We start from the raw sequence: 56,971 nt of genomic DNA on the forward strand, positions 1-56,971 counted from the left end.
GCGGCGGGCAGGAAATAGGCGTTGTCGGCGTGGAACATGGCCCGGTCCACCACGCCGTTGGACAGGTCGGGCGACATGCCGCAGCGGGCCGCCAGTTCCACATCCAGCGCCCGGATGCGCCCGTCGTCGTCGAAGCCCACGTCGTAGCGCACATGGAAGTCGTGGCGCTTGCCGGTCATCAGCATGTCGTCGTCGCGGTCCATGCGGAATTTCACCGGGCGCCCGCAGGCCGCCGCCAGCACCGCGGCGATGGCCGCCACGTGGGCCGCCTGGGATTCCTTGCCTCCGAAACCGCCGCCCAGCCGGCGGCATTCCACCGTGACGGCGCTCATGGGGCGGCCCAGCACCTTGGCGACGGTGGCCTGCACCTCCGACGGGTGCTGGGTGGAGGAGTGGATCAGCATCGCCCCGTCCTCGCCGGGGATGGCATAGGCGATGTGGGTTTCCAGATAGAAGTGATCCTGCCCGCCCACCCGCAGCGTGCCCGACAGCCGCCGGGGCGACGATTCCAGGTCCGCCGCCGCGTCGCCGCGGCGGAAGGTCTGGGCCGGGCTGACGAACAGCCCCTGGTCCAGCGCCTCCTCCGCCGTCAGCACGGCGGGGAGATCCTCGTAATAGACGGCGATGCGGCGGGCGGATGCCCGGGCCTGCAGCAGCGTGTCCGCCGCCACCGCCACGATCGCCTGACCGGCATAAAGCACCGTGTCCCCCGCCAGCAGGGGATCGCCGGGCAGCACCGCCCCCACATCGGTTTCCCCCGGCACGTCATCCAGCGTCACCACGGCGTGGACGCCGGGTGCTATGCGCGCCTGCGCCAGATCCATGCCCAGGATGCGGGCGTGCGCCCGTTCCGACAGGTGCACGGCGGCGTGCAGCGTGCCCGGCAGTTCCGGCAGGTCGTCCACATAGCGGGCGGCGCCGGTCACATGGCCGGCGCCGCTGTCGTGGGCGATGGCGCTGTGGACCCCGCCGCGGATGGGGCGGGCCGCCGGGGCGGCGCCGGTGGGTGAAATCGTGTCAGTCATGGGCCGCCTCCCCCGCCGGTGCCGGGCCGGCGGTGTCATGGAAGAACCGCAGCAGCAGGTTGCCCGCCACCAGACGGCGGTAATCGGACGAGGCGCGCATGTCGTCCAGCGGCGCGAAATCCCGGTCCAGCGCCGCGCGGGCGGCGGTGACGGTCTCCTCGGTCCACGGCCGGCCGGGCAGGAAGGTTTCCAGCGACCGCGCGCGGGCCGGGGTGGCGGCCATGCCGCCATAGCCGGTGCGCAGGCTGTCCACACGCCCCTGCCCGTCCAGCCGCAGCCGGAAGGCGGCGCAGACCGCGGAGATGTCCTGATCCCGCCGCTTGCTGACCTTCCACACCGCGAACCGCTCATCGGGCTTGGGGATGGGGATGACCACACGGGCCACGATCTCCCCCGGCATCAGCACCGTCTGGCGCCGCCCCACGTAGAAATCCTCCAGCGCCACCGTGCGCCATGCCCCATGGCGGTACAGACCCAGCGAGGCGCCCAGCGCCAGCAGCGCCGGCATGGTGTCGCCGATGGGGGAACCGTTGGCGATGTTGCCGCCCAGCGTGCCCATGTTGCGCACCTGCGCCGCCCCGATGCGGGACACCAGATCCGCGAACGCCGGAATCCGCCGCCGCAGCAGCGGCAGCAGCCGGGCATAGGTCACCGCCGCCCCGATGTCGAGGGAGCCGTCCTGCTCCTTGATGGTCAGAAGCTCCTCCACCGCCCCCAGATGAATGACCGCGGGCAACTCCCGCCCCTGCTTGGTGACCCACAGCCCGACGTCGGTGCCGCCCGACACGAACACCGCGTCGGGATGGTGCGACACCGCCGCCGACAGCGCGTCCAGCGTCGGCGGGGCGAGGAACACCGTGTCCCCTTCGGCCAGGGTCAGCCCACCCGGCGCCGGCTCCACCGATTGCAGCAGGGAGATGATGCCGGCCTCCGCCCGGTCGAAACGGTCGCGGGTGCCGCGTTCGCTCAGCAGCCGGCGGGCGGCATCGACGATGGGGCGGTAGCCGGTGCAGCGGCACAGGTTGCCGGCCAGCGCGTCGTGAATGGCGTCGTCGCCCGTGGGTGCGCCCTCGTCATGGACGAGCGCGAACAGCGCCATGACGAACCCCGGCGTGCAGAACCCGCATTGGGAGGCGTGGGCGTCCACCAGCGCCTGCTGCACCGGGTGCAGCGCGCCGTCGCCGGCGGCCAGATCCTCCACCGTCAGCAGCAGCCGGCCATGGAGCATGGGCAGGAACAGGATGCAGGCGTTGACGGCGCGGTAACGGACCCGCGGCACCCCCGCCGTATCGGTCACCAGATCGCCGACCACCACGGTGCAGGCGCCGCAATCGCCCTCGGCGCAGCCCTCCTTGGTGCCGGTGCGGCCCTGGGACCGCAGCCATTGCAGCACGGTGGTGGTGGGGGACACCCCGTGCACCTCGACCACCCGGCCACCCTGCACGAAACGCACGGCTCCGCTCATCATCCCTCCATCGACGGCTGTGTCCATGATGGAGAAAGCTGACGCTGACGGCAACCACACGTATGGCGGGGGGTGGAGGAATGGAGGCACCCGGCCTCCCCTCTCCCCGGTGGGGAGAGGGGGAAGAACGGGGATTTTACGCCCCCACCATCCGTTCCAGCGCGGCGACGGCGTTGCGGGCCAGCGGCAGCGTGTGGTCGCGGGGGCCGCCGCCGGGACCGTGGGCGATCCGGTCCACCACATGGTGCAAGGCCCGGATGACGCCGGTCAGCGTCGTCGGCTCCGTCCGCCGCAGCAGCGCACTGGTCTCGTCCCAGGTCAGCGCCGCCACCCGGTCCCGCAAATCGTCGTCATCGGGAGACAGGGTCTTCCACCCCGCCACCTGACGCTCCATCACGTCCAGCAGCACCGTCACCGGGTCGGCGTTCCGGGAATCGGCGGTTTGGGAATTTTGCACGCGCAGGGGTGTGCCTGTGGTATCCACCACATTAGCCATGAGTCGACTCCTTGGGTTAGTCGAGTTGTGGTCAGGCCGGGGCGGGTGTTGCTACCACCCGCCCCGGCCGTCCTGAAAGGCTGAATCAAAGGACGGCGCTTGTCAATCGCAGACGTCGCCGCACCAAAAGCCCCTGAATACTCGGATATACACAAAAGCCCCCTCTTCCGGCAGGAAGAGAGGGCTTCGTGACTGGTGCCTGTGCTTTACGCTCAGGTGTCCAGGAAGCTGCGCAGCTTGCGCGACCGCGACGGATGCTTCAGCTTGCGCAGGGCCTTCGCCTCGATCTGGCGGATGCGCTCGCGGGTCACGTTGAACTGCTGGCCGACCTCTTCCAGCGTGTGGTCGGTGTTCATGCCGATGCCGAAACGCATCCGCAGAACCCGTTCCTCACGCGCGGTCAGCGACGACAGCACGCGGGTGGTGGTCTCGCGCAGGTTCGCCTGAATGGCGGCGTCCAGCGGCAGCACCGCGTTCTTGTCCTCGATGAAATCGCCCAGATGGCTGTCTTCCTCGTCGCCGATGGGGGTTTCGAGAGAGATCGGCTCCTTGGCGATCTTCAGAACCTTGCGCACCTTTTCCAGCGGCATCATCAGCCGCTCGGCCAGCTCTTCCGGGGCCGGCTCGCGGCCGATCTCGTGCAGCATCTGGCGGCTGGTGCGGACCAGCTTGTTGATCGTCTCGATCATGTGCACCGGGATGCGGATGGTGCGGGCCTGATCGGCAATGGAGCGGGTGATGGCCTGCCGGATCCACCAGGTGGCGTAGGTGGAGAACTTGTAGCCGCGGCGGTACTCGAACTTGTCCACCGCCTTCATCAGGCCGATGTTGCCCTCCTGGATCAGGTCCAGGAACTGCAGGCCGCGGTTGGTGTACTTCTTGGCGATGGAGATGACGAGGCGCAGGTTGGCCTCCACCATCTCCTTCTTGGCGCGGCTGGCTTCCTTCTCGCCCTTCTGCACCGTGGAGACGATGCGGCGGAACTCGCCGATGGGCAGGCGGGAGGCGTCGGAAATGCTGCTGATGTCCGACCGGGTGCGGACGATGTCGTCGCCGTACTTCTCGACGAAGCGGCCCCAGGTCTTCGGGTTCAGCCCCTTCACCCGGTCCACCCAGTTGGGGTCGAGTTCGTGGCCGAAGTAATGGTTCAGGAAGTCCTCGCGCTTCACACGGCAGTCGGTGGCCATGCGCAGGAGCTTGCCTTCGAACCCGGTCAGCTTGCGGTTCAGGCCGTAGAGCTGTTCGACGAGCTGTTCGATGCGGCCGTTGTTCAGGCGCACCGTGTTCATCAGCTCGACCATCTCGGCCTTGAGCTTCTCGTACTTCTTGTCCGCGGTCTTGGCCACGTCCTCGCCGCGCTGGAGCGCGGTCAGGCGCTGCTCCTGGATCTTGTGCAGCTTGTCGTAGGTGGCCTTGATGTTCTCGAAGGTTTCGAGAACCTGCGGCTTCAGCGCGGCTTCCATGGCCGACAGGGACATGTTGTTGTCCTCGTCGCCTTCCGCGTCGCCCTCCATCTCGGGGCGCTCCAGCCCTTCCGGCTGTTCCTCGGCCTCGGCCTCGGGTTCCGCGCCCTCGGCCAGGGCTTCGGGCGGGATGCCGTCGGGCAGCCCCTCACCGTCCGGGCCGCCGCCATAGGTGGCGTCCAGATCGATGATGTCGCGCAGCAGCATCTTCCCTTCGAGAAGATCGTCGTGCCACTCCAGGATCGCCTTGATGGTCAGGGGCGATTCGCAGATGGCGCCGATCATCATCTCGCGGCCGGCTTCGATCCGCTTGGCGATGGCGATTTCGCCCTCGCGGCTCAGCAGTTCGACCGAACCCATCTCGCGCAGGTACATGCGCACGGGGTCGTCGGTACGGCCGATGTCGTCGTCGTCCAGGTTGCCGGACGCGCGCCCCTCGCCGTCGCCGTCGCCGCCGGCGTTGGCGGCGTCGTCCTGCTCTTCCGATTCGACGACGTTGATGCCCATCTCGGAGAGCATCGCCATCGTGTCTTCGATCTGCTCGGACGAGGACGAATCCGGCGGCAGGGCCGAGTTCAGCTCGTCATAGGTGACATAGCCGCGCTCCTTCCCGCGGGCGATCATCTTCTTGACCGCCAGCCCCATGCCGTCCATGAGCGGGCCGTCACCCGTCTCGTCCCGCGTTTCCGATGCTTCCACGCCGCTTGCTGCTTTCGTGGCCATGCGACTGCTGCCCCCGCATTACCCCAGAGAAAAAACGAGAATGAACGAAACCGTGTTACGGCACGCTTCCGCCTATCCCGTCGGCTGGTTCCGATCCATCATGAACACCCTGGCTTCGCCATTGGTTATAACAACCCCGCCCTGCCAACGTTCCGTCATTCCTACAACGCCCCGTCGTCAAGGTCGGAATCGTCCGCGATTCCCATTCCGGTCCTGATGACCTCCTGCTGCAGCGCGACGACACGGGCAAGAGCTTCCTCACTGTTCTCGCGAGCCAAGATCTCTTGCGCCTCTCTCAATTCGGCACGCACCTGACGGTGATGCACATGACGCCACGTCGGCCACCATCCCTGCAACGCTTCCTGCGGAGAAGCGTCGGGCTGAGCGAACCGTCCGTGGTCATAGGTCGTCCTGCTGAGCAACGACGCCAAAATGGTATCGAAGCCGGCCGATGACAAATGGCTATGGAGCGCGTCCGCGTCAAGCCTCGAGTCGCCTTCCGGCAGGGACGACAGGGTTGCGATCAGCGTTTGCCGTAGATCTTCCAGCGGACCGGCCGGGAAAACCACCATGCCGAGGTGTTCCCCTACCGTATCGAACAGGTCGGGATGATTGATAACCGCCGCCAGCAGCAGCCGTTCCCGTGTGTTCTCCAGCGTCAGGCGGCGCGGCGGGGTGCGCCGGTGGCCCTGGGGGGCCGATGTGCGGGCACCGGCCAGCCCCGGCGTGTGCCGCCGGGGTACCCGATTCGCACCCCATCCCCCCCCGTTCGCCCCGACTCGGGAATCGCCGGAGCGGAACCGCGGCGGCGGCGCGAAGGCCGCATCCAGCCGGCGGCGGATCTCACTTCGGTAATAGGCCTGGACGTCGCGGTGGGCGATCTGGCCCACCCGGTCCTCCAGCGCCGCCTTGACCGCGGCCTTGGCCTCGGGCGTGTCGGCACGGCGGTTCTCGGTCTCCATCTGCCACAGGGCGTCGATCAGGTGGATGGCCTGTTGCAGCAGCGGCTGGATCGCCTTGGGGCCATGGGTGCGGATCAGGCTGTCGGGATCCTCCCCTTCGGGCAGGAAGGCGACGCGGGCCGAATGGCCGGGGGCCAGATGGGGCAGGATGCGCTCCACCGCCCGCCACGCCGCCCGCCGCCCGGCGTTGTCGCCGTCGAAGCACAGGACCGGCTCCTTCACCTCGCCGGGGATCAGCTTCCACAGCTCCTGCACCTGGGTTTCGGTGAGCGCGGTGCCCAGCGGGGCCACCGCCCCCTCGTATCCCGCCCGCACCAGGGCGATGACGTCCATGTACCCCTCGGCCACCAGCACCGGCTGGCCGTCGGAGGCGGCCTGGCGCGCCCGCGACATGCCGTAGAGCAGCGATCCCTTGTGGAACAGCGGCGTGTCGGATGAGTTGACGTATTTCGGCCCGTCGCCCTCCAGGATGCGCCCGCCGAACGCCACCACCTGCCCCCGCCGGTCGGTGACGGGGAACATCACCCGGTTGCGGAAGAAGGCGTAGGGACTGCGCCCGTCCTCGGGCTGGCGCAGCAGGGCGGCGGTCAGCATGTCGTCGTCGCTGTAGCCCAGCCCCAGCAGGTGCCGCCGCATGGCCCCCGAGTCCGCCGGCGCGAAGCCCAGGCGGAAGCGGGCCATGGCCTCGCCGTCTAGCCCGCGGCGGAGCAGGTAATCCATGCCCGCCCGCCCGGCGGGTCCGCGGAGCTGCTGTTCGAACCAGCGGCAGCTTTCCTCCATCAGGTCGTGGAGGGTCTTGCGCCGTTCGTACTTGCGCCGGTCTTCCTCGGTCGGGCGCGGCACCTGCAGCCCGGCCTCCCCCGCCAGGGCCTCGACCGCCTCGGGAAAGGCCAGATTGTCGTGGCGCATCACGAAACCGATGATGTCGCCGTGGGCCCCGCAACCGAAGCAATGAAAAAAGCCCTTCTGGTCGTTCACATAGAACGATGGGGTCTTTTCATGATGAAACGGGCACGGGGCCTTGTATTCCCGCCCGGCGCGGATCAGCCGCATCCGTTTGCCCACCACCGCCGACAGGGCGAGGCGGGCACGCAATTCTTCCAGGAACTGCGGCGGGAAGGCCATAGGGCTCTTTTCTACCGGTTACCCGGCGTCACGAGGACGCCAGAACCTGCTTCACGATGCCGCTCACCTTGGTGAAGTCCATGCGTCCGGCGTAGCGGGCGCGCAGTTCGGCCATGGTCCGGCCCATGTCCTTGATGCTGGCGGCGCCGATCTCGGCGATCACCGCGTCGATGGCCTGCTTGGTCTCGCCGTCGGTGAGCTGTTTGGGCAGGAAGCCCTCGATCACCGCGATTTCCTCGCGTTCCTGCTCGGCCAGTTCGCAGCGCCCGCCCTGCTCGTACATCGTGATCGATTCCTGGCGCTGCTTGATCATGGTCTGGAGCATCGACAGGATTTCGGTTTCGTCGATCCCGTCCATCACCCCGCGCGAGCGGGCGGCGATGTCGCGATCCTTCAGCGCGGCCAGGATCAGCCGCACGGTGGACACCGTGCGCTGGTCCTTGGCCTTCATGGCTTCCTTCAGCGACTCGTTCAACCGGGTTCGCAGCATCGCAAGGTTCCTTAAAAACAGCGTTGTTGGGCCGATGGGCCGGCCCGGCCCCCGTTTCCGGGACACCAATCATGCGGGAAACACCTAACGAATTGATATCGGACTTCTCAAGCCCCTTTCCAGTGGCGGGGCATCGGGCCTGCCCCCCGCGGGGCTTGCGCTGGCAGAGCGGCCCGGCCATTCCCATATCGGACTTGACCGGACGGGTGGGGCTGTCTATTCGATGGCGGCTCGTCCGCTGGCCTCGTCAACGGGCGGGTCTCGCCGCGCCCGGCCCCCGCGGACGAGCCGCATGTTTCCTACGCCGCCCGCCAGCGGCCGATGCTAAGGTCTGACCCGATGCCCATCTCCCCTCTTCCCGATGACGCCCCGACGGGCGTTCTGGTTCTGGCCGACGGTACGGTGTTCAAGGGCCGAGGCATCGGTGCGGTGGGCGATGCCGTCGGCGAGGTGTGCTTCAACACCTCCATGACCGGCTATCAGGAAATCCTGACCGATCCCAGCTACGCCGGCCAGATCATCACCTTCACCTTCCCGCACGTGGGCAACGTCGGCACCACGCCCGAGGATATCGAGACGGTGACCCCCGCCGCCCGCGGCCTGATCCTGCGCGCCGACATCACCCAGCCGTCCAACTGGCGCTCGACCCAGCACCTGGATGCCTGGCTGAAGAGCCACAACCTGATCGGCCTGGCCGGCGTGGACACCCGCCGCCTGACCCGCCGCATCCGCGACCTGGGCGCGCCCAACGGCGTGGTCGCCCACGCCCCCGACGGGAAATTCGACCTCGATGCCCTGACCGCCAAGGCCGCCGGGTGGCCGGGGCTGGAGGGCATGGACCTGGCCAAGGACGTGTCCTGCACCCAGACCTACGGCTGGACCGAGGCGGCGTGGACCATCGGCGGCGGCTACGCCACCCAGGACACGCCGCGCTTCCACGTGGTCGCCCTGGATTTCGGCGCCAAGCGCAACATCCTGCGCTGTCTGGCCGCGGCGGGCTGCAAGGTGACGGTGGTTCCCGCCACCGCCACCGTGGACGAGGTGATGAGCCACAAGCCCGACGGCGTGTTCCTGTCCAACGGCCCCGGCGACCCCGCGGCCACCGGCGCGTACGCCGTGCCGACCATCCGCGGCCTGCTGGACACCGGCCTGCCGCTGTTCGGCATCTGCCTGGGCCACCAGATGCTGTCGCTGGCGCTGGGCGGGCGCACGGAAAAGATGCCCCGCGGCCACCGCGGCGCCAACCACCCGGTGAAGGATCTCGCCACCGGGCGGGTGGAGATCACCAGCCAGAACCACGGCTTCGTCGTGGTGCCCGAAAGCCTGCCGCCGGATGTGGAGGTCACCCACGTCAGCCTGTTCGACGGCACCAACGAGGGCATCCGCCTGAAGGGCAAGCCGGTCTTCTCGGTGCAGTACCACCCCGAGGCGTCGCCCGGCCCGCAGGACAGCCATTACCTGTTCGACCGCTTCGTCGGCCTGATGGACGGCAAGCCGCTGCCCTGATGTGAGAGGCAAAGGGCCGGGCGGGCGTTCTCCCCCGGCCTTTTTTCCAGTGCGTTTTCCCCGACAACCGTTCGAGATCCGCGGGTGCAGCCGACGACACCGCCGCCGCCAGCCCAGGAAACCCGGATGACGGAGGCGCCGCCGCCTCGCCGCGGCGTGTCCCTGCGCATCGGGCTGGCCGGGCTGGTGCTGGCGGCGATGCTGCCGATGCTGGCCTTTTCCGCCTGGATGGTGGTGCGGATGGCCGATGCCCAGCGGGCCAACGCCGAACACCAGGGCCATCAGGTGGCCCTGTCGCTGGCGGTGGCGGTGGAACGCGAGCTGACGGCGATGATCGCCACGCTGCAGGTTCTGTCCACCGCCCACGGGTTCGTGACCGGTGACATGGCCGAGCTGCACCGGCAGGCGTCGGAGCTTCTGCGCAACAAGGAAATCCGCCGCGAAGGCACCAACATCGTGCTGGCCACCGCCCAGGGGCAGCAGTTGTGGGCCACGCGCCTGCCCTATGGCACACCGCTTCCCGATGCCGGCGGGTCGCCCATGATGCGGCGGGTGGCGGAAACCGGGGAAGCCGCGGTTTCCGACCTGTTCACCGGGTCGATCAGCAACACGCCGCTGGTGACGGTGGGCGTGCCGGTCAAGGACGGCGCCACCCTGCGCTATGTCCTCAGCATGGGCGCGCCCGCTCACCTGTGGGCCGGGGTGATGCAGCGCCAGGGCGTGCCCGAGGGCTGGACCGCCGCCCTGTCCGACACCAAGGGGCGGATCATCGCCCGAGCACCCTTCGACCCCGTGTCGGTGGGCGGCACCACGTCGGCGGCCACCGCCGCCGCCACGGCGGGGCAGCGCAGCGGATCGTTCCGCGACGACAGCAGCCAGACCGGCCTGTTCACCGCCTTCGCCCGCTCGTCCCTGTCGGGGTGGATGGTGACGGTGACCGTCCCCGCCGCCCACATCGACGCCCCGTTGCGGTCGTCGCTGATGCTGATGGCCGCCGGGGGCGGGCTGGTGCTGCTGCTCAGCACGGGGCTGACGCTGCTGGTGGGCCGGCGCATCTCCGACCCCGTGCGCCGGCTGGCGGTGATGGCCGATGCGCTGGGCCGCGGCACGTCCCCCACCCCGCCGCCCGCCGTGATCCGCGAGGTCAGCGCGGTTGCCGACGCGCTGCGGGCCACCAGCCGCCGGCTGAAGGATGCCGACGCCCAGCGCCGCCTGTCCATGGAGGCCGGACGCATCGGCGTGTGGCGCTTCGATCCCCTGACCCGCCGCTTCCACGGCTGGGGCCGCGCCGCCGAGCTGCTGGGAATCGGCCCGGCGGGCGAGCTGGACGCGCCGCTCGACGCCTGGCTGCTGCACGTGCCGCTGGAGCACATCGACGGGCTGATGGCCGCCCTGATGCCCCGTCACGCGACGGTGGAGGAATTCGACCTGGAATTCCCGGTGGAACCGCCGGACTCGCCCCGGCGCTGGCTGGCCATCCGCGGATCGTTCCTGGCCGAGGCGGTTCCCGGCTCCCCCACCTTGTCCACCCGCGCCGTCGGCGTGCTGGAGGATGTGACCGAGCGGCGCCGGATCATGGAGGAGCGGCTGATCGAGGCGTCGGAGCGCCACGCCGCCGACCGCCGCCTGTTCGCCGCCATCGTGGAACGCACCAGCGATCTGGTGGCCGCCATCGACACCAGCCACCGGCTGATCCTGTTCAACACCGCCTATCAGCGCAACGTGGAATGGGCGTTCGGGCGCAGCCCCCGCATCGGCAGCCGGCTGGAATCCCGCGACGGCGGCGCCCCGCCCGACGACGGGGACGGGCCACAGTTCCGCATCCTGATTCCCGGCGAAGCCTTCGGCCACTGGCAGCGCGCCCTGTCGGGCGAGCGGCTGACCGCCATGCGCCGGTTCACCTCCTCCGCCGATCCCGGCCGGACACGGCACGTGGAGGTGGTCTACGACGCCATTCCCGGCAGCGACGGGGCGCCCATCGGCGCCTTCATGGTGGGACGCGACGTGACGGAGCGGGAAAACGCCCTGGCAGCGCTCCGCGCCGCCGAGGATTCCCTGCGCCAGGCCCAGAAGATGGAGGCCATCGGCCATCTGACCGGCGGCATCGCCCACGACTTCAACAACCTGCTCCAGGCGGTGGGGGCCGCCCTCTATCTGGTCGAGATCCGCCAGCCGGGGCCGGAGGTGATGACCCCCCTGCTGACCGCGCAGCAGGCGGTGAAGCGCGGCGCCACCCTGACCCAGCATCTTCTGGCGTTTTCCCGCCGGCAGCGGCTGGACCCGCGGGCGGTGGACGTGGCGGCGCTGGTGGCGGGCATGCAGGGGCTGATGGAACGCACCCTGGGCGGCACCATCCAGATCGTGCGGGAAACGGAGCCCGGCCTGTGGCCGGCGCTGGTGGACGCCAACCAGTTGGAAATGGCCATCCTCAACCTGTCCATCAACGCCCGCGACGCCATGCCCGGCGGCGGCACCCTGACCATCGCGGTCGGCAACGCCGCCTGCCCCGCCCCGCCCGCTCCCGGCGTGGCCCCCGGCGACTATGTGCGCGTCGCCGTGCGCGACACCGGAACCGGCATGTCGGAGGAGGTGGCGGCCCGCGCCTTCGAACCCTTCTTCACCACCAAGGGCGTGGGCCACGGCACCGGCCTGGGCCTCAGCATGGTCCACGGCCTGGCGGCGCAGTCCGGGGGGGCGGTGCTGCTGGACAGCCGGCTCGGCCAGGGAACCACCATCACCCTGCTGCTGCCCCGCGCGCCCTTCGCGGCCACCGCCGAGCCGGACGACGCCGTCCCGCCCCCGCCGCCGCCTGTGGCCACCGCCGCCGCCATCCTTCTGGTGGAAGACGAGGTGCTGGTCCGTCTGGCCACCGCCGCCCTGCTGAGCGAGCATGGGTACGAGGTGGAAGAGGCCGGAACCGGGGAAGAGGCGCTGGAGTGCGCCGCGCGCCGCCGCCCGGATGCGGTGGTGACCGATTACGCCATGCCCGGCATGACCGGCCTGGAGCTGACCCGCCGCCTGCGTGGTCTCTATCCCGGCCTGCCGGTGGTGATGGTCACCGGCTATGCCGAGATCCCCCAGCCGCTCCTGCACGAGGAGCGGCTGGTGGTTCTCCAGAAACCCTATCTCACCGACGATCTGCTGGGCCGCCTGCGCGACGGGCTTTCCGGCAAGGGGACCGTTACGCCAGCCGGGCCGACAGGGTGATCTCCACCCCGGCCAGCGCCTTGGACACCGGGCAGATCTCCTTGGTTTCGGCGGCGATCTTCTGGAACGCCGCATCGTCGATGCCCGGCACCGCCGCTTCCGTGTCCAGGTCGATGCGGGAAATGGCGACCACCCCGCCGGACGATCCGAAATGGACCCGCGCGGTGGTGGCGATGCTGGCCGGCGTGAACCCGGCCTTGCCCAGCCCGGCGGCCAGCGCCATGGAGAAGCAGCCGGCGTGGGCCGCCCCGATCAGTTCTTCCGGGTTGGTGCCGGCCCCGTCCTCGAACCGCGAGGGGTAGGAGTACGGCCCTTCGAACGCGCCGCTGCCCAGGCGCATGGTGCCGCTGCCGTCCTTCAACGCGCCCGACCAACGTGCGGTGGATTCCCGTACGGCCATGGATGGTGCCTCCCTTCGGTGATCTGCCGGGGAACGATATCCCCGCGATTCAACCCTCGCCGCGCGTGCGCGGTTCCGCCCGCACCGATGAAAAAAGCCCCCTTCCCGAAGGAAGGGGGCTTTTCACCAAAGGCCCGTCACGAGAGCCGGAAGGGATCAGGCGGCGCCGTGGTGGTCCTTGGCGTAGCCCAGGCCCTGCAGCGCGTCGGCGATTTCCGACAGGATGGCCGGATCGTCGATGGTGGCGGGGGTCTTGTATTCCTGGTCGTCGGCGATCTTCTGCATGGTGCCGCGCAGGATCTTGCCCGAGCGGGTCTTGGGCAGACGCTCCACGACCACCGCGCGCTTGAAGTCGGCGACGGGGCCGATCTTTTCGCGCACCAGCGCCACCACTTCCTTGACGATATCCTCGTTGGAGCGGGTGACGCCGGCCTTGAGCACCAGCAGCCCCAGCGGCACCTGGCCCTTGAGCTGGTCGGCGACGCCGATCACCGCGCATTCCGCCACGTCGGGGTGGGAAGCCAGAACCTCCTCCATCCCGCCGGTGGACAGGCGGTGGCCGGCGACGTTGATGATGTCGTCGGTGCGGGCCATGATGTAGACGTAGCCGTCGTCATCGACGAAACCGGCATCCCCCGTCTGGTAATAGCCGGGATAATCGGTCATGTACGCCTTCACATAGCGCTCTTCCGCGTTCCACAGGGTGGGGAAGGTGCCGGGAGGCAGCGGCAGCTTGGCGCAGATGGCCCCGGTGTCGCCGCGCGGCACCTCCTGCTGCTCGGCGTTCAGGATGCGGATGTCCCAGCCGGGCATCGGGCGGGTGGCCGAGCCGTACTTGATGGGGAACAGATGGACGCCCAGCGGGTTGCCGGTGATGGCCCAGCCGGTTTCCGTCTGCCACCAATGGTCGATGACCGGAACGTTCAGCTTGTCCTCGGCCCAGTGCAGCGTGTCGGGGTCCGACCGCTCGCCGGCCAGGAACAGCGCGCGCAGGCACGACAGGTCGTACTTGCCGATGAAGGTGCCGTTGGGGTCTTCGCGCTTGATGGCGCGGAACGCCGTCGGCGCGGTGAAGAGGGTGGAGACCTTGTGCTGCTGGATCACGCGCCAGAAGGTGCCGGCGTCGGGCGTGCCCACCGGCTTGCCTTCGAACATCAGCGTGGTGCAGCCGTGCAGCAGCGGGGCGTAGCAGATGTAGGAGTGGCCGACCACCCAGCCCACGTCCGACGCCGCCCAGAACACCTCGCCCGGCTTCATGTCGTAGATGTTGCTCATCGTCCACTTCAGCGCCACCGCGTGGCCGCCGTTGTCGCGCACGACGCCCTTGGGCTGCCCCGTGGTGCCCGAGGTGTAGAGGATGTACAGCGGATCGGTGGCTTCCACCGGCACGCATTCCGCCGGCTCCACGCCTTCCTGCGCAGCAAACCATTCCACGTCGCGGCCGTCCACCAGGGTGGCGGTTTCCTGCGGACGCTGGAAGATGATGCAGGCCGAGGGCTTGTGGGACGACAGCTCGATGGCGGAATCCAGCATCGGCTTGTACTTCACCACCCGGTTCGGCTCGATGCCGCAGGAGGCGGAGATGATGGCCTTGGGCTTGGCGTCGTCGATGCGGGTGGCCAGTTCGTTGGGGGCGAAGCCGCCGAACACCACCGAATGCACCGCCCCCAACCGCGCGCAGGCCAGCATGGCCATCACCGCCTGCGGGATCATGGGCATGTAGACGATGACGCGGTCACCCTTTTCCACGCCGCGGGCGCGCAGGGCACCGGCCAGCCGGGCGACCTGATCCTTCAGCTCGGCATAAGTGATGGTCTGCACCACCCCGGTGACGGGGCTGTCGTAGATGATGGCCGCCTGATCGGCGCGGCCCTGTTCGACGTGGCGGTCAACGGCGTTGTAGCAGGTGTTGAGCACGCCGCCCTTGAACCAGCGGTAGAACGGGGGATTGGAGCCGTCCAGCACCGTATCCCAGCGCTTGAACCAAGTGATTTCCTCCGCCGCATCCCCCCAGAACCCCGCCGGGTCGGAGAGCGAACGGTCGTGCAACTGATCATAGGCGGCGGCTGACGTGGTGGTCATGAGGGTGCGTCCCTTATGTTCTGATTGATGCGAATTCCTCCGCCCGCCGCGCAATGATCCGTCACGCGGCGGCAGGCCACTATGCGAGAAATCACCCTAATTTTGCAAATGGCTTTGCAGCTTCGCAGAGCCGAAGCGGCGGTTGGACGCGGCGGGGTCAGACGGGGCACGGGCGGCTGAAACACTGCTCCATCACCTCGGTCCCCCACTGCCCTCCCCGCCATTCGCGCTCCAGAACGAACCCCGCCTCCTCATAGAGCCGGCGCGCCGCGTCCAGCCCGCGGAAGGTCCACAGCCGCGTCGCGGCAAAGCCCTGGGCGTCGCAGAAGGCCATGGCGGCGCTCAGCAGCCGGCGCCCGGTTCCGCCGCCGCGGGCGCCGTCGTCCACAATGAACCAGCGCAGGTGGGCCACTCGGCCCCCCTGCGCGCCGTCCTGGTTCAGGTCTTCGCCGTCGATGGCAAGCGTGCCAATGATTTGCCCCTGGCGCACCGCCACCCACAGGCCGTTGCCCGCCCGGTCCAGCCGTGGCGTGAACGCGGCCATCCCGGCGGCCACCGTGCTTTCGAACACCGCCCCGAAACCGGCGGTGCGGGCGTAATAGCGGGCGTGCATCTCCACGCAGCGCCCGATCACCCCCGGCTGGTAGCCGCAGACGATCTCCGCACCCGGCGCCGCCACCGCCGGGACGCCCGCGCGGCTGGCCCGCAGCGCGGCGGCATAGGCGTTCAGCCCCTCCGCCACCGTGCCCCGGACGGCGGGCGGCAGCACGTCCATGGCCCGGCGCACCTGCGAACGGGCGAAGCGGTGGATGGCCTCCAGCGTTTCCCGGCCCCTGCCGGTCAGGGCCAGCGGCTTCACCCGTCCATCCCGGCCGCTGGCCCCTTCGGTCATCAGGCCGGCGGCCACCAGCTTGCGGACCAGCCGGCTGACGCTGGATTTTTCCAGGCGCAGAAGATCGCACAAGGCGGCGGCGGTCACCGCCTCCCCCTCCCCCACCGCGATCAGGGCATGGACGGAGGACGGGGAGAGACCGGTCCCCGCCAGGGTTTGCCCCATGAAGCCCAGTTCCCGCACCAGCCGGCGGGAGGCGGCGCGGATCACGTCGATGGCCATGTCATCGGTGGGCGCCATCTCACCCTCCATATGGTTGCATAATACAACTATAACCCCGCAGTCACGGTTTCGGGAACCCCTTCCTTTTGGCCGGTCCCGCGGCCGTGCCGGGCCATGGTACAGTCGCGGCAAAATCAAACCGGGGAGAGAGAAACGCCATGAGCAACCCCTACGACACCCACCTGGACCGCAACGCCGCCAACACCGAGGCGCTGTCGCCGCTGTCGTTCCTGCGGCGCACCGCCGACATCTACCCCAACCGCCCGGCGGTGGTTCACGGACCCGTGCGGCGGACGTGGAAGGAAACCTATGAGCGCTGCGTGCGGCTGGCCTCGGCGCTGGCGGCGCGGGGGATCGGGGTGGGCGACACCGTCGCCGTCATGGCCCCCAACATCCCCGAATCCTTCGAAGCCCATTTCGGCGTGCCCATGGCCGGCGCGGTGCTGTGCGCGCTGAACATCCGCCTGGACGCCGAGGCGCTGGCCTTCATCCTCGGCCATGGGGAGGCCAAGATCCTGCTGACCGACCGGGAATTCTCCGGCGTCATCACCAAGGCGCTGGCCCTGATGCCCGCGGACGCGCGCCCCATCGTCATCGACATCGACGACCCCCAGGCCCGCGGCGGCTCCCTGATCGGGGAAATGGATTACGAGGCGTTCCTGGCCACCGGCAACCCCGCCCATGCCTGGACGCCGCCGGCGGACGAGTGGCAGGCCATCGCGCTCAACTACACCTCCGGCACCACCGGCAACCCCAAGGGCGTGGTCTATCACCACCGCGGGGCCTATCTGAACGCCATGGGCAACGTGCTGACCTGGGCCATGCCGCACCATCCGGTGTATCTGTGGACCCTGCCCATGTTCCACTGCAACGGCTGGTGCTTCCCCTGGACCGTGGCGGCCATGGCGGGGGTGAACGTCTGCCTGCGCGTCATCGCGGCCAAGACCATCTATGACGCCATGGCCGACGAGGGGGTCACCCACCTGTGCGGCGCCCCCATCATCATGGGGCTGCTGTGCAACGCCGGCCCCGACCAGAAGCGCGACGTGCCCCGCGGCATCAGGATGATGACCGCCGGCGCCGCCCCGCCCGCCGCCGTCATCGAAAAGATGGAGGGGCTGGGCTTCGACATCACCCACGTCTATGGCCTGACCGAGGTGTACGGCCCCGTCACCATCTGCGCCTGGCACGACGACTGGAACGGCCTGCCGCTGGAGGAGAAGGCGCGGCTGAAGGCCCGCCAGGGCGTGCGCTACGCCACGCTGGAGGGGCTGATGGTCGCCGACCCGGCCACACTGGAACCGGTGCCCGCCGACGGCACGACCATGGGCGAGGTGTTCATGCGCGGCAACACCGTCATGAAGGGCTATCTGAAGAACCCCAAGGCCACCGACGAGGCGTTCCAGGGCGGCTGGTTCCACACCGGCGACCTGGGGGTGCTCCACCCGGACGGCTACATCGAGCTGAAGGACCGGTCCAAGGACATCATCATCTCCGGCGGCGAGAACATCTCCACCATCGAGGTGGAGGGCGTGCTCTACCGCCACCCCGCCGTGCTGGAAGCCGCCGTCGTCGCCCGCCCCGACGAGAAATGGGGCGAGACGCCCTGCGCCTTCGTCACCCTGCGCGAAGGGATGGACGCCGGCGAGGACGACATCATCCACTGGTGCCGCCAGCATCTGGCCCATTTCAAATGCCCGCGCACCGTGGTGTTCGCGCCCCTGCCCAAAACCTCCACCGGCAAGATCCAGAAGTTCGCGCTGCGCGCCCACGCCCGCGCCCTGAACGATCTGGCGGAGGCCGAAAAAGCCCGCCAGGGGTAAAAGCATCACGCCCGGCGGGAAAATGCATCGGCGCGCATTTTCCCGCTGGTCCGTGCACAAACAAAGGATTACTGGTCATACCAAGCCGCCGGAAGCGCGGCGCTCTCCAAACCCCAGCGGCTGATGACGACCGACCACCGCCTTTCAGCGCTTCGCGCACCGCCGCCGGCCTACCGCCCCCTGATCGACAGCGACATGGGCGCCGTGGCCTATCTGGAACGTCAGGGCTTCGGAACCCCGCGGGAGGTGCTGGACCATTACCGCGCCCTGTTCGGGGACGAGGTGATGCGGGTCACCGACCGCGCCGGGCGCATCACCGGCTTTGCCGCCATGTGGCCGTTTCCCCAATGGTTCGGCGGCGCCCCGGTGCCGTCGCGGGCCATCGCGTCCGTCGTCACCGACCCCACCCTGCGCGGCCAGGGCGACGGCACCGCCCTGGTGGCCGGCCTGCTGCGCGAAGCGGCGGACGGCGGCGCCGGGGTGGCGGTGCTCTATGCCTCCACCCGCTCCCTCTACCGCAAGATGGGGTTCGCCCCGGCGGGGGTGATCACCGCCTTCCGCACCCCGGCCCGCGCCCTGTCGGCGGACCGGCTGAGCGCCTTTCCCCGTCTGGCGGACAGCCAGGACACGGGCCGTCTGGCCGCGCTGCGCCGCCCCTTGCTGGCCCGGAGCAACGGCATGGCCGAACGCACGCCGGCCATGTGGTCGCTGGCGCTGCGCGACGACAGCCGCCCCGCCGACGTCTTCCTGCTGCCCGGACCGGACGAGGACGGCCCCGCCGAAGGGTATCTGGCCGTCTGCCCGCCCGACGACCGCCGGCTGGTGGTGGTGGACCAATGCGTCCTGACCCCCCACGCCGCCCGCACCGCCGCCGCCTTCCTGGCCGGCTATGCCATGCAGGTGGATTGGGTGGTGTGGAAAGGTGCCTATGCCGACCCGTTGGCCCTGGGGGCCGTGGACAGCGGCACCGCCATCGAGGAATGGGAGGAATGGCTGCTGCGCGTCGTCGATGTGGAGCGCGCCCTGTCCACCCGCGGCTATCCCGCGGGGCTCAGCGGGTCCGTGGTGCTGGACGTGACCGACCCGCTGCTGCCGGCCAACAACGGGCGGTTCCGGCTGGATGTGACCAATGGGCGCGCGGCGGTCCGCCGCCTGGACGGCCCCGGCCCCTTCGATCTAGCGTTGTCTGTTTGCGCATTGGCATCCCTCTTCACCGGCCATACCGCACCGGCAGCCTTGTCGCGGACCCATGAGATCATCAGCCTTAACGATAGTTTCCTAACTTTACTTTTTTCCGGGCCGCATCCCTGGATGCCGGACCGCTTCTAAGTGGAACGACAGGGCCAGGCACGCCTCAATGCCAAGCTGCGGTCCACAGCTTTGGGTTCCAGAGCCGGAATTCGTTGCAAAAGTTGCACGGGACACGCCGAAACGATTGGTTAAACACTGGGTGTTAACGATTGGGCTGTAGAAGAATCCGGCGTCTATGAGCCGCAGGACGGGGGAGGAGGTCAGCGTCATGACCATCGGTACACGAATAGCACTTGGCTTCGCCACGGTCCTGCTGCTCACGGTGGCCGTCGCCTTCGTCGGGTGGAACAGCCTTGGCACCTATGCCAGCCGGGTTGACGTTGCATCCACCACCGCGGAACTGGACGCCCGGCTGAAGGCCGTCCGGCTGGAAGAGGCGCGTTTCGTCACCGACCGCGCCGCCGACGCCGCGACATCCGTGCCGGGGATGCTGGACGCGCTCCGCGCCGAAACCCAGCGCATCCGCGAATCCCTGGCCGGCTCCGACGGCGAGCGGCTGGTGGGCGACATCCAGGCCGGCATCAACGGCTACCGCGCCGCCTTCGCCAATTTCGTGACGCAGGAGAACGAGGCGGCGGCCCGCACCCGGTCCATGGCCGACCGCGCCAAGGAACTGCGCGGCGTGGCCGAACGCATCGGCCAGCAGCAGGCCGAACGCTACGACCACAACATGGTCAGCCTGCACGACGCCGCCGAAGCCGCCCGCCACGCCGACGACACCGCCAACCGCGCCGACCGGCTGATCGAACACCTGCTCCAGGCCCGCCGCCATCAGGCCGATTTCCTGCGCACCCGCTCCCCCGACGCGGTGAAGGCCACCGAAGCCTCGCTGGCCGAACTGGCCGAAGACGTCAAGGGCATGGTCGAGGACGTCAAGGGCACCAACGACGAGGAGCTGGCCTCCACGCTGGCCGCCTCGGTCAAGGCGTACCAGGACACCTTCGCCGAACAGTCGTCGCAGTCCACCCACGACGACGCCGACACCTTCGAGGCCCGCGTCACCATCCTGGACAAGCAGGCCGATCTGGTGCAGGAGCACGCCCACGAGATCCAGGAAAGCCAGCTCAACGTCGCCACCGCCCTGCGCGAGGCCGCCAACTTCGCCCAGAGCGAGGTGAACGAGGCCATCGTCCTGCGCAACCTGTCCATGCGGCTGGTGCAGTCGGTGCAGGCCGCCATGCTGGGCGAGCGGGATTTCCGCATGAAGGGGGGCGAGCCCGCCCGCAGCGTGGTGATCGAGGCCACCCGCGAAACCCTGCGTCTGGCCGAACAGGCCGGCGCCATCCTGGTAGACGCCGAGGGCAAGGCCGCCGTCACCGCCGCCAAGACCGCGCTGACCGCCTACAACAACGAATTCACCGCCCTGGTCAACGCCGTGGAGAACCAGCAGAAGGCCTCCACCGCCATGGCCAAGGCCGCCACCGACGTCAGCGAGCAGGTCAACCGTCTGGTCACCCTCCAGCGCACCGAGCGCGAGGACGGGCGCACCCAGGCCGGCACCTTCATCGCGTCCGGCCTGGGCGTGGCGCTGGTGCTGGGGCTTTTGCTGGCGTGGTTCATCGACCGGGCCATCACCGTGCCCATGCACGCCATCACCCGCGCCATGAACCGGCTGGCCGAGGGCGACCTGTCGGTGGACATCCCCGGCGCCGACCGCAAGGACGAGCTGCGCCACATGGCCGGCGCGCTCAGCGTGTTCAAGGAAAACGCCCAGGAAATGCGCCGCATGGAGCAGGAACGGGAGGAGATGCGCCGCCAGATCGACGCCGACCGCCGCCGCGCCATGAACGAATTCGCCAACGGCTTCGAAATGTCGGTCAGCACCGTGGTGCAGACCCTGACCGATTCCGCCGATTCCATGGCCCGCGACGCCCAGGAGATGTCGTCGGACGCGGCCCTGACCAACGCCAAGTCGGCGGCCGTCGCCACCGCATCGGAACAGGCCACCAGCAACGTCCAGACCGTGGCCGCCGCCGCGGAGGAATTGTCGGCCAGCATCGCCGAAATCTCCCGCCAGCTCACCGCCTCCTCCTCCGTCGCCCAGGACGCCGCCGACAAGGCGCTCCAGACCAACAGCATCGTCGAGGGTCTGGCCGAGGCCGCCCAGCGCATCGGTCAGGTGGTGGACCTGATCGGCGAGATCGCCGAACAGACCAACCTGCTGGCGCTCAACGCCACCATCGAAGCGGCGCGGGCGGGGGAAGCCGGCAAGGGCTTCGCCGTCGTGGCGACCGAGGTCAAGAACCTTGCCGGCCAGACCGCCAAGGCCACCGAGGAAATCTCCAGCCAGGTGGCCCAGATGCAGGCCGCCACCGGCGGCGCCGTGGGCGCCATCCGCACCATCAGCGACTCCGTCGGCACCATCAGCAACACCGTGACCGACATCGCCCGCGCCATGGAGCAGCAGGGCTTCGCCACCCGCGAAATCGCCCAGAACGTCCATCAGGCCGCCGCCGGCACCCAGGAGGTGAAGCGCCACATCTCCGAGGTCACCACCGCCGCCAGCAAGACCGGCTCCGCCGCCGACGCCGTGCTGCGCGCCAGCCGCGAACTGGCCAAGCAGGCCGACACCCTGCGGTCGGAGGTGAAGGGGTTCCTCAACAAGGTGCGGGCGGCGTAATTCCCCCGAAGCGTTGTGAAGGGGCGCTGCCCCTTCACGCTTCCCCGCCAAGGGCCGGCAGCCCTTGGAACCCATTCCCTTTTCGGCCGCGCCCGCCGGTCCGCGCCCGTCGATCAAGGCAACGAAGCCCTGGGCCCCGGTTGGGGAATTGAACACACCCTGCAAGTCATTATCATTGCCCTGGGCCGTTGACCCGTGGAACAATGGGGGCGTTCCATCACCAGCGCGGCCTTCCCATCGTGACCAGCCAGACGTTCGATGCCCCCTCCTCCGCCCCGCCGGTCCTGGCGCGGCGCACGGTCTTCAGCGGCTGGACGCTGGCAACCCTCGTCATCGCCGCCCTGGTGGCGTTGCCGGTGATGGTGGTGGCAAGCCGGGTGTTCGTACCCACCAACGGCGTCTGGGACCATCTGGTCCAGACCGTGCTGTGGGAATATCTGGGCAACACCGTGCGGCTGGTGGTGCTGGTGGGGCTTGGAACCGCCGTCATCGGCGTCGGCACCGCATGGCTGGTCACCATGTGCCGCTTCCCCGGCAGCCGGGTGCTGGAATGGGCGCTGCTGCTGCCCATGGCGGTGCCGGCCTATGTCATGGCCTATACCTACACCGACCTGCTGCAGTTCGTCGGGCCGATCCAGACGGGCCTGCGCGCCCTGTTCCACTGGACCCGGCGCGATTACTGGTTCCCCGACATCCGCACGGTGGAAGGGGCGGCGGCCATGCTGACGCTGGTGCTCTACCCCTATGTCTATCTGCTGTCGCGGGCGGCGTTTTTGGAACAGTCGGTGTGCGTGCTGGAGGTCAGCCGCACGCTGGGCCGCGGGCCGTGGCGCAGCTTCTTCACCGTGGCCCTGCCGCTGGCCCGCCCCGGCATCGTCGCCGGGCTGGCGCTGGTGATGATGGAGGTGCTGGCCGATTTCGGCACCGTGCAGTATTTCGCCGTCAACACCTTCACCACCGGCATCTACCGCACGTGGTTCGCCATGGGCGAGCCGACCGCCGCCGCCCAGTTGGCCGCCGTGCTGATGCTGTTCGTGCTGGTGCTGATCCTGATGGAGCGCTGGTCGCGCAAGCAGGCCAAGTTCCACCACACCACCACCCGCTACCGCCGCCTGCCCGCCCAGCCGCTGACGGGGTGGAAGGCGGCGGCGGCGCTGACCGCCTGTGTCCTGCCGCTGGTGCTGGGGTTCGTGGTGCCGGGGGGGATCCTGCTGGAGATGGCGCTGCGCACGGGCGACGAGCGGCTGGGGCGCACCTTCATCGACATCGCTACCAACAGCTTCACGCTGGCCGCCATCGCCTCGGCCATGGCGGTGACGCTGGCGGTGCTGCTGGCCTATGGCCAGCGGCTCCAGCCGACGCCGCTGCTGAAAGGGGCGGTGCGCGTGGCCGCCATGGGCTACGCCATTCCGGGATCGGTGATCGCGGTGGGGGTGCTGATCCCCTTCACCCACCTGGACAACGCCATCGACCAGTTCCTGCGCGCCACCATCGGCGTGTCCAGCGGCCTGCTGCTCAGCGGCACCATCGCGGCGGTGCTGTTCGCCTATATGGTCCGGTTCCTGGCGGTGTCGTTCAACACCATCGAGGCCAGCCTGGGCAAGATCCGCCCCACCATGGACCACGCCGCCCGCGTGCTGGGCAGCACGCCGGGCCGCACCCTGGTGCGCGTCCACGCCCCCATCATGACCGGCAGCCTGCTGACCGCCGCATTGCTGGTGTTCGTGGACGTGATGAAGGAATTGCCGGCCACCATGATCGTGCGCCCGTTCAATTTCGACACGCTGGCGGTGCGCGCCTACCAGATGGCGTCCGACGAACGTCTGGCCGAAGCCGCCACCGCCTCGCTGGCCATCGTGGCGGTGGGCATCGTGCCGGTGATCCTGCTCAGCCGCTCCATCCGCAAATCGCGGCCCGGCGGGGCATGAGCCGGTGAGAAAGAGGGGTATGAGGGACGGACCGGCGCGCCAGCCCATGGCCGGGCCGGCGTGGCTCTGGTAAGCTTTTCCCCATGCCCCGCCCCCCCTCCTCCCCCACCATCCCCTATTTCCCCGACGACAGCGGCGACCGTGCCGCGTGGCTGACGCGGCAGGCCGGGCTGTTGCGCTCGGGCCACGTGACGGCGGTGGACGCCCCCCGCATCGCCCACGAACTGGAAGCGCTGGTCGCCAGCGAACGGCGGGAACTGGTGCGCCATCTGGCGGCGGTGATGCTGGTGATGCTGAAATGGCGCTTCCGCCCCGACGGGCGGTCGGTGGCCTGGCGCCAGGCCATCGCACAGGGGCGCGACGGCATCGACGACATCCTGGCCGACAGCCCCATCCTGCGCGCCGAGCTTGAAGCACTGGTCCGCCGCGCCTATCCCCGCGCGGTGCGCGACGCGGCGCTGGAGTGCGGCCTGCCCGCCTCCTCCTTTCCCGCCGAATGGCCCTTTGCCGTCGAGGACATCCTGAACGGCGATATGTAACCGGAGGATCGACCCAGCATGTTCATCGCCATGAACCGTTTCCGCATCGCCCCCGGATCGGAGGAAGAGTTCGAACGCATCTGGCGCGAGCGGCAGACCAACCTGCCGGGCATGCCGGGGTTCGTCGCCTTTCACCTGCTGCGCGGCCCCGGTTCGCCGGAATTCACCCTCTTCGCCTCCCACACCGTGTGGGAGAGCCGGGAGCATTTCGAGGACTGGACCAAATCGGACGCCTTTCGCCGGTCCCACGGCGGGGCGGCACGCTCGGGCACCCTCTATCTCGGCCCGCCGCAGTTCGAGGGGTTCGACGTGGTGCAGGAAATCCTGCCGGGCTGACGTTTCCAAAAAACACCGCGGCCCTTCGGGCACGATCGCACGCTTTCCCGCTGACGGCCGCCCCCCGGCACCCCACATCCTTATTCCGCACGTCCGCACCATCACATCATGGGGAGAGGAAGGGATGAGCCTGTCCGACGATGCGCCGTCCGCGGCCGACGAAACCCTGCGCACCCTGGCGACCGCCGCCATGGATCTGGCGGCGGCGCGCGGGTGGCGGCGGGTGTCGCTGAGCGCGGTGGCCGAACGGGCCGGGGTGCCGCTGGGCACCCTCTACCGTCATGCCCGCAGCCGGTCCGACCTGCTGGCGGCGGTGGCGCGGCTGGCCGATGCGGCGGTGCTGGCCGATGCCGGCGGCGGACCGGCGGACGAGAGCCCGCGCGACCGGCTGTTCGACGTGATGATGCGCCGGTTCGACGCGCTTCAGCCCTTCCGCCCCGGTCTGGCGGCGGTGATGCGCGATCTGCCCTGGGAACCGCTGACGGCGCTGGCCTTCGCGCCCGCCTTCGGCCGGTCCATGGCATGGATGCTGCGCGCGGCGGGGCTGGACCCCGATGCCCGGGGCGGGCCGTTGCTGGTGGCCGGGCTGGGGATGGTGGACGCACGGGTCATGCGGGTGTTTGCCGGCGATGACACGCCCGACCTGTCGCGCACCATGGCGGCCCTGGATTCGGAGTTGCGCCGGGCCGAAAGCACCCTTGAATCATGCTTCGGCATGACGAAACGGGGGCGAGTCGAACCTAATCCCTCACCTTGAGCGTGGGGGAATCGTGCAAAAGTCGTGAATACGCTGGCGAATCGTCGAGTGCGGCGTCTTGTGTGTTGCGCTGCAAAATGACGTTGGCTATTGTTTGGGCACTCTTAAAACAGACCTGCCTGGCCCTGCCGGGTGAGGGGCGGGTCAACCCACGGGGAAAAAACAGATGGCGAATCCGACCGGAAATCCCTTCTTTGACGTGGATGTGACCAAGTTCCTGGGCGACCTGAAGGTTCCGGGCATCGATGTGGAAGCGATCCTGGCCAGCCAGCGCAAGAACATCGAAGCCGTGACCGCCGCCAACCAGCTCGCCATCGAAGGCGTGCAGGCCGTTCTGCGCCGTCAGGCCGAAATCCTGCGTCAGGCTTTCGAGGAATCCAACTCGGTCGTCACCGAAGTGCTGGCCGCCGGCTCGCCGGAAGAAAAGGCCGTGAAGCAGGCCGAATTCGCCAAGGCCGCCTTTGAAAAGGCTCTGGCCAACGCCAAGGAACTGTCGGAACTGGTCGCCCGTTCCAACTCCGAAGCCGCTGAAGTCCTGAGCCGCCGCGTGTCGGAGAGCCTGGACGAGGTGAAGGCCGCTCTGGCCAAGCGGAAGTAAGACGCCTTACGGATTTCCGGACAGGTTGTGTCGGGGGCCGCCCTTGTGAGAGGGTGGCCCCCTTCCGTTTGGGGAAAGGACATCCCGATGACCGCCGGTGCCGGCACGCCCATCACGTACGACGATTTCACCCGCGTGGACATCCGCGCCGGAACCATCATCGCCGCCGAACCCTTCCCGGAGGCGCGCAAGCCGGCCATCAAGCTGACCGTCGATTTCGGGCCGGAGATCGGGACCAAGCGCAGTTCGGCCCAGATCACCCGCCATTACGACCCCGCGGCCCTGGTGGGCCGGCAGGTGCTGGCGGTGGTGAACTTCCCACCCAAGAAGATCGCCGGCTTCCCCAGCGAGATCCTGGTGCTGGGCCTGCCCGACGCCGAGGGCGCCGTGGTGCTGGCCGGCCCCGATCAGGGCGTGCCCAACGGCGCCCGGCTGTTCTGAGACCACGGCGGAGCCGCGGGCGGAGGGTTGTCGGTCACCGACGACACGTCGCCTTCGGGCAGCCCCAGGTCGTGGGCCTTCAGCAGCCGGCGCACGATCTTGCCGCTGCTGGTGTGGGGCAGAATGGGGGCGAAGGCGATGGCCCGCGGTGCCAGCGCCGGTCCCAGCGCCCGGCGTGCGTGGGCCAGGATGTCGGCGGCCAGCCCGTCGCTGGCCGCGATGCCGGGGCGCAGCGTGACGTACCCCTTCACCGTTTCCCCCGCGATGGGACAGGGAATGCCGATGACCCCCGCCTCCAGCACCGCGGGGTGCTGCAGCAGCACCTGCTCCACCTCGAACGGGCCGACCAGATGGCCGCTGGTCTTGATCACGTCGTCGGACCGGCCCACGAAATGGAACCGCCCCGCGGCGTCCCGCCGGGCCAGATCGCCGCTGAGATACCAGCCGCCGGCAAAACAGGCGCGCGTGCGTCCCTCGTCGCCCAGATAGCCCAGAAACAGCGACGGCCACGGCGTGCGCAGGGCGATCTCGCCGACGTCGCCCGGCCCGGCCACCGGCTCCACCCCCTGGCCGGTGCGGCGCAGCAGGGTGGCCTCGATCCCCGGCACCGGGCGGCCGATGGCGCCGGGCTCCGGGGCCTCAATCGCCGGGGTGGCGATCATGATGGCGCCGGTTTCCGTCTGCCACCACGTGTCACGGGCCGGGATGCCGAGAACCCGCGCGCTCCAGTCCACCGCCTCGGCGTTCAGCGGCTCGCCCACGGTGGCCAGATGGCGCAGGGCCGACAGGTCCAGCCCCCGCGCCAGCGTGTCGCCGCAGCGCATCATCAGCCGCAGCGCCGTGGGCGTGGTGTACCACACCGCCACCCGCTGTTCCGCCGCCAGCCGCACCCAGCGGGCGGGGTCGAAATCCCCCTCGTCCACCACCACTTCCGTGCCGCAGGCCAGCGGGGCCAGCACGCCATAAAGGGTGCCGGTCACCCACCCCGGATCGGCGGTGCACCAGTACACGTCCCCCTCGCCCAGCCCCAGGATGCAGCGGGCGGTGGCGTGCTGGGCCACCAGCGCGCCGTGGGCGTGCAGCGCACCCTTGGGCCGCCCGGTGGTGCCGCTGGTCACGTGCAGCAGGGCCACATCGCCGGGGCCGGTGGGGGCGGGAACCGTCTGGGGCGCCGCCCCCTTGACCATCTCGGCGAAGTCGTGGGCCTCGGGCGGCAGCACGCCGTCTTCGGCCAGCAGCAGCACGGCGGGCGGGTCGGCCATGGCGGCGACGGCGGCGGCGGCCTTGCGCTGCCACAGCCCGGCGGTGGTCACCAGCAGCCGGGCCTGGCCCAGTTCCAGCCGCAGCCGCAACGGCTCCGGCCCGAAGGTGGGGAACAGCGGTGCCGCCACCCCGCCGCCCAGCAGCGTGCCCAGAAGGGTGGCGAACAGTTCCACCCGCCGGGGCAGCAGGGTGAACACGGTGTCCCCCGGCTCCATCCCCAGCCGCCGCAGCACGGTGGCGGTGCGCCCGGCCATGGCCCACAGTTCGCCCGCGGTCCAGGCGGTGACCGTGCCGTCCGGGTGGATGCAGCGCAGCGCCGGCCATGCCCCCTGCCCCGCCGCCACCCGCCGGCCCAGGGCGGCCCAGGCCATGTTGAAGCCCCCGGCGGGGCTGGTGCCCAGGGTGGCGCGGCTGGCGTCCCAAACGGTTTCGTCGCGGCGGGAATCCTCGGTCATGGCCACCTCCTGGCGGGGGATGAAAGGGTCAAAGGGTCAGGGTGACGTGGATCACGCCGGGGTCGTCTGGGGTGGCCCGGCGGGTGAAGCCCAGCACCTCGCACAGCCGCAGCATGGGGCGGTTCTCCGCCAGCACCTCGCCGATGATGGCGCGCAGGCCGCGGCTGCGCCCATGGTCGATGATCCGCCGCATCAGCAGCGGCCCCAGACCCAGCCCGGCCATGTCGTGGGCCACCATGATGGCGAATTCCGCCCGTTCCCCGTCGCCGTCGCCCGACAGATGCACGGCCCCGTGGATGGTGCCGCCGTCGCCGGCATCGGTCACCACCAGCCCCATTTCGCGCTGATAGTCGATCTGGGTCATACGGGCGGCAACAGAATGGGTCAGTTCCTGTTTCGGGGCGAAGAAACGCAGGCGGATCTCCTGCGGCGTCAGCCGGCGGAACAGCGCCTGCAGCCCCGGTTCGTCCTCGGGCCGCACGGGACGGACCAGCAGCCGGCGCCCGTCGGGCAGGGCCAGCGCCTGCTCCAGCGCCGCCGGATAGGGCTGGATGGCGAAGGGCGTGCGTTCCCGCCCCGGCGGCACCAGCGTGGCCATGGCCCCGGCGGGGGAAAGGGCCAGCGATTCCAGCCGCTCCAGATCGGCGGCCATGTGCGCCACCCGCACCAGCACCCCGGCCAGCGGCGCCGTCAGCGCCGGGTCCGGCAGCGCCACCCCCGCCACCCGCATCAGCGTTTCGCGGGCCAGCGTGGCGTTCAGCGGCGGCAGCACCGACACGGCAGCCCCATCCGTGCCGGCATGAACGGAGATCACCGGGCCGAACAGCGGGTCGGTGTCCAGCCGCACGGTCAGGCCCGTGCCCTCCGCCCCCGCCGCGGGCAGGCCGTAGCAGCGGCAGAGGTCCCCCGCCTCCGCCGCCGTCAGGGCGGTGCGGGCACCGGCGGCCCCGATCACCGCCAGGGCACCGCCGCGGTCGGGGGCCGGGCCGGGGGACGCCGCGGGCGGGGTCTCGGCCAGCAGCGCCTGCACCGTCCGCCACGCCGCCCCCTGGCAAAAGGCCCGCACCGCCCGGTCGGGCGTGTCGAAGGCCGGCACCTGCCGCCGCGCCAGATCGGGCAGCACCCGTTCGGCGTCGCGGTCGCCCAGCCAGCTCGTCAGCACCGGATGGCCGGGACCGGCACAGGCGCCGGCCACCGCGCGGGCGACGGCGGCGGCGTCCGATTCCACCGTGGGGGCGTGCAGCAGCAGAACCCCATCCACGCCCGGATCGGCGCGCAGCCGGGCCAGCGCCGCGGCATAGGCGGCTCCGTCCGCCCCCTCCCCCAGATCCAGCGGGTTGCCCCCCGCGGCGGGGTGGGCCAGACGGCCACCCGCGGTGGCCAGGGCGCGGGCGGCCAGCGCCCCCACCCCACGCCCGTTGGCGACGATGGCCAGCCGGTTGCCCGTCAGGGCCGGGGCCACGTCCAGGATTTCCAGGGCGTCGAACAGGGATTCCAGCGTGCCCGCCCGCAGCAGCCCGGCCCGGCGGAAGGCGGCGTCGATCACCGGCTCCGGCGTGGTGGCGTCGCCGGTGGGGGTGTGCAGCACGATCACCGGCTTCAGCCGCGATGCCGCGCGGGCGGCGGACATGAAGCGGCGGGCATCGCCGATGCGGTCCAGCGCCAGCAGCACCGCGTGGCAATCCCCCTGCATGGCCAGGGTGTTGAGCACCTCGTCCGGGCCGACGTCGGCCATGCCCCCCAGCACCGCCACGTGGGAGAAGCCCACGTCCCGCCGCGCCGCCCAGTCGAGGATGGAGCCGGCCAGCGTCCCCGACTGGCTGACCAGCGCCACCCGTCCGGCGCGGGGCGGGCGGTGGAAGGCCCCGGCGACCAGCCGCCGCCCGGCGGCGGGCAGCGCGATGCCCAGACTGTCCGGCCCCACCACCCGCACCCCGGCGGCCCGTGCGGCGTCGCGGATGGCGGCGTGGTGGCGGGCGTCATCGCCGCCGTCCGGCGTGTGTGCGCCCACCAGCAGAACCACCCGCGCCCCGTTGGCGCCTGCCTGGGCGATCAGCGCCGGCTGGGCGGCGGGGGCCACGGCGGCCACCCACAGGTCGCAGGGGGCGGCGGGCGGGATGGTGCGGGTGACGGGAACGCCGGCGCCCGATGCGGTCAGGTTGCGGATCAGGGTGCCAGTCAGCGGGCCGTCGCCCTCCGCCGCCACGGCCACGCCGCGGGGCCGGAACAGCGCCTCCATATCCCGGACGCTCATGGTTCGACCGCCTTTCCCCCGTTTTGCCTATGGCTGTGGTCCATGGTTGCCGCCCATGGCCGTGCGCGGCTTGCCTTTTCCGCCCGCCGCCGCCAAGATTTTGATAAGGATCATGCCTGCGCTGGTGACGCGAGGAAAGCGCCAGCAAGCCGCAGGCACGGCACCGGCGCAAAAGGGTGGTGAGACAGGATGATCGAAACCGGCCGGGACATCGACGCCGCCATCATCGGCGCGCTCAGCGCCGTGGCGCCCGAGGTGCGGCCCGACGCGCTGGACCCCGACCGCCCGTTCCGCGACCAGATCGATCTGGATTCGGTGGATTTCCTGGGCTTCGTTCTGGGGCTGGAAAAGCGGCTGTCGCTGAAGGTGCCGGAACTGGACTATCCGCAACTCTCCACCCTGGACGGCTGCCGGGTCTACCTGCGCACCCGCATGGATTCGTGATGACCCGCCTGCGTCTGCGCATCGATTTCCGCCCCGACGGCGCCATCGGCCCCGGCAAGATCCGCCTTCTCGAAGCCATCCGGGAGGAGGGGTCGATTTCCGCCGCCGCCCGCGCGCTGGATATGTCCTACCGCCGGGCGTGGCTGCTGGTGGACGACCTCAACCGCCTGTTCCGCGAGCCGGTGGTGTCGGCGGCGGTGGGCGGGCGCCACGGGGGCGGCACCGAACTCACCGCGTTCGGCGCCGCCCTGATCGAGGAATACCGTGCCATCGAGCGGGACATCTTCGCCGCCGCCCGCCCGCGGCTGGTCGCGCTGGAGGCCGCCCTGGCGCCCGAGGGCAGCCGCCCCGCGGCCACGCCGGGCACCGATGAATCCTTCGGCAAGGATCCCGCCCTGACGCCCGGCTGTGCCGCCGGGCTGAAATCGCTGAGCCGTGCGGTCGGCGGGCCCGCCACCTGTTCCGGCCCCGGTCCCGGCGGGGCGGGAGCCGCCGCCGCGCCCGCCGACGGCGCCCCGCGCAAGCGCCGCGGCCGCCCCCCGCGGGTCCGCCCGGCCGAGGTGCCGTGACCAAATCCTGATATGCGTCACGAACGGGTTGGGGATGCCGGGCAACGGTGCTAAAGGAAGGCCGCTTTCCCTTTTCCGCTGCATCCAAGGACGGACCCATGCCCGCCGTGAAGATCGCCCCCTCCATCCTCTCGGCCGATTTCGCCAAGCTGGGCGAAGAGGTGCGGGCGGTGGACGCCGCCGGTGCCGATTACATCCACATCGACGTGATGGACGGCCATTTCGTGCCCAACATTACCATCGGCCCGGCGGTGGTGAAGGCGCTGCGCCCCCATTCGGCCAAGGTGTTCGACGTCCACCTGATGATCTCGCCGGTGGACCTCTACATCGCCGATTTCGCCAAGGCCGGCGCCGACATCATCACGGTCCACCCCGAAGCCGGCCCCCACGTCCACCGCACCATCCAGCTCATCAAGTCGCTGGGCAAGAAGGCCGGGCTGTCGCTGAACCCCGCCACCCCCCTGGAAGCGGTGGATTACCTGCTGGAAGATCTGGATCTGGTGCTGGTGATGACCGTCAACCCCGGCTTCGGCGGGCAGAGCTTCATCACCTCGCAGTTGCCAAAGATCCGCGAGCTGCGCCGCCGCATCGACGCGCTGGGCAAGCCCATCGACCTGCAGGTGGACGGCGGCATCAACGTGGAAACCGCCCGCATCGCGGCAGAGGCCGGGGCGGACGTGCTGGTGGCCGGAACCGCCACCTTCACCGGCGGGCCGGAGCGTTACGCCGATAACATCCGCGCGCTGAAGGGTTGATCACAGAACATAGGGGATGAGGCAGCGCACCCGCGCCCGGTAGCCGTCCCACGCGGCGCCGTGGCGGGTGCGGCCCGCCCGTTCGCGCACGGGGATGGCGTCCAGCCAGTATTGCAGCCCGCAGGCCAGCGGCGCCAGCAGCCCCCACACCGACCCCGACAGCACGGCAAAGCCGGTGAACACCACCACGTCGCCGAAGCAATCGGGGTGGCGGCACAGCCCCCAGAACCCGGTGGTGACCGGCTGCCCCGCCACCGGCGGATCATGGCTGATGCGGAAGCGCTGGACCGCACTGCCGCTCTGGATCACCGTTCCCAGCAGATAGAGGGCGATGCCGAGGGCGTCCGCCCCGTCGAACGGTCCGGTGCGCGCCATGGCCCCGGCCAGCGGGGCGGCCAGCAGCCAGCCGGCCATGTTGGTCAGCGCCACCGGCACCAGTGCATCGTCAAGCCACCCCAGCCGCCGCTGCGTCAGCGATGCGGAGCCGGTGTGGGCGCCGTATTCGGTGGTGCCGCCGCCGCTGGTGCCGAACCACGCCGGTGCCATCCACCCCTGGCGGAAGGCGTAGAGATAGGCCAGCACCAGCACCAGGATCTGCCGCCACCCCGGCACGCCGCCGGCCAGCAGCAGCAGGGCCGCCACCGGCGGGATGGTGTTGACGGCGAACAGGAAGGTGGCCCGCCGGCTCTTGGTCAGCAGGGTGGCGGCGGCGTTCACCGCGGCCATCCCCTCGATCAGCAGCGCCAGCCACAGGGTCAGGGTGTCCATGGGCGGCGCCACCCGGTCAGTGCAGGTTGCGCTGCATTTCCTCGAAGCTGCGGCCGAAGCCGTTCAGCGCGAAATCCACGTCGCGCTTGCCGCCGCGGGCCAGGTTGACGCGCACCAGCACCGAGGTGCCGTTGCGGAACTGCTCCACCGTGCGGCCCGACACGAAGTTGGGGAACATGCACATGTTCAGCGTGGCGATGTGGGTTTCGATGCGCGGCTGCCGGTCAACGCGGATGGCGCAATCCTCGATCATGCCCTGGCTGGTGGTGACGAACAGGTGATAGTCGGTGCCGGCCGGAATCACGCTGAGCGCCACGAAGCCCGCCTCCTTCCCATCCTCGAACAGGCGGTAGGTCATCATCCGGCACATGCGGGTGTCGGTCATGCGGTCGATGTCGCAGGTGTTGATCCACACCCCTTCCGGCCCCAGGTCCAGGGCGGGTTTGGCGGCTTCCGCGGCGGCGGCCGGGGTGGTGGTGGCGGCGAGGCAGGCGAACAGGGCGGCAAACGGCAAAAAGCGCATCCAGCGCATCGGCCAGACTCCTTGTGCGGGACGGGCGGGGCCAAAGACCCGGCGGTGCGGGGGGATTATAGACCCCATCGAAAGGGGTACAAGCACCCATTGCCCCCACCGCATCAAAGGCTTCGACTATCTGGATAATGAGAAGCGTTATCATTCGCGCTTGACAGGGCAAACGCCGGCGGTCAAGGTTTTGCAACGGTCCGGCCTGCCCCCGGATGTCCCGCTGAACAGTTCGCTTGAGAGAGGATCAGGTACGATGACGGTACGGATGCGCGGTCTGATGGCCGCTCTTTTCGGTACGGCCATGATGGCCGCCGGCATGGCCGGTGCGGCGGAAGTGAACGTCTATTCCTCCCGTCACTACGACGTGGACAAGGATCTGTACGACAATTTCACCAAGGCCACCGGCATCAACGTCAACCTGATCGAAGGCAAGGAAGACGAACTGATCGAGCGCATGCGCAACGAGGGGGCCAACAGCCCCGCCGACGTGCTGATCACCGTGGACGCCGGGCGCCTGTGGCGGGCGCAGGACGCCGACGTGCTCCAGCCCACCCGGTCGGAACTGCTGGAGAAGGTGGTCCCCGCCCACCTGCGCGAGCCCAACGGCTATTGGTTCGGCCTGTCCAAGCGCGCCCGCATCATCATCTACAACAAGGCCGAGGTGAAGCCGGGCGAGATCTCCACCTACGAGGAACTGGCCGATCCCAAGTGGAAGAACCGGGTTCTGGTCCGCTCCTCCACCTCGGTCTACAACCAGTCGCTGGTGGGGTCGCTGCTGGCCGCCGACGGCGAGGCCAAGACCGAGGCGTGGGCCAAGGGCGTGGTCGCCAACATGGCCCGCAAGCCCCAGGGCGGCGACACCGACCAGATCAAGGGCGTGGCCGCGGGCGAAGGCGACATCGCCATCTCCAACACCTATTACTTCGCCCGAATCGCCGCTTCGACCAAGCCGGAAGACCAGGCGATCACCGCCAAGCTGGGCGTGATCTTCCCCAACCAGCAGGGGCGCGGCGCCCATGTGAACATCTCCGGCGCGGGGGTGGCGAAGAACGCCCCGCACAAGGCCGAGGCCGTGAAGTTCCTGGAATACCTCGTCAGCCCCGAGGCCCAGCGGCTCTTCACCGAAAAGAACTTCGAATACCCCATCGTCGAGGGCTCGTGGGTCCACCCCGTGCTGATCGAATGGGGGAAATTCAAGGAGGATCCGCTGAACGCCGCCGTCTACGGCAAGAACAACGCCGAGGCCCTTCGGATCATGGACCGCGCCGGCTGGAAGTAAGCCACCCGCCGGTTGCCCAGAAAGGGCGCGCCCGTCCAGGGGCGCGCCCTTTTCGTCTGGCACCCCCGCCGAAAACGGAACGTTATTTCTTCACATCCGCCACGCGCCCACCGGTCAGGCTGACCAGTTGGTCCGGCGTCAGGCGAAAGACCGCGTTGGGGGTGCCGGCGGCGGCCCAGATGGCCGAAAACGTCAGCAGATCATCGTCGATCAGCACCAGCGGCGGTTCGGCGTGGCCGATGGGGGGCACGCCGCCGATGGCATAGCCGCTCTTGTCCCGCACGAAATCGGGGGTGGCGCGCTCCACCTTTTCCCCGATCAGGGCGGCGACCTTCTTTTCATCCACGCGGTTGGTGCCGCTGGCCACCACCAGCACCGGCACGCCGCTGGTGCGGGCGCGGAAGATCAGGGACTTGGCGATTTCCGCCACGGCGCAGCCGATGGCCGCGGCGGCATCCTCCGACGTGCGGGTGCTGCCCTCATGCTCCACGACGGCGAGGCCGAGGCCGACCGCATCCAGCAGTTCCTGAACCTTGCGGGCGGAGGGGGACAGGGGGGCGCTCATGACGGGTCAGCCCGCCAGTTCGCGCGACCGCCTGGCCGCGGCCGCCACCGCCGCCGTCAGCAGCGGCTGCATGCCGTCACCGGCCATCAGCACCGACAGCGCCGCCTGGGTGGTGCCGCCGGGGCTGGTCACCGCCTCGCGCAGCTGGCCGGCGGGGGTGTCGGACCGGTGCAGCAGTTCGCCGGCCCCGGCCACGGTGGCGCGGGCAAGCTGGACCGCCAGATCCGCGGGCAATCCTGCCTCGCGGCCCGCCGCCGCCAGCACCTCGGCCAGCAGGAAGACATAGGCCGGGCCGCTGCCCGACACCGCGGTCACGGCGTCCATCAGCGCCTCGTCCTCGATCCACGCCACCTGCCCCACGGCGCGCAGCAGCGCATCGCAGAAGTTCCTGCGCTCTTCGGGCACCAGCGGGTTGGCGACGGCCACGGTCATGCCGCGCCCGATGGCCGCCGGGGTGTTGGGCATGGCGCGGACCACCGCCGCCCCATCGCCCAGATGACGGGCGAAAGAGGCGATGGTCTTGCCCGCCGCCACCGACAGGAACACGGTGCCGGGATGCACCAGCCCGGCGCAGCCGGCAAGCACGCCGTCCATCACCTGCGGCTTGACGGCCAGCACCACCACGTCGGCGGCGAAGCCCGCGGGCACGGCATCAATGGCCGGAACCACGCTCACCGCCGGATGCTGCGGCGCGCCGGGGGCGCCGGAGGGGTCCACCACCACCACGCGGTCCACGATGGCCGCGGCCAGCCAGCCGGCCAGCATGGCGCTTCCCATCTTGCCGCACCCAACCAGCAGCAGCGAACCGGCCATGGTCCCGTATCCCTTATCTGTATCGGTGTCTTTTAAAAATCAGGCTTCGCCGTGCGTATCGAGAATGGCGGCGGCCACCGCCTCCGTCGCCGATTTGCCGCCCCAGATGACGAACTGGAAGGCGGGGTAGAAGCGCTCGCACTCCGACAGCGCGATTTCCACCAGATCCTCAAGCTGCTCCACCGTCGCCCCGCGCGACCCGCGCAGCAGGGTGGTCTGGCGGAACATCGGCGTGTTCTCTTCGTTGCAGACGTCGAAATGGCCGAGCCACAGGCGGTTGTTGACCTCCGCCAGCAGGGCGCTGACGGCATCGCGGCGGCTGGGCTGCAGCTTCATGTCGAACTGGCAGGAGAACTGCATGGCGCTGACATCGGGCTGCCAGACGAAATAGAGCCGGTAATCGCACCAGCGTCCGCCGATCTCGACCACCAGTTCGTCCTCGCTGGAGCGTTCGAACGGCCATTCGTTGGCCGTCACGATCTCTTCCACGACATCGAGGGGGTTGTGCATGGACACCGGGGTTTCGACGGCCACTGCCGACATCGTACGTCCTCCTAGGAAAGCGGCGCCGGATCACCCGTGCCGGCCGCTTTCGATACCTCTGGCCGGCCTGTCCGGCGGCGGAGACGCACCCCCGCCGCGGAGAAAGCCCGCCCCAACGGGCACCCTGCCAAAAAGGCCGGCGTGCCCGCAACAGCTTTCGGTCTCATCACCGTTTTGCAACGGATGGCGTGGCTTTCCCGCATCCCGGCCCCCCCCGGGGGATCACTCCGCCGGCTTGTCCTCGGCCGCCGCCGGGGCGGCGGTGTGGGCGCGGCGGCGGGGGGCGGCCTCGTCGTGGCAAAGCTGACGCTCGGCCAGCAGAGTGGCAATGGTGGCTTCCAGGGCGGTCACGCGCTCGGTCAGGGTTTCCTGTTCCTCGCGTGCCTTGGCGGCCATGGCGCGCACCGCGTCGAATTCGTCGCGGGACACCACGTCCATGCGCGACAGAACCCGTTCGAACTGCTGGCGCATCTGCGCCTCGGCCTCTTCGCGCAGGTTGCTGAGCGCGCCCAGCGCCCCGCCGGCCACGCGGGCCAGATCGTCGAGGAGTTTGTTGTCAACCTGCATGGCTTGCGATCCCGATCAATGATCCATGAGACGAATCACGGCACAGGCTTTATGTGAAGCGCCACGGCGCGGGCGTCAATGCCCGGCCCGTCACGGCCCCTCATACAGCAGCGCCTGCAGCTCGTCCCGGCTGGTGCCGGGCTGGCCCAGAAGACCCAGGAAATGATCCCAGTCGGGATCGTCCAATGGTATGTCCAGCCGCGCGGCCACCTGTTGATACGCCGCCGCGCACACGGTGTCGAGGACGAAGCTGTTGACCGATACCCCCGCCGCCGCCGCGGCGTGGCGGATCACCCGGCGCTGGGCCGGTGACGCCCGCAGGTGCAGGCGGTGGACGGTGGCGGGCTTGTGCTGGGGCGGCTTGGCGGGCATCGTCAACCTTGACCAGAAGGGATGCGGCTTGTCCTGAAACGCAGGAAAATCAGGATGGACAACCACACGGCGCAGGTCAACCGCACACGCGGGGGTGCGTCAACCGGCCCCGCACCCCCGCCCCCGCCCGGCAAGGGGCCGTGGGGATGCCGGCTTGCGGGGACCGCGGGGCACGGCCTATAACGGCCCCGGCGTCCAGACTGGAAACGCCCGAACGGCAGGAGCACGCGCGTCATGATCGTTGTCACCGGCGGGGCCGGCTTCATCGGCTCCAACCTCGTCGCGGCGCTGGCCGCCCGCGGCCATCACGACGTGGCGGTCATCGACCGTTTCGGCACCGGCGACAAGTGGCGCAATCTGGCCAAGCACGAGCTGGCCACCATCGTCCGGCCCGAAGACACGCTGGCGTTCCTGGACCAGCACGCCGCCGAAATCGACGTGGTGTTCCACATGGGCGCCATCTCCGCCACCACCGAACGGGACGTGGACGCCATCGTCGCCAACAACGTGGCGCTGTCCATGGACCTGTGGCGCTGGTGCGCGTGGCGCGGCGCGCGGTTCATCTACGCCTCCTCCGCCGCCACCTACGGCGACGGGGCGCTGGGGTTCGTGGACGACGGCGATGTCGCGGCGCTGGCCCGGCTGCGCCCGCTCAACGCCTATGGCTGGTCCAAGCATCTGGTGGACCGCCGCTTCGCCCGCGCGGTGGAACTGGGCGAGACGGTGCCCCCCCAGTGGGCGGGGCTGAAGTTCTTCAACGTCTACGGCCCGAACGAGGCGCACAAGGGCGACATGATGAGCGTCGTCGCCAAGCTGACCCCCACCGTGCAGGCGGGCCACGCGGCGAAGCTGTTCAAGTCCCACCGCCCCGATTTCGCCGACGGCGGCCAGTTGCGCGACTTCATCTGGGTCGGCGACTGCGTGGGGGTGATGCTGTGGCTGCTGGACACCCCCGGCGTCAGCGGGCTGTTCAACGTCGGCACCGGCAAGGCCCGCAGCTTCAAGGATCTGGCGGAGGCCACCTTCGCCGCCCTGGGCCAGGAGCCGCGCATCGACTATTTCCCCATGCCCGACGAGCTTCAGGGGAAATACCAGTATTTCACCCAGGCCAGCACGGACAAGCTGCGCGCCGCCGGCTTCACCCGGCCCTTCACCGAGCTTGAGGAGGGGGTCCGGCGGTACGTGCAGGATTACCTGACCCAGCCCGACCCCTTCGCCTGATCCAGCCCCCTTCATCCACGACCGGAGCCGCCCGCCGATGCTGGCCTATCCCGCCATCGACCCCGTCGCCCTGGAAATCGGGCCGCTGGTCATCCGCTGGTACGCGCTGGCCTATCTGGCCGGCTTCGTGCTGGGCTGGCGCCTCTGCCTGCGGCTGGCGCGCGGCAACCCGCCGGGGCTGCCGCAGCCGGTGGATTACGACGATTTCCTGACCTGGGCCGTGGTGGGCACGGTGCTGGGCGGGCGCATCGGGTACGTGCTGTTCTACAACCTGCCCTATTACATCAAGTACCCGCTGGACACGCTGATGGTCTGGCACGGGGGCATGTCGTTCCACGGCGGGCTGACCGGGGTGGTGGTGGCCATCCTGCTGTTCTGCCGCAAGCGGGGACTGTCGGTCTTCGCCTTCGCCGACCTGATCGCGGTGGTGGCGCCCATCGGGCTGTTCTTCGGGCGCATCGCCAACTTCATCAACGGCGAACTGTACGGGCGCGCGGCCGACGGCGTGCCGTGGGCGATGGTCTTCCCCCACGACCCGCTCCAGCTTCCCCGCCACCCCAGCCAGCTTTACGAGGCGGGGCTGGAAGGGATCGTGCTGTTCGCCATCGTGCTGGCCCTGGTGCGCATTCCGGCGGTGCGGGCGCGGGCGGGGCTGACGGCGGGGATCTTCTTCATCGGCTACGGGCTGGCCCGCATCACGGCGGAATTCTTCCGCGAGCCGGACGCCCAGCTCGGCTTCCTGTGGGGTGGGGCCACCATGGGGCAATTGCTGTCGATTCCCATGGTGCTGTTCGGGCTATGGCTGGCGCTGCGCGCCCGGCCCGCCGGGGAAGCCGCGGCATGAGCGCGGAATCCCTGGCGCACCATCTGGCCCGCCGCATGATGGTGGAGGGGCCGATGACCGTCGCCTCCTTCATGGCCGAGGCGCTGGGCCATCCCCGCTGGGGCTATTACACCGCCCACGACCCGTTCGGCGCGGCGGGCGATTTCATCACCGCCCCCGACATCAGCCAGATGTTCGGCGAGCTGATCGGGCTGTGGGCCGCCGACACCTGGCAGCGGCTGGGCATGCCGGAGCACCTGCGGCTGATTGAGCTGGGGCCGGGGCGCGGCACGCTGATGAGCGACGCGCTGCGCGCCGCCTCCGCCCTGCCGCCGTTCCGCGATGCGCTGTCGGTCCATTTCGTGGAGACCAGCCCGGTGCTGCGCCGGCGCCAGGCCCAGGCGCTGGCCGGCCAGCGCTTCACCGGCGGCGGCCCCCACTGGCACGACCGGCTGGAGGACGTGCCCGACGGCCCGGCCATCGTCGTGGCCAACGAATTCTTCGACGCCCTGCCCATCCGGCAGGTGCAGAAGACCCCCCACGGGTGGAAGGAGCGGCTGGTGGACCTGGACCCGGCCTCCACCCCCGACGCGCCGCGCTTCCGCTTCGTGCTGGATCTGGTGGGCAGCCCCGGCGCCGCCCTGGTGCCCGCCGGGCTGGAGAATGCGCCGGCGGGCAGCGTGTTCGAATCCTCCCCGGCCTCGCTGGCGGTGGCGCGGGTGCTGGGCGCGCGGCTGGCGGCCCAGGGCGGGGCGGCGCTGATCATCGATTATGGCCACGACCTCGGCCCGGCGGTGGGCGAGACGCTGCAGGCGGTGCGCCGCCACGCCTATGCCCCCGTGCTGGACGATCCGGGAGAGGCCGACATCACCGCGCACGTGGACTTCGAGTCGCTGGCCGAGGCGGCGGCGGAGACCGGCGCGGTTGCCTTCGGTCCCGTGGAACAGGGGGAATGGCTGTCGCGGCTGGGCATCGGCCAACGCGCGGCTGTGCTGAAGCGCACCGCCACCCCCAAACAGGCCGCCGATATCGACACCGCGCTGCAACGCTTGATCGGGGCCGATCAAATGGGCACCCTGTTCAAGGTGCTGGCGCTGACCTGCCCCGGACTGGAGGCGCCCGCCGGCTTCGATCCCGTCCCACCGACCTGACCCGGACCCGACCGCCCGTGATTACCCTTGGCGCGCTCAACGACATCACCGCCATCCGCCACGCCTTCTTCACCCGCACCGGGGGCGTGTCCACGGGGCTTTACGCCTCGCTGAACTGCGGGCTGGGGTCCGGCGACGCCCCCGCCGCGGTGGCGGAGAACCGTGCCCGCGCCGCCGCCCGGCTGGACATGGCGCCCGAGCAACTGGTCACCTGCTACCAGATCCACAGCGCCACCTGCGTCACGGTCACCGAGCCGTGGGCCCCGGCGGACGCGCCCCAGGCCGACGCCATGGTCACCGCGGTTCCCGGCATCCTGCTGGGGGTGCTGACCGCCGACTGCGCCCCCGTTCTCTTCGCCGACCCCAAGGCCCGCGTCATCGGTGCCGCCCACGCCGGGTGGAAGGGCGCCAAGGGCGGCGTGATCGAGGCGACGCTGAAGGCCATGGAGTCGCTGGGAGCGCACACCAACCGCGTGGTGGCCGCCATCGGCCCGTGCATCGCCCAGCGGTCGTACGAGGTGGGGCCGGAATTCCCCAGGCCCTTCCTGGACGAAAGCCCGGATCTGAAGGATTTCTTCGCCCCCGCGCGGCGCCCCGGCCATTTCCTGTTCGACCTTGGCGGGTACGTCAGCCGCCGGCTGGTGGATGCCGGCATCGCCCAGGTGCAGCGCTGCCCCAACGACACGCTGCTGGAAGAAAGCCGCTTCTTCAGCTACCGCCGGTCCTGCCTGCGCGGGGAAAAGGATTACGGGCGCGGCCTGTCGGCCATCACGCTGCTTCCGTAACCAACAATTCGCTTCGATAATAATTACTTTTGGTTTGCAATTACCCGACAATTGCGCAAGGATTCTTGGGATCGACACATCCCTATGGATGGGAGCGGCCCGTGATCGAATGGCGCGAATCCCTGGAAATCGACCATGGCGGGCTGGACCGGGACCATCGGGAACAGCATGATCTGATTCGCCGCTTCATCGGGACTCCGGCCACCGACGAGGGGATGCGGGCGGCGCTGCACCTGCTGCGCACCCTGCGGCGGGTGTCGGAACGCCACTTCATCCGCGAAGAACGGGTGCAGGCGGCGGTGGATTACCCGGGCCGCATCGAACACCGTGCCCAGCACCGCCGGCTGCTGGAGATGCTGGACGAGATCACCGAGCAGATGGACCAGACGGCCTCGCTGTTCGATTTCGCCTATCGCAAGACCCACGCCAACGGCTTGTTGGAATTCTGGTTTTTCGATCATTTCGCCCGTGCCGACGTGGGCTTGCGCCGTCACTTGGCCCGCTTCCCCCTGCCCCGCCCGGCGGCTTCGGCCGTGACGCCGCAGTCTCTGGCGGCGGCGGAAACCATGCATCAGCCGCAGGGCAGGCAGCCCGGCCGTTCGTCATAGAAGATTTACACAGGCCGGAGGCTTTGTTATCGTCCGCCGCGTTTTCCGGGGCCTTCCGGCGATCCGCGGATGTGCGGCGCCCTTTGCGCTCCGGCCCCCTTTTCCCACAGAAGAGAGCCGATTGCGATGAAGGTGCTTGCCGGCAACAGCAACCGCCCGCTGGCCGAGGCCATTTCCACCTGTCTCGGCGTGCCGCTCACCAAGGCGAGCATCCGCCGTTTCTCGGACATGGAAGTGTTCGTCGAGATCCTGGAAAACGTGCGCGGCGAGGACGTTTTCGTGATCCAGTCCACGTCGTTCCCCGCGAACGACAACCTGATGGAACTGCTGGTGACCATTGACGCGCTCAAGCGCGGCTCGGCCCGGCGCATCACGGCGGTGCTGCCCTATTACGGCTATGCCCGCCAGGACCGGAAGACCGGCCCCCGCACGCCGATTTCGGCCAAGCTGGTCGCCAACCTGATCACCATGGCCGGCGCCAACCGCGTGCTGACCATGGATCTGCACGCCGGCCAGATCCAGGGCTTCTTCGACATCCCGCTCGACAACCTGATGGCGGCCCCCGTCCTGGAAAAGGACATCCGCGACACGCTGGGCCAGGGCAGCGAGCTGACCATCGTCTCCCCCGACGTGGGCGGCGTGGTGCGCGCCCGCTCGCTGGCCAAGCGCCTGGAAGCCGATCTGGCCATCATCGACAAGCGCCGCGAACGCGCCGGCGTGTCGGAGGTGATGAACATCATCGGTGACGTGGCCGGCCGCAAGTGCGTGCTGGTGGACGACATCGTCGATTCGGGCGGCACCCTGTGCAACGCCGCGGTGGCCCTGATGGACGCCGGTGCGAAATCGGTCAGCGCCTATGTCACCCACGGCGTTCTGTCCGGCGGTGCCGTGGCCCGCATGGCCGTGGCCCCGATCCAGACTCTGGTCACCACCGACAGCATCCAGGCGACCGAAGCGGTGCGCGTCAGCCGCAACATCCGCCAGCTGACCATCGCCCCGCTGATCGCCGAAGCCGTGCTGCGCATCAGCGAAGAGCGCTCGGTCTCCAGCCTGTTCTCCTAATCCTTGACCTTTGGGCCGTGGGTGGCGTATCCACGGCCCCGCAACCGCGCCAGCACCCCTGGAGGCTGGCGCCTTTTCTTTATGGAGCAGACCATGACCAAAGTGATCGCGCTCGCCGCCGAGCTGCGCGCCCGGGCTGGCAAGGGGACCGCCCGTCAGACGCGCCGCGACGGCCGCGTGCCCGCCGTGATTTACGGCAACAAGCAGGCCCCGCTCACCATTTCGCTGAACGAGCGCGAATTCGTCCGCGTTCTGCATCAGCCGGGCTTTTTCACGCACCTGTTCGACGTGACCGTCGATGGTGCGACCCACCGCGTTCTGCCGCGCGACGTGCAGTTCCACCCGGTCACCGACCTGCCGCTGCATGTGGATTTCCTGCGCGTGTCGTCGGAAACCCGCATCACCGTCAACGTGCCGGTGGAATTCGTGGACCAGGAAAAGTCGCCGGGCCTGAAGCGCGGCGGCGTGCTCAACATCGTCCGTCATGACGTCGAAGTCACCTGCGGCGCCGACGACATCCCCGAGCACCTGACCATCTCGTGCGAAGGCTTCGACGTCGGTGCGTCGATCCACATCTCCGCCGTGAAGATGCCGGCCGGCGTGACCCCGACCATCACCGACCGCGACTTCACGGTCGCCACCATCGTGGCGCCGTCGGGCCTGAAGTCGGAAGAGGGCGCGGAAGCCACCGCCTGATCGCTTTGATGCGATGTCCCCTCTCCCCACCGGGGAGAGGGGGTACGGGGTGAGGGCCGGTTCCCGCGCGATAAGCCCGAGAACCGTTGCGAAGCAACGCCAAACCCCAGTTCTGCGAGCCTGACGGCTTGATTTTCGGGCTGATGCACGAAAATCGCCCCCTCACCCCGGCCCTCTCCCCGGCGGGGAGAGGGTGAATGCTCTGGATGGAACACCGATGCTGCTGATCGTCGGCCTGGGGAATCCCGGCGGAGAATACGCCCGCAACCGCCACAACATCGGCTTCATGGCGGTCGAGGAAATCGCCCGGCGCTACCGTTTCAGCCCGTGGAAGAAGCGTTTCCAGGGGCAGACCGCCGACGGGACCATCGGGTCCGAAAAGATCCTGCTGCTGGAACCCCAGACCTTCATGAACCTGTCCGGCCAGTCGGTCGGGGCGGCGCTGACCTTTTTCAAGCTGAAGCCCGAGCAGGTCATCGTCTTCCACGACGATCTCGATCTGCCGCCGGGGCGGATGCGGGTGAAGAAGGGCGGCGGCCACGGCGGGCACAACGGCCTGCGGTCCATGGATTCGCATCTGGGCAGCAAGGATTACTGGCGGGTGCGCATGGGCATCGGCCATCCCGGCGACAAGAATCAGGTCTCCGGCTACGTCCTCCACGACTTCGCCAAGGCCGACCAGCCGTGGGTCGAAGGGCTGGTGGACGCCTGCGCCGAGTCCCTGCCCCTGCTGATCGAGGGCGAGGCCGAGCGCTTCATGAACAAGGTGTCGCTGGCGACCAAAGCGGTCCTGCCCCCGGCGACCAAGCCCGGCAACTCTTAATTTTTTCCCTCAATCGGCGGGCGCGGCCATCCGGCCGCTTGCCTCCGCGCCCATGGGGGCGCCCGGCCGCCGTCGCGGCCGATACCGGGTTCAAGAGAACCCGGTATTGTCCCGTCCCGGCCCCAGCAGAAACCCGCGGGTCTCGGCCACCGCTTCGCGCAGGCCCACCCGGCGCACCTCCACGCCCTCGGGGAAGGCGCCGAACAGGCGGCTGGGCATCATGGGATCCAGCAGGACGAACACGCCCACGTCGTCGGCCCGGCGCACCAGCCGCCCGAACGCCTGTTTCAGGCGAAGGCGCGCGATCATGTCCTCGTACCGCCGCCGCCCGAAGCTGTTGCGCCGCGCCCGGTGCAGGATGTCGGGCCGCGGCCACGGCACGCGGTCGAACACGATCAGCCGCAGCGACCGCCCCGGCACGTCCACCCCGTCGCGCACCGCGTCGGTGCCCAGCAGGCAGGCGTGCTCCTCCCCCCGGAAGATGTCGATCAGGGTGGACACGTCCAGCGGGTCCACATGCTGGGCGTAGAGCGGCAGCCCCGCCGTGTCCAGCGGCTCCACGATGCGGTCATAGACGCTGCGCAGCCGGCTGATGGCGGTGAACAGCCCCAATCCCCCGCCGCCCGCCGCCAGGAACAACTCGCGGTAGGCCGCCGAGACCTGCGCCAGATCGTCCTTGCGCACGTCGGTCACCACCAGCACACGGGTCTGGTTGCGGTAGTCGAAGGGTGACGGCACCTGCGCCCGCACCGCCGGGCGCGGCAGGTGGGAAGCGCCGCTGCGCGCCTCCGCAGCACCCCAGTCGGCCTGAAGATCGCCGGTGCCGTCGGTGAGCGTGGCGGAGGTGACCACCATCCCGTGCGCTTGGCCCGCCAGCGCCTCGGCAAAGGGCACGGTGGGGTCGATCCAGTGGCGGTAGAGGCCGACGTCCACGTCCCGCCCCTCCGCCCGTTCCACCGCGAACCAGTCCACATAGGCCACGGGCGTGGCGTCGGACAGGGATTTCAGCATGTCCCGCCACGCGGCGAGAGTCATGGTGCCCCGGCGGGTCAGGCTCCGCGACAGGGCGTCCAGCCGGCGGCGCTGGTCGCTGTCCAGTTCCGCCGCCTCGTCGTCCAGCCGCTGGGCCAGGCGGCGGGCCAGATTGGTCACCGGCTCGGCCAGCCGGGCCAGGGCCGCGTCCAGATTGGCCGCCGCCTCCAGCAGCCCATCGACGGGATAGGCGGTGTCGGCCTCCAGGCTGTAGGGGCCGGCATCCCCGGCGGTGCGGGCATAGACCTGGGCGCGGGCCAGCAGCAGGAAACGTTCGGTGGGGCCGGTGGGGTTGTCGGCGGACAGGCGCGCGCCCCACCCTTCCGACGGCAGCACGCGGGCGGCCTCCAGCACCGCGTCCAGCAGGGCCGACGCCTCGTCGTCGCCGGCCACCACATCCTCCATGCGGCGCTTCAGCCCGCGGGCACGGCCCCGCCCGCCCTCTTCCACGCCCAGGAACCAGCGGCGCAGCTCGTGCGTTTCCCGCCCGGTCAGATGGCCGGCGAAGGCGCTGTCGGCGGCGTCGAACACATGGTGTCCCTCGTCGAAGATGAAGCGGGTCGGCTGGTTCATGTCGTCACCGCCGCCCAAGGCCGCCTGGATCATCACCAGCGCGTGGTTGGCGATCACCACCTCCGCCCGCCGGGCCCGGCGCACGCTCTTTTCGATGAAGCATTTGCTGTAATGGTCGCAGGCGGAATAGACGCACTCTCCCCGCCGGTCGGCCAGCCCCAGCGTGCGCGGGCGGCCCAGCAGATCCACCAGCCAGCCGGGGAAATCCCCCCCCGACAGGTCGCCGTCGCGGGTGGCCGCCGCCCAGCGCGCCATCAGCCCCGCCGCCACCATCGCACCCATGCCGTACTGGGCGGGGGCGGCGCGCACCGCGTCCTCCAGGTTCAGCAGGCAGAGATAGTTCTCGCGCCCCTTGCGCAGCACCACCCGCCGGGCCTTTTCCGCCGGGTCGGGGAACAGCCGGTCAAGCTCGGCGTCGATCTGATGCTGAAGATTGCGGGTGTAGGTGGACACCCACACCGCCCCGCCGTTCTTTTCCGCCCACACCGTGGCGGGGGCCAGATAGCCCAGCGTCTTGCCCACCCCCGTCCCGGCTTCCGCCAGCACCACGTTGGGGGTTTCCGGCGCGGGCCGGGGGGCGAAGGCGGCGGCCACCGCGCTGGCGTAATCGGCCTGCTGCGGGCGGGGTTCGGCCATCTTGCCCGCCACCTCGGCGGTCAGCATCTGTGCCAGCCGGCGGCGGGCGTCTTCGGGATCGACGGCGGTGTGGGTGGGGGGCGGGACGGGCGCGCCCTCCTCCCATTCCTTCAGGCCGGCCCAGACCTTCAGCCCGGCCAGCGCGCGGGCGCGCTCCGGCCCCTGGGGCATGTTCAGCGCGTGCAGCACCGGACCGGCCCACGGCCACCCGGCCTTGCCCATCTCCCACGCGATGGCCACGGGATCGGAGGACTCCGCCCGCCCCGGTGCGGCCAGCGTGCGCAACAGCCGCGGCACCGCCCGCAGCAACGCCACCGCGTCGGCCTCCGCCCCCTCGGGCAGCGGCAGGCCCAGCGCGTCGGCCAGCCCGCGGGGGGTGGGCAGGCAGAAGGTGGCGGGCTTTACGAACGCATAGAGTTCGAGAACGTCATAGGCCGGGAACGGGTCCATCCCCAGCCGCCGCGCCAGCGCGCGCCCGTGGCACACCACCGGCATGGTCCCGCGCAGCCGTCCGGCCAAGCGGTCGAGCGGCAGGGTTTCCACCTCCCCGTCCGGCGACAGGATCACCCCATGACGCGCGCGCACCACGACGGCAGGCGCCTCGTCGAGAGGAAGATAGGGGGATTGGACGGCGGGACCGGGCATGGCGGCGACTATAGGCGGAAAAAGGGTACAAAGCGAGCACACCGTGGCAAAGGGGTTCCACCCCTTCGCGCTTCCCCGCCAAGGGCCGGGAGGCCCTTGGAACCCTTAGAGAATCTCGGCTGTCCTAATCGCTTCGTCCAACGGTCCCAGCACGTCCGACAAAGCGCCGTCCCATTCCGCCGGGGCGGCGAAGCTGAACATGGCGACGCGGACCGAGGCGGTGGCCTCGACGCCGGCCAGCCACAGGTAATGGGTTTCGCGGCGGCCATCCTCCTCCGTCACCATCACCGCAGTGGCGATGATGCCGCCGCCGGGGCGGTCCTCCAGCACACGGTCCGACGCCCGCCCGTCGTCGGGGCGCACGAAGCGCAGGGCCACTTCCCGCAGGGTATAGGCCGGGCTGTCCTTGGCGGCGATGGTGTCGGCCACCACCCGCAGCACCCCCTGCCCGCCCGGCGGGCGGAGCGCCAGCACCGGCTTGCCTTCGTGCTCCTCCGTGTCGATGGACCAGTCGGCGGGAATCTGGAACCGCACCAGATCGTCCCACGCCACCGTCCGGGTATCCGCTCCGCTCATGCTCTCTCGTTCCCTCATGACAGCGGCTGGAACAGCGCGTCCAGGTCCGCTTCCTCGAAACCGGCAAAGCCGGCGGAATCGGGGTCGAACAGGGCGCCGGCCAGACCGCGCTTGCGCTCCTGCATCTCCAGCATCCGTTCCTCCACCGTGCCGGCGGCGATCAGCTTATAGACGAACACCGGCTTGTCCTGGCCGATGCGGTGGGCGCGGTCGGTGGCCTGATCCTCCACCGCCGGGTTCCACCAGGGATCGTAATGGATCACCGTGTCGGCGGCGGTCAGGTTCAGCCCCACCCCGCCCGCCTTCAGGCTGATGAGGAACAGCGGCACCGTCTCCGCCTGGAACGCCGCCACCGGCGTTGCCCGGTCCACCGTGTCGCCGGTCAGTTCCACATAAGTGATACCGGCCCGCTCCACCTCAACCTTGATGAGATCCAGCATGCTGGTGAACTGGGAGAACAGCAGCACCCGCCGCCCGTCCTCGATCAGGGCCGGCAGGATCTCCATCAGGTAGCCCAGCTTGGCGCTGTCCTTCACCGCCTTGGCCTGCCGCAGCTTGACCAGACGCGGGTCGCAGCACACCTGCCGCAGCTTCAACAGCGCGTCCAGGATCATGATGTGGCTGCGGGCCATGCCCTTGGCCGCCACCTCCGCCCGCACCTTCTCGCTCATGGCCAGCCGCACGGCCTCGTACAGGTCGCGCTGGGTACCGTTCAGGTCCAGGCGGCGGACAATCTCGGTCTTGGGCGGCAGGTCGGCGGCCACCTGCCCCTTGGTCCGGCGCAGCAGGAAGGGCTTGAGCCGGCTGGACAGCAGGGTGCGGCGGTCGCCGTCCCCCTTCTTCTCGATGGGCGTGCGGAACAGCCGGGTGAAGGTCTTGGAATCGCCCAAGAGGCCGGGAAGGAGGAAGGCGAACTGCGACCACGCCTCCCCCAGATGATTCTCGACCGGCGTGCCGGACAGGCACAGGCGGTGCTGGGCGTTCAGCCGGCAGGCGACCTGGGTCGCCTTGGCGCTGGGGTTCTTGATGGCCTGCGCCTCGTCCAGAATGACGGCATGCCAGTCCCGTGCGGTGAGCACCGCGGCGTCGCGTACCAGCAAGGGATAGGTGGTCACCACCACATCCGCCTCCCCCAGCCCGTCGAACAGCGCTGCCCGCGCCGGCCCGTGCAGCGCCACCGTGCGCAGGGACGGGGCGAAGCGTGCCATCTCTCCCAGCCAGTTGGGCACCAGACTGGTGGGGCAGACCACCAGGGCCGGGCTGGTCAGGTGGCCGCCCTCCTTTTCCGCCAGCAGGTGCGCGATGGTCTGGAGCGTCTTGCCCAGCCCCATGTCGTCGGCCAGCACCCCGCCCAGATCGTTGCGGGCCAGGAACTGCAGCCAGGAAAAGCCGTCGCGCTGATAGGGGCGCAGCTCCGCCGCCAGCCCGGCGGGGGGCGGCTGGGCGGTCACCCCGCCGGCACCGCGCAGCCGGTCGATCAGCGTGCGCAGGCGGGTGCCGCCGATCCACCGCAGCTTCACCGCGTCGGCGATGGCGGCCAGCCCGTCGGCCTGCCCCAGCGACACCGCCAGCCGCCCGTCGTCGCCCAGGCTCAGCCCGTCGAACAGCTCCACCAGCACCGCCAGCACGGCGCGCACCCGCTCGAACGGCAGCGCCAGGGTGCGCCCGTTGCCGATGGCGGCGTAGAGCGTGCCGCCGTGGGCCAGCGCCTCCACCCCCTCGCCGGGGCGCAGGCGCTTCAGGGCCGCCACCAGAATGGGGAGCAGGGGAATCCGTTCCCCCTCCACCTCGATGCCCAGATCCAGGGAGAACCACCAGCCGCTCCCCTGGTCGTCGAAATCGGCGCTCCATTCCCCGTCCGCCGCCACCAGCCGGTGACGGAAGCTGGGGTCGGAGACCACCCGCCACCCCTCGGCCTCCAGCATCGGGACGGCGCGGTGCAGAAAATCGGGCCAGCCGGCCTCATCGGGCAGGGACAGGGCGAAGCCGGGCCTGCGCACCGTCACGTAACTGGCGGCCATCACGCCGAGGGGGCGGAGCGTGTTGAAACACTCCTTTTCCGCCCGCACGTTGCGTTCCCGCACGATCACCCGCTGCCCGTCCACCGAACGCAGTTCCTGCGGCGCTGTGGTGGGGTCCACCATGATCCCGCCATAGTCGAAGGTCAGGTGCATCAGGTCGTACGGAATGCCCCCGGCGCCCTTGGGTGAAGGAGGCCAGTAACCGGAGGACCGCATCTCGGTGGACAGAGTCAGCACCGGCACCGGCGGGTCGGCCACCACCACCTCGGTCATCTCCGCACTGGGCGGCGGGATGTCCAGGTGCGGCAGGCGCTGGCGCAGCGCCCGCGACACCACCGCTGCGTCCCGTGCCCGCAACGGCGGGGCCGTCATCACCGCCCGCAGCACGGCGGGGGCCAGCGGCACCGTCAGCTTTCCCACCACCCCGGCGGCGGGATCCACGTAATAGGGGCTGGCCAGGGGCAGCGCCGTCACCCCCTCCACCCCGTCGGGCACGGTCAGAACCGGCCTCTGCTCGCCGCGCTCGGTGGTGGCCCAGCCCAGCGCCCCGGTCCGCGCCGGCCCCAGCGCCAGCACCGGCCCGTCCAGTTTGCCCCACACCAGCCGGCCCGTACCCGCCAGCCGCTCCATCAGCGCGTCCACCAGCGCCGGCTCCTGCGGCAGGTCGGTGTCCATGTTGGACGCTCCGGCGATGCGGGCGGTGGTGCGGTCGTCCGCCGTCACTCCGCGGGCCTGGGAATTGGCCAGGGTGAAGAAGGTGATGGGCCGCCCGCTGCCCCAGCCGCCGGACTTGCGCCGCCGGGCGGCGGTGGGAGTGATGGCGGGAAGCCGCCGGCCCTGGGCCGTATCGGCCAGCGTCAGCACATAGATGACCGCCTCGTCCGCCGGCTGGGCGCCACCGGGACCGGCGGCCACCGCCTCCAGCGCCCGCAGCCACGCCGCCGCCGGGCCGGACAACCCCTCCCCTGCCGCCTGCGGTCCCGGCTGGATACTCATGTCCAGAGCCGCCAGCAGGGCCGCGGCCACATGCTTGCAGTTGTAGCCCACGGGGCAGGTGCAGAACCCCTCGATCAGCGGCTGCCCCTTGCGGGTGCGCCGGATGGTGACCTCCACCTCGTACGGGTCGGGCTCGGTTCCCCACACGGCGGCGCAGACGGTCGGGCCGTCGTCGAACCCCACGTCCGCCACCGCCCCTTTGCGCTGGTAATCGAGGCCGCGCTTGAGCGTTCCCGGATCGAACGCCCGTTCCAGATCGGCACGGGTGAAGGAGGCATCCTCGGGGGACAGATTTCTCATGGCGCGCGCAAAACCTCCTCCACCACCCGTTTCACCGCGTCCCGCACCGGGCCGGGGCGCGGGGTGTCGGCGAAGGTGGTGAACCAGTGTTCCGGCGGGTTGCGCCCGGCGGCCCGGTGCCACGTCAGCGCCCGCAGAATGTCCTCGGCCTCCGGCGTCGGCGTCCCGCACGGGTCGTGGCCGCTCAGGATGGCCCAGATGCCGGCCCAGCAGCGCCCGACCGTCCATGGGTTGTACCCGCCGCCACCCACCACGAGCAAGTGCGGCGCCAGCGGCACCAGCGCCCGCACGGCATCCCACAGGGCATGGTTGGACAGCTCCAGCCGGCTCAAGGGGTCTTCGGCCAGGGCGTCGGCGCCGGTCTGGATCACCAGCGCCTCGGGCGCGAAGGCACGGCCCAGCGGCAGCACGGCGTGGTCCATCACATAGGCCATCTCGCTGTCGTTGAACCCCTGCGGCACCGGCAGGTTCCGCGCCGTGCCGCCGGCCCGGTCCTCCACCTTGCCGGTGAAGGGCCAGCGGTTGTCCTCGTGCACTGAGATGGTCAGGACGCGCCCGTCGCCGGCGAACGCCTCCTCCACCCCGTCGCCGTGGTGGGCGTCGAGATCCACATAGAGCACCCGGCGGAACCCGCGGTCCAGCAGCCGCAGGATGCCCAGCACCGGGGCGTTGAAATAGCAGAAGCCGCTGGCCCGGTCCCGCCGGGCGTGGTGGGTGCCGCTGGCGGGGCTGTAGACGACGCCCGGCCCCTCGGCCAGCCGGTCGGCCGCCAGCAGCGCCGCCCCGGCGGAGGTGGCGGGCCGGCGGTACATCTCGGGGAAGATGGGATTGTCGATGCGGCCCAGGTTGAAGCGCGCGCCCGTGGCCGGATCGACCCGCTGCGCCGCCTCCGCCGCCCACACCGCGTCGATGAAGGCGGGGTCGTGGAACCGCGCCAGCTCCGCCACCGACGCCATCGGCCCGTCGCAGTACACCGCCCCGTCCAGCCACCCCATGGCCCGGCACAGGTCCATGGCGGTGGACACCCGCGGGATCGACAGCGGGTGGCGGGAGCCGTAGCTGGAATGGCGGTAGATCTCCCCGCCGATGAACACCGGCGGACTCATGACGCCGCCCACGCCCGCAGCGCCGCCGCCACGCTCTCCACCACCGGCCCCCACGCGTGGGGCACGGTCTGGCGGAACAGCCGGGCGGTGGGATACCACGGGCTGTCGTCCCGCCCCTCCAGCCAGCGCCAGCAGGCGTCGTGCCGCAGCAGAACCCACAGCGGCAGCCCCAGCGACCCGGCCAGATGGGCGGCGGCGGTGTCCACGCTGACCATCAGGTCCAGCCCGGCCATGCGCTGGGCGGTATCGGCGAAATCGGCAATGCCCTCGGTGCCGTCGGGCAGGCCGGGAACGGTCCCCGCCGCCGGCCCCATCTGCAGCCCCACCCAGTCCACCCCCGGAACCGCCAGCAGCGGCGCCAGGGCCTCCGGCGGCAGGGAACGGCGCGGGTCGCCGGTGTCGTCGCCGCTGCGCCACACCAGCCCCACCCGCCGCCGCCCCGGCGGGATGGCCGCCGACCGGGGGACGGGCGGCAAGACCGGCGGCGGCACGGTGTCCGGCGTGGTGCCGAAGAGGCCGGGCAGGCTCATCAGGGGGGCCACGGCGTCGAAATCCGGGGCCTGTTCCAGCGGATACACCGCGTCCACGCCGGGCAGGCGGCGGAACAGCCGCACCAGGGCCGGGGGGCATTCCATCACCACCCGCGCGCCGGACCGGGCGGCGGCCAGGGGGGCGTAACGGCTGAACTGGATGCCGTCGCCGTGCCCCTGTTCGGCATAGAGCAGCAGGGTCCGGCCCGCCATCGCCTCCCCCCGCCACAAAGGCCGGCCGCGGCGGGGCACGGCCACCGCCTCGGCCAGCCGGGCGTCCCAATCCCGCCAGCCCTCGGGCCAGCGCCCGGCCTGGAGCAGCCGGTGGGCGCGGTTGAACCGGGGGCCGGGGCGCGCAGGGTCCAGCGCCACCGCGCGGTCATAGGCCGCGATGGCCTCTTCCCGCCGCCCGTCGTCGCCCAGCGTCACCCCCCGGTTGAACCACACCCCGGCGTCCGCCGGGTCCAGGCACAGGCTGCGTTCATAGATCCGGCAGGCCGTGGCGTAATCCCCGGTGCCCTTCACCGCGTCGGCCAGCCGCCGCCACGCCGCGGCGTTCCCGCCCCTTTCCACGGCGCGGCGGAACCAGCCCACCGCCCCGTGGTAGTCCCGCGCGGCAAAGGCGATGCCGCCCAACTCGTCCGCCGCCGCCGTCAAACCGGGGTCGAGCGCCAGGGCGTGGCGAAAACCCGACACCGCCCCGTCACCGCCGCCGCGGGCCAGCGCGCCGTTGAACCACGCCGCCACGTCGCCGGGCCGCAGCAGGGCCGCCCAGCGGTACAGCGCCGCCGCCGCCGGCCTGTGCCCCCGGTCGAACAGCGCGTCCGCCGCCGCCGACACCGCCACGGCCAGGGCGCCGCCGTCCAGCCGCCGGGCCGCGGCGGCCAGATTGCCGCGGTAGCCGTCCGCCGCCGGATAAAGCGCCGCCGCCTGGGCCATGGCCGTCACCGCCTCGGCGAAGCGGCCCCGCTGGGCCAGCACCACGCCGGACAGGTGCAGCGCATCGCCGTGGCCGGGGTCGCGGGCCAGCACCGCGGCGTACCCCGCCGCCGCCGCCGCCGCCCGCCCGGCGCGGTGACAGGCCACCGCGTCCGCCAGCAGACTGTCAATTGTCAATGGGCTGCTCATGCCATGAGGTTATACGCACAAAGCGGGTGTAGCGAAACCGACACCTAACCCGCCTTGTCGGCTTTGCGACAAAGGTCAAACGGTTCTGAAACTGGGGTGAAACCAAGCGGAATCAAGGTTTTGGGATAAAATCATCCGCTGGCACAGCTATTGCATTTTTCCAGCCAGCCCGATCACCCCCGGATGGGCGTACCCGCCGGGGGACCGCACAAATGCCGTACCCACTTTGCCGGTTCAGGCGCGACGACCCGCGCACGTCCACGGCCGCAGGAGACCGGAATGCACATCGTCGTCTGTATTAAGCAGGTGCCAGACAGCGCGCAGATCCGCATCCACCCTGTCACCAACACCATCATGCGTCAGGGTGTGCCGGCGATCATCAATCCTTACGACCTCTTCTCGCTGGAAGAGGCTCTGCGCATCAAGGACGCGACGGGTGCCCGCGTCACCGTCCTGACCATGGGTCCGCCCATGGCCGAGGCGGCGCTGCGCAAGGCCCTGTCCTTCGGTGCAGACTCCGCGGTGCTGCTGACCGACCGCAAGTTCGCCGGTTCGGACACGCTGGCCACGTCCTACGCGCTGACCTCCGCCATCCGCAAGCTGGAGGAGGAGGAGCCGGTCTCCATCGTGTTCTGCGGCAAGCAGACGGTGGACGGCGACACCGCCCAGGTCGGCCCCGGCATCTGCACCCGCATGGGCCTGCAGCAGCTGACCTACATCACCAAGATCGAAGACGTCGATCAGAAGACGAACCAGATCACGGTGCAGCGCCGCTCCGAAGGGGGCGTGCAGGTGCTGAAGACCACGATGCCCTGCATGATCACCATGCTGGAAGGCACCAACACCATCCGCTTCGGCACCATGGACGACATGTTCCGCGCCGCCCGCACCCCGCTGAAGGTGTGGAGCAAGGACGATTGCGTCGATGACGAGAACAAGGTCGGCCTGAAGGGGTCGCCCACCGTGGTGTCCAAGGTGTTCGTGCCCAAGCCGCGCGCCGAACGCGCCAAGTTCATCGAGGTGGACGGCGGCGATCCCGTGGCGCTGGCCGCTGCCGCGGTCGATACCGTCTTCACGGTCCAGCCCAAGCTGGCCGCCGACCTGCTCGGCGCCGCCGCCGCCGGCCACTGACAACCGCTAGCCCCGACGAGGCGACGACGATGAGCCAACCGAGCAAGCCGCAAGGACGCCGTTTCCAGCTTCCCGAACACCTGAAGGTCTATCAGGGTGTGTGGGTGATCATCGAGCAGGAACGCGGACAGGTCCATTCCGTGTCGTGGGAGCTGGTGGGCGAAGCCCGCAAGCTGGCCGACAAGCTGGGGGTCGAGGTGGCGGCCGTGGTGCTGGGCGCCGAAGGCCCGGACCTGAACCGCATCTGCGGCGAGTCCTTCGGCTTCGGTGCCGACGTGGTCTACAAGGTCACGCACCCGTGCCTGAAGGACTACCGCACCGACCCCTATTCCAAGGTGATGACCGAGGTGGTCAACACCTACAAGCCGGAAATCGTTCTGCTGGGCGCCACCACGCTGGGCCGCGACCTGGCCGGCGCCATCGCCACCACGCTGAACACCGGCCTGACCGCCGACTGTACGGAACTCGACATCTACGCCGAGAACCGCAGCCTGGCGGCCACCCGCCCGACCTTCGGCGGCACGCTGCTGTGCACCATCCAGACGCTGGCCTACCGCCCGCAGATGGCCACCGTGCGGCCCCGCGTGATGGCCATGCCCGACCGTGACGAAACCCGCATCGGCCGCGTGATCGAGGTCACCCCGACCCTGGTCGAGGACGAAATCGTCACCAAGGTGCTGAACTTCATCCCCGACAGCGCCCAGAACGAAGCCCAGCTCGCCTTCGCCGACATCATCGTGTCCGCCGGCAAGGGCCTGGGCAAGCAAGAGAACATGAAGCTGGTGTGGGATCTGGCCAAGGTGCTGGGGGCCGAGGTGGGCGTGTCCCGCCCGCTGGTCCAGGCCGGCTGGGTCGGCAACGACCGTCAGGTGGGCCAGACCGGCAAGACCGTGCGGCCCAAGCTCTACATCGCCGCCGGCATCTCCGGCGCCATCCAGCATCGCGTCGGCATGGAAAAGTCCGACCTGATCCTGGCCATCAACACCGATCCCAACGCCACCATCTTCGAATTCGCCCATTACGGCATCGTGGGCGACGCGCTGAAGATCCTGCCCGCCCTGACCGAAGCCTTCGCCAAGAAGCTGTCGGTCAACCGGCTGGCAAGCTGACCACGGGCCCGAAGGAGGACCAAGAGACATGGTTGAGAAGTTCGACGCCATCGTCATCGGGGCCGGCCCGTCCGGCAACGCGGCGGCCTACACCTTGGCGAAGGCGGGGCTGAACGTCCTGCAGCTTGAGCGCGGGGAATATCCCGGCGCCAAGAACGTCCAGGGCGGCATCATGTATTCGTCGGAACTGGAAAAGATCATTCCGGATTTCCGCGAGGACTGCCCCACCGAGCGCCACATCATCGAACAGCGCATCTGGCTGCTGGGCGACGACAGCTACATCGGCACCAACTACCGGTCCGAAGCGTTCAACAACGACGCCCCCAACCGCTACACCATCATCCGCGCCAACATCGACAAGTGGTGGGGCGAGAAGGTGCGCGGGGCCGGTGCGCTCCAGATCTGCGAAACCACCGTCACCGAGCTGATCCGTGA

At 69.9% G+C, this 56,971-nt stretch carries 49 protein-coding genes (2 of these 49 running past the window's edge); 26 read left to right on the top strand and 23 right to left on the bottom strand.

Features of this window, described 5'->3' with window-relative positions; translation table 11 throughout:
* From xdhB to M2352_RS14110, 6 genes are all read right to left on the bottom strand, one after another.
* Positions 1-1,025, bottom strand: the start of a protein-coding gene (gene xdhB / locus M2352_RS14085; RefSeq protein WP_264665105.1) for a xanthine dehydrogenase molybdopterin binding subunit. Its footprint begins 1,324 nt before the window's first position; 1,025 of the gene's 2,349 nt are visible here — the first part of the coding sequence; its start codon is at positions 1,023-1,025; its stop codon lies off the left edge, out of view.
* Positions 1,018-2,493: a xanthine dehydrogenase small subunit gene (gene xdhA / locus M2352_RS14090; RefSeq protein WP_264665106.1), complete on the bottom strand. Its 1,476-nt coding sequence runs from the start codon at positions 2,491-2,493 to the stop codon at positions 1,018-1,020. The genes xdhB and xdhA overlap by 8 nt, the downstream gene beginning before the upstream one ends.
* A gap of 133 nt (positions 2,494-2,626) precedes the next feature.
* Positions 2,627-2,986, bottom strand: coding sequence for a hypothetical protein (locus M2352_RS14095; RefSeq protein WP_264665107.1), 360 nt, complete (start codon positions 2,984-2,986; stop codon positions 2,627-2,629).
* 212 nt (positions 2,987-3,198) lie between these two features.
* Positions 3,199-5,172, bottom strand: coding sequence for an RNA polymerase sigma factor RpoD (rpoD, locus tag M2352_RS14100; protein ID WP_264665108.1), 1,974 nt, complete (start codon positions 5,170-5,172; stop codon positions 3,199-3,201).
* Between the two features lie 161 nt (positions 5,173-5,333).
* The gene (gene dnaG, locus M2352_RS14105) at positions 5,334-7,259 is read right to left on the bottom strand and encodes a DNA primase (RefSeq protein WP_264665109.1); all 1,926 of its coding nucleotides are present in this window, start codon (positions 7,257-7,259) and stop codon (positions 5,334-5,336) included.
* Between the two features lie 28 nt (positions 7,260-7,287).
* On the bottom strand, positions 7,288-7,749 hold the full coding sequence (locus M2352_RS14110) for a GatB/YqeY domain-containing protein (protein WP_264665110.1): 462 nt from the start codon (positions 7,747-7,749) through the stop codon (positions 7,288-7,290).
* A gap of 339 nt (positions 7,750-8,088) precedes the next feature.
* On the opposite strand from M2352_RS14110, the gene carA reads away from it, so the two are divergent.
* Together carA and M2352_RS14120 are read left to right on the top strand one after the other, a co-directional pair.
* Positions 8,089-9,255 (top strand): glutamine-hydrolyzing carbamoyl-phosphate synthase small subunit, encoded by a 1,167-nt coding sequence (carA, locus tag M2352_RS14115; RefSeq protein WP_264665111.1) that lies wholly within the window; start codon positions 8,089-8,091, stop codon positions 9,253-9,255.
* A gap of 126 nt (positions 9,256-9,381) precedes the next feature.
* Positions 9,382-12,462, top strand: a complete 3,081-nt coding sequence (locus tag M2352_RS14120) for a response regulator (RefSeq protein ID WP_264665112.1) — start codon at positions 9,382-9,384, stop codon at positions 12,460-12,462.
* Here the strand turns inward: M2352_RS14120 and M2352_RS14125 are convergent.
* From M2352_RS14125 to M2352_RS14135, 3 genes are all read right to left on the bottom strand, one after another.
* Positions 12,437-12,862, bottom strand: a complete 426-nt coding sequence (locus M2352_RS14125; RefSeq protein ID WP_264665113.1) for an OsmC family protein — start codon at positions 12,860-12,862, stop codon at positions 12,437-12,439. The two genes, M2352_RS14120 and M2352_RS14125, sit on opposite strands and share 26 nt — an antisense overlap.
* 156 nt (positions 12,863-13,018) lie before the next feature.
* Entirely contained in the window at positions 13,019-14,944 is a 1,926-nt protein-coding gene (locus M2352_RS14130; RefSeq protein ID WP_264665114.1) for a propionyl-CoA synthetase, read from the bottom strand.
* Between the two features lie 157 nt (positions 14,945-15,101).
* Complete coding sequence (locus M2352_RS14135) at positions 15,102-16,076, bottom strand: helix-turn-helix domain-containing GNAT family N-acetyltransferase (protein WP_264665115.1); 975 nt, start codon at positions 16,074-16,076, stop codon at positions 15,102-15,104.
* Between the two features lie 140 nt (positions 16,077-16,216).
* On the opposite strand from M2352_RS14135, the gene M2352_RS14140 reads away from it, so the two are divergent.
* From M2352_RS14140 to M2352_RS14180, 9 genes are all read left to right on the top strand, one after another.
* The gene (locus tag M2352_RS14140) at positions 16,217-17,881 is read left to right on the top strand and encodes an acyl-CoA synthetase (RefSeq protein ID WP_264665116.1); all 1,665 of its coding nucleotides are present in this window, start codon (positions 16,217-16,219) and stop codon (positions 17,879-17,881) included.
* A 123-nt stretch (positions 17,882-18,004) separates the two neighbouring features.
* Positions 18,005-19,210: a GNAT family N-acetyltransferase gene (locus M2352_RS14145; protein ID WP_264665117.1), complete on the top strand. Its 1,206-nt coding sequence runs from the start codon at positions 18,005-18,007 to the stop codon at positions 19,208-19,210.
* Positions 19,211-19,367: 157 nt separating this feature from the next.
* Positions 19,368-21,812 (top strand): methyl-accepting chemotaxis protein, encoded by a 2,445-nt coding sequence (locus M2352_RS14150; RefSeq protein WP_264665118.1) that lies wholly within the window; start codon positions 19,368-19,370, stop codon positions 21,810-21,812.
* A gap of 239 nt (positions 21,813-22,051) precedes the next feature.
* Positions 22,052-23,740, top strand: a complete 1,689-nt coding sequence (locus M2352_RS14155; RefSeq protein WP_264665119.1) for an ABC transporter permease — start codon at positions 22,052-22,054, stop codon at positions 23,738-23,740.
* 83 nt (positions 23,741-23,823) lie between these two features.
* Positions 23,824-24,279, top strand: coding sequence for a DUF29 domain-containing protein (locus tag M2352_RS14160; protein ID WP_264665120.1), 456 nt, complete (start codon positions 23,824-23,826; stop codon positions 24,277-24,279).
* An 18-nt stretch (positions 24,280-24,297) separates the two neighbouring features.
* A complete protein-coding gene (locus M2352_RS14165; RefSeq protein WP_264665121.1) occupies positions 24,298-24,615 on the top strand; it encodes an antibiotic biosynthesis monooxygenase family protein in 318 nt (105 codons plus the stop codon).
* A gap of 124 nt (positions 24,616-24,739) precedes the next feature.
* Positions 24,740-25,372, top strand: a complete 633-nt coding sequence (locus M2352_RS14170) for a helix-turn-helix domain-containing protein (RefSeq protein ID WP_264665122.1) — start codon at positions 24,740-24,742, stop codon at positions 25,370-25,372.
* 166 nt (positions 25,373-25,538) lie between these two features.
* Positions 25,539-25,970: a phasin family protein gene (locus M2352_RS14175; RefSeq protein WP_264665123.1), complete on the top strand. Its 432-nt coding sequence runs from the start codon at positions 25,539-25,541 to the stop codon at positions 25,968-25,970.
* A gap of 87 nt (positions 25,971-26,057) precedes the next feature.
* Positions 26,058-26,411 carry a tRNA-binding protein gene (locus tag M2352_RS14180; RefSeq protein WP_264665124.1) on the top strand — a complete coding sequence of 118 codons (354 nt, stop codon included), beginning with the start codon at positions 26,058-26,060 and terminating at the stop codon, positions 26,409-26,411.
* Here the strand turns inward: M2352_RS14180 and M2352_RS14185 are convergent.
* Together M2352_RS14185 and M2352_RS14190 are read right to left on the bottom strand one after the other, a co-directional pair.
* Positions 26,378-28,129, bottom strand: coding sequence for an AMP-binding protein (locus M2352_RS14185; protein WP_264665125.1), 1,752 nt, complete (start codon positions 28,127-28,129; stop codon positions 26,378-26,380). The genes M2352_RS14180 and M2352_RS14185 overlap by 34 nt on opposite strands.
* A gap of 28 nt (positions 28,130-28,157) precedes the next feature.
* Positions 28,158-30,383 (bottom strand): bifunctional acetate--CoA ligase family protein/GNAT family N-acetyltransferase, encoded by a 2,226-nt coding sequence (locus M2352_RS14190; RefSeq protein WP_264665126.1) that lies wholly within the window; start codon positions 30,381-30,383, stop codon positions 28,158-28,160.
* Between the two features lie 189 nt (positions 30,384-30,572).
* Between M2352_RS14190 and M2352_RS14195 the strand changes: the two genes are divergently transcribed.
* The 3 genes from M2352_RS14195 to rpe all read left to right on the top strand — a co-directional run bounded on the left by M2352_RS14195 (position 30,573) and on the right by rpe (position 32,151).
* On the top strand, positions 30,573-30,827 hold the full coding sequence (locus M2352_RS14195) for an acyl carrier protein (RefSeq protein ID WP_264665127.1): 255 nt from the start codon (positions 30,573-30,575) through the stop codon (positions 30,825-30,827).
* On the top strand, positions 30,827-31,396 hold the full coding sequence (locus tag M2352_RS14200; protein ID WP_319802039.1) for a winged helix-turn-helix domain-containing protein: 570 nt from the start codon (positions 30,827-30,829) through the stop codon (positions 31,394-31,396). The genes M2352_RS14195 and M2352_RS14200 overlap by 1 nt, the downstream gene beginning before the upstream one ends.
* 98 nt (positions 31,397-31,494) lie before the next feature.
* Complete coding sequence (gene rpe, locus M2352_RS14205; protein WP_264665128.1) at positions 31,495-32,151, top strand: ribulose-phosphate 3-epimerase; 657 nt, start codon at positions 31,495-31,497, stop codon at positions 32,149-32,151.
* Here the strand turns inward: rpe and M2352_RS14210 are convergent, their stop codons facing one another.
* The gene (locus M2352_RS14210; protein WP_264665129.1) at positions 32,152-32,919 is read right to left on the bottom strand and encodes a DUF1295 domain-containing protein; all 768 of its coding nucleotides are present in this window, start codon (positions 32,917-32,919) and stop codon (positions 32,152-32,154) included.
* A 16-nt stretch (positions 32,920-32,935) separates the two neighbouring features.
* On the bottom strand, positions 32,936-33,451 hold the full coding sequence (locus M2352_RS14215) for an invasion associated locus B family protein (protein WP_264665130.1): 516 nt from the start codon (positions 33,449-33,451) through the stop codon (positions 32,936-32,938).
* 271 nt (positions 33,452-33,722) lie between these two features.
* On the opposite strand from M2352_RS14215, the gene M2352_RS14220 reads away from it, so the two are divergent.
* Positions 33,723-34,724 (top strand): Fe(3+) ABC transporter substrate-binding protein, encoded by a 1,002-nt coding sequence (locus tag M2352_RS14220; RefSeq protein WP_264665131.1) that lies wholly within the window; start codon positions 33,723-33,725, stop codon positions 34,722-34,724.
* Positions 34,725-34,806: 82 nt separating this feature from the next.
* Here M2352_RS14220 and M2352_RS14225 read toward each other — a convergent pair whose 3' ends face one another.
* From M2352_RS14225 to M2352_RS14245, 5 genes are all read right to left on the bottom strand, one after another.
* Positions 34,807-35,289: a YbaK/EbsC family protein gene (locus M2352_RS14225; protein ID WP_264665132.1), complete on the bottom strand. Its 483-nt coding sequence runs from the start codon at positions 35,287-35,289 to the stop codon at positions 34,807-34,809.
* A 6-nt stretch (positions 35,290-35,295) separates the two neighbouring features.
* Positions 35,296-36,102, bottom strand: a complete 807-nt coding sequence (gene proC, locus M2352_RS14230) for a pyrroline-5-carboxylate reductase (protein ID WP_264665133.1) — start codon at positions 36,100-36,102, stop codon at positions 35,296-35,298.
* A 39-nt stretch (positions 36,103-36,141) separates the two neighbouring features.
* Positions 36,142-36,645: a type III secretion system chaperone family protein gene (locus tag M2352_RS14235; protein ID WP_264665134.1), complete on the bottom strand. Its 504-nt coding sequence runs from the start codon at positions 36,643-36,645 to the stop codon at positions 36,142-36,144.
* Between the two features lie 222 nt (positions 36,646-36,867).
* Positions 36,868-37,212: an accessory factor UbiK family protein gene (locus M2352_RS14240; RefSeq protein WP_264665135.1), complete on the bottom strand. Its 345-nt coding sequence runs from the start codon at positions 37,210-37,212 to the stop codon at positions 36,868-36,870.
* A gap of 90 nt (positions 37,213-37,302) precedes the next feature.
* Positions 37,303-37,584 carry a type II toxin-antitoxin system TacA family antitoxin gene (locus M2352_RS14245; RefSeq protein ID WP_264665136.1) on the bottom strand — a complete coding sequence of 94 codons (282 nt, stop codon included), beginning with the start codon at positions 37,582-37,584 and terminating at the stop codon, positions 37,303-37,305.
* Positions 37,585-37,818: 234 nt separating this feature from the next.
* Between M2352_RS14245 and rfaD the strand changes: the two genes are divergently transcribed.
* The 8 genes from rfaD to pth all read left to right on the top strand — a co-directional run bounded on the left by rfaD (position 37,819) and on the right by pth (position 44,753).
* Positions 37,819-38,805 (top strand): ADP-glyceromanno-heptose 6-epimerase, encoded by a 987-nt coding sequence (rfaD, locus tag M2352_RS14250; RefSeq protein ID WP_264665137.1) that lies wholly within the window; start codon positions 37,819-37,821, stop codon positions 38,803-38,805.
* Positions 38,806-38,842: 37 nt separating this feature from the next.
* Positions 38,843-39,649, top strand: a complete 807-nt coding sequence (gene lgt / locus M2352_RS14255) for a prolipoprotein diacylglyceryl transferase (protein WP_264665138.1) — start codon at positions 38,843-38,845, stop codon at positions 39,647-39,649.
* Positions 39,646-40,779 carry a class I SAM-dependent methyltransferase gene (locus M2352_RS14260; protein ID WP_264665139.1) on the top strand — a complete coding sequence of 378 codons (1,134 nt, stop codon included), beginning with the start codon at positions 39,646-39,648 and terminating at the stop codon, positions 40,777-40,779. Before lgt ends, M2352_RS14260 begins: the two co-directional genes overlap by 4 nt.
* A gap of 17 nt (positions 40,780-40,796) precedes the next feature.
* Positions 40,797-41,564, top strand: a complete 768-nt coding sequence (gene pgeF / locus M2352_RS14265; RefSeq protein ID WP_264665140.1) for a peptidoglycan editing factor PgeF — start codon at positions 40,797-40,799, stop codon at positions 41,562-41,564.
* A 101-nt stretch (positions 41,565-41,665) separates the two neighbouring features.
* Positions 41,666-42,172, top strand: coding sequence for a bacteriohemerythrin (locus tag M2352_RS14270; RefSeq protein ID WP_264665141.1), 507 nt, complete (start codon positions 41,666-41,668; stop codon positions 42,170-42,172).
* A 126-nt stretch (positions 42,173-42,298) separates the two neighbouring features.
* The gene (locus tag M2352_RS14275; RefSeq protein WP_264665142.1) at positions 42,299-43,234 is read left to right on the top strand and encodes a ribose-phosphate pyrophosphokinase; all 936 of its coding nucleotides are present in this window, start codon (positions 42,299-42,301) and stop codon (positions 43,232-43,234) included.
* A 93-nt stretch (positions 43,235-43,327) separates the two neighbouring features.
* Entirely contained in the window at positions 43,328-43,930 is a 603-nt protein-coding gene (locus M2352_RS14280) for a 50S ribosomal protein L25/general stress protein Ctc (protein WP_264665143.1), read from the top strand.
* Positions 43,931-44,147: 217 nt separating this feature from the next.
* On the top strand, positions 44,148-44,753 hold the full coding sequence (pth, locus tag M2352_RS14285) for an aminoacyl-tRNA hydrolase (RefSeq protein WP_264665144.1): 606 nt from the start codon (positions 44,148-44,150) through the stop codon (positions 44,751-44,753).
* Between the two features lie 90 nt (positions 44,754-44,843).
* Here the strand turns inward: pth and M2352_RS14290 are convergent, their stop codons facing one another.
* The 5 genes from M2352_RS14290 to M2352_RS14310 form a co-directional block, all read right to left on the bottom strand.
* Positions 44,844-47,639 carry an ATP-dependent DNA helicase gene (locus M2352_RS14290; protein WP_264665145.1) on the bottom strand — a complete coding sequence of 932 codons (2,796 nt, stop codon included), beginning with the start codon at positions 47,637-47,639 and terminating at the stop codon, positions 44,844-44,846.
* A gap of 105 nt (positions 47,640-47,744) precedes the next feature.
* Entirely contained in the window at positions 47,745-48,215 is a 471-nt protein-coding gene (locus tag M2352_RS14295) for a hypothetical protein (RefSeq protein WP_264665146.1), read from the bottom strand.
* 14 nt (positions 48,216-48,229) lie between these two features.
* Positions 48,230-51,532, bottom strand: a complete 3,303-nt coding sequence (locus tag M2352_RS14300; protein ID WP_264665147.1) for a DEAD/DEAH box helicase — start codon at positions 51,530-51,532, stop codon at positions 48,230-48,232.
* Complete coding sequence (locus M2352_RS14305; protein ID WP_264665148.1) at positions 51,529-52,638, bottom strand: acetoin utilization protein AcuC; 1,110 nt, start codon at positions 52,636-52,638, stop codon at positions 51,529-51,531. Before M2352_RS14305 ends, M2352_RS14300 begins: the two co-directional genes overlap by 4 nt.
* Positions 52,635-54,284, bottom strand: coding sequence for a tetratricopeptide repeat-containing glycosyltransferase family protein (locus M2352_RS14310; protein WP_264665149.1), 1,650 nt, complete (start codon positions 54,282-54,284; stop codon positions 52,635-52,637). Before M2352_RS14310 ends, M2352_RS14305 begins: the two co-directional genes overlap by 4 nt.
* Before the next feature lie 291 nt (positions 54,285-54,575).
* On the opposite strand from M2352_RS14310, the gene M2352_RS14315 reads away from it, so the two are divergent.
* The 3 genes in view from M2352_RS14315 to M2352_RS14325 are tightly spaced (at most 29 nt apart) and all read left to right on the top strand, a layout consistent with a single transcriptional unit that may run on beyond the window.
* On the top strand, positions 54,576-55,427 hold the full coding sequence (locus M2352_RS14315) for an electron transfer flavoprotein subunit beta/FixA family protein (protein WP_264665150.1): 852 nt from the start codon (positions 54,576-54,578) through the stop codon (positions 55,425-55,427).
* A 29-nt stretch (positions 55,428-55,456) separates the two neighbouring features.
* A complete protein-coding gene (locus M2352_RS14320) occupies positions 55,457-56,536 on the top strand; it encodes an electron transfer flavoprotein subunit alpha/FixB family protein (protein ID WP_264665151.1) in 1,080 nt (359 codons plus the stop codon).
* A gap of 28 nt (positions 56,537-56,564) precedes the next feature.
* Positions 56,565-56,971 carry the 5' end (the start) of an FAD-dependent oxidoreductase gene (locus tag M2352_RS14325; RefSeq protein ID WP_264665152.1) on the top strand. Its footprint extends 895 nt past the window's final position, so 407 of the gene's 1,302 nt are visible here — the first part of the coding sequence; the start codon lies at positions 56,565-56,567; its stop codon lies off the right edge, out of view.

The sequence above is a fragment of the Azospirillum fermentarium genome (genome assembly GCF_025961205.1).
Taxonomy (GTDB): domain Bacteria; phylum Pseudomonadota; class Alphaproteobacteria; order Azospirillales; family Azospirillaceae; genus Azospirillum; species Azospirillum fermentarium.

What these genes read in the sequence shown, in the direction of transcription:
- xdhA (WP_264665106.1), bottom strand. Translation starts at nt 2,493, where the DNA reads ATGATGAGCGGAGCCGTGCGTTTCGTGCAGGGTGGCCGGGTGGTCGAG.
- M2352_RS14095 (WP_264665107.1), bottom strand. Translation starts at nt 2,986, where the DNA reads ATGGCTAATGTGGTGGATACCACAGGCACACCCCTGCGCGTGCAAAAT.
- rpoD (WP_264665108.1), bottom strand. Translation starts at nt 5,172, where the DNA reads ATGGCCACGAAAGCAGCAAGCGGCGTGGAAGCATCGGAAACGCGGGAC.
- dnaG (WP_264665109.1), bottom strand. Translation starts at nt 7,259, where the DNA reads ATGGCCTTCCCGCCGCAGTTCCTGGAAGAATTGCGTGCCCGCCTCGCC.
- M2352_RS14110 (WP_264665110.1), bottom strand. Translation starts at nt 7,749, where the DNA reads ATGCTGCGAACCCGGTTGAACGAGTCGCTGAAGGAAGCCATGAAGGCC.
- carA (WP_264665111.1), top strand. Translation starts at nt 8,089, where the DNA reads ATGCCCATCTCCCCTCTTCCCGATGACGCCCCGACGGGCGTTCTGGTT.
- M2352_RS14120 (WP_264665112.1), top strand. Translation starts at nt 9,382, where the DNA reads ATGACGGAGGCGCCGCCGCCTCGCCGCGGCGTGTCCCTGCGCATCGGG.
- M2352_RS14125 (WP_264665113.1), bottom strand. Translation starts at nt 12,862, where the DNA reads ATGGCCGTACGGGAATCCACCGCACGTTGGTCGGGCGCGTTGAAGGAC.
- M2352_RS14130 (WP_264665114.1), bottom strand. Translation starts at nt 14,944, where the DNA reads ATGACCACCACGTCAGCCGCCGCCTATGATCAGTTGCACGACCGTTCG.
- M2352_RS14135 (WP_264665115.1), bottom strand. Translation starts at nt 16,076, where the DNA reads ATGGCGCCCACCGATGACATGGCCATCGACGTGATCCGCGCCGCCTCC.
- M2352_RS14140 (WP_264665116.1), top strand. Translation starts at nt 16,217, where the DNA reads ATGAGCAACCCCTACGACACCCACCTGGACCGCAACGCCGCCAACACC.
- M2352_RS14145 (WP_264665117.1), top strand. Translation starts at nt 18,005, where the DNA reads ATGACGACCGACCACCGCCTTTCAGCGCTTCGCGCACCGCCGCCGGCC.
- M2352_RS14150 (WP_264665118.1), top strand. Translation starts at nt 19,368, where the DNA reads ATGAGCCGCAGGACGGGGGAGGAGGTCAGCGTCATGACCATCGGTACA.
- M2352_RS14160 (WP_264665120.1), top strand. Translation starts at nt 23,824, where the DNA reads ATGCCCCGCCCCCCCTCCTCCCCCACCATCCCCTATTTCCCCGACGAC.
- M2352_RS14165 (WP_264665121.1), top strand. Translation starts at nt 24,298, where the DNA reads ATGTTCATCGCCATGAACCGTTTCCGCATCGCCCCCGGATCGGAGGAA.
- M2352_RS14170 (WP_264665122.1), top strand. Translation starts at nt 24,740, where the DNA reads ATGAGCCTGTCCGACGATGCGCCGTCCGCGGCCGACGAAACCCTGCGC.
- M2352_RS14175 (WP_264665123.1), top strand. Translation starts at nt 25,539, where the DNA reads ATGGCGAATCCGACCGGAAATCCCTTCTTTGACGTGGATGTGACCAAG.
- M2352_RS14180 (WP_264665124.1), top strand. Translation starts at nt 26,058, where the DNA reads ATGACCGCCGGTGCCGGCACGCCCATCACGTACGACGATTTCACCCGC.
- M2352_RS14185 (WP_264665125.1), bottom strand. Translation starts at nt 28,129, where the DNA reads ATGACCGAGGATTCCCGCCGCGACGAAACCGTTTGGGACGCCAGCCGC.
- M2352_RS14190 (WP_264665126.1), bottom strand. Translation starts at nt 30,383, where the DNA reads ATGAGCGTCCGGGATATGGAGGCGCTGTTCCGGCCCCGCGGCGTGGCC.
- M2352_RS14195 (WP_264665127.1), top strand. Translation starts at nt 30,573, where the DNA reads ATGATCGAAACCGGCCGGGACATCGACGCCGCCATCATCGGCGCGCTC.
- M2352_RS14200 (WP_319802039.1), top strand. Translation starts at nt 30,827, where the DNA reads ATGACCCGCCTGCGTCTGCGCATCGATTTCCGCCCCGACGGCGCCATC.
- rpe (WP_264665128.1), top strand. Translation starts at nt 31,495, where the DNA reads ATGCCCGCCGTGAAGATCGCCCCCTCCATCCTCTCGGCCGATTTCGCC.
- M2352_RS14210 (WP_264665129.1), bottom strand. Translation starts at nt 32,919, where the DNA reads ATGGACACCCTGACCCTGTGGCTGGCGCTGCTGATCGAGGGGATGGCC.
- M2352_RS14215 (WP_264665130.1), bottom strand. Translation starts at nt 33,451, where the DNA reads ATGCGCTGGATGCGCTTTTTGCCGTTTGCCGCCCTGTTCGCCTGCCTC.
- M2352_RS14220 (WP_264665131.1), top strand. Translation starts at nt 33,723, where the DNA reads ATGGCCGCTCTTTTCGGTACGGCCATGATGGCCGCCGGCATGGCCGGT.
- M2352_RS14225 (WP_264665132.1), bottom strand. Translation starts at nt 35,289, where the DNA reads ATGAGCGCCCCCCTGTCCCCCTCCGCCCGCAAGGTTCAGGAACTGCTG.
- proC (WP_264665133.1), bottom strand. Translation starts at nt 36,102, where the DNA reads ATGGCCGGTTCGCTGCTGCTGGTTGGGTGCGGCAAGATGGGAAGCGCC.
- M2352_RS14235 (WP_264665134.1), bottom strand. Translation starts at nt 36,645, where the DNA reads ATGTCGGCAGTGGCCGTCGAAACCCCGGTGTCCATGCACAACCCCCTC.
- M2352_RS14240 (WP_264665135.1), bottom strand. Translation starts at nt 37,212, where the DNA reads ATGCAGGTTGACAACAAACTCCTCGACGATCTGGCCCGCGTGGCCGGC.
- M2352_RS14245 (WP_264665136.1), bottom strand. Translation starts at nt 37,584, where the DNA reads ATGCCCGCCAAGCCGCCCCAGCACAAGCCCGCCACCGTCCACCGCCTG.
- rfaD (WP_264665137.1), top strand. Translation starts at nt 37,819, where the DNA reads ATGATCGTTGTCACCGGCGGGGCCGGCTTCATCGGCTCCAACCTCGTC.
- lgt (WP_264665138.1), top strand. Translation starts at nt 38,843, where the DNA reads ATGCTGGCCTATCCCGCCATCGACCCCGTCGCCCTGGAAATCGGGCCG.
- M2352_RS14260 (WP_264665139.1), top strand. Translation starts at nt 39,646, where the DNA reads ATGAGCGCGGAATCCCTGGCGCACCATCTGGCCCGCCGCATGATGGTG.
- M2352_RS14275 (WP_264665142.1), top strand. Translation starts at nt 42,299, where the DNA reads ATGAAGGTGCTTGCCGGCAACAGCAACCGCCCGCTGGCCGAGGCCATT.
- M2352_RS14280 (WP_264665143.1), top strand. Translation starts at nt 43,328, where the DNA reads ATGACCAAAGTGATCGCGCTCGCCGCCGAGCTGCGCGCCCGGGCTGGC.
- pth (WP_264665144.1), top strand. Translation starts at nt 44,148, where the DNA reads ATGCTGCTGATCGTCGGCCTGGGGAATCCCGGCGGAGAATACGCCCGC.
- M2352_RS14290 (WP_264665145.1), bottom strand. Translation starts at nt 47,639, where the DNA reads ATGCCCGGTCCCGCCGTCCAATCCCCCTATCTTCCTCTCGACGAGGCG.
- M2352_RS14295 (WP_264665146.1), bottom strand. Translation starts at nt 48,215, where the DNA reads ATGAGCGGAGCGGATACCCGGACGGTGGCGTGGGACGATCTGGTGCGG.
- M2352_RS14300 (WP_264665147.1), bottom strand. Translation starts at nt 51,532, where the DNA reads ATGAGAAATCTGTCCCCCGAGGATGCCTCCTTCACCCGTGCCGATCTG.
- M2352_RS14305 (WP_264665148.1), bottom strand. Translation starts at nt 52,638, where the DNA reads ATGAGTCCGCCGGTGTTCATCGGCGGGGAGATCTACCGCCATTCCAGC.
- M2352_RS14315 (WP_264665150.1), top strand. Translation starts at nt 54,576, where the DNA reads ATGCACATCGTCGTCTGTATTAAGCAGGTGCCAGACAGCGCGCAGATC.
- M2352_RS14320 (WP_264665151.1), top strand. Translation starts at nt 55,457, where the DNA reads ATGAGCCAACCGAGCAAGCCGCAAGGACGCCGTTTCCAGCTTCCCGAA.